Genomic DNA, 56,936 nt, shown 5'->3' on the forward strand with positions numbered 1-56,936 from the left:
CGCTTCGCCGCCAGCGATCAGCGGTATCAAATCGATATAATCTTCGATCCAGCGCTGCTGCAAGGTGAGCGTCGTTGAGCCGATTTCACCAAGCACTTTGTTAATTTCGACATCGACGCCCCAGCTTTGTTGGGGCACAAGTTGATTGTTGCCAGCGTTCTGGTTGTTATCACCCAAAGAGACATTGGCCAAGAAATCTCCGAATGACAGCTGCCCCACCTCGCGCAATAGTTCTACCGAGATGTCCAGCCCGGTTTGCGGGCGCCATGCCAATGAAAGATTGCCTTTGGGGCGCTGAAATGTCCGGGTATTGGCCGCTGAACCGGTTTGTTTCAGCTGCGAATATTCACCGCCAGCCGCGGCTTGCAACGCCAATTTCGGGGTGAGTTGGCGGCTATAGGCCAGGATGAATTCGTACCGGTCTTCGGTTACCCCGCCACTGCCTTCCGGAAAATCAATTTCGGTAAAGTTGCCATCAGGGGCTAGTTCGAACAGCTCGGAGACCCGTTCCAGCCGGTTAAAGGCGGCTTCACCGGATAATTGCCAGTCACCGCCGAGCATCGGCCAGCTATATTCAAATCGGCCGATCCGTTCACCGTCGCCGCCGCTACGCACAAAACGGTCGCCAGTGGCCGTTCCGCTGCTGGCCACGGTGTCGATGATGACGCTGTCTGACAGCTCTTCATCATAGGCGTCCAAGGCGATCAACTTTAGCGCGCCAGGGCCAAGGGGGAAGGTGATGTCACCGCTAATCTCGTATTCCGGCGTACCGCCACTGCGCAAATCATCGCGCAGGACCAGCCCGGTCCCGGTTATATCGCGCGTTTCCGCCACTAACCGGGAAAAATAGGATCGTGCATAGTTGAGATTGAGATTGGCAGTAACGTCGCCGCCGAAATCATAACCAAACGCCCCGCTAATTCGCGGAACGTCGAATGCGCCAGTGAAAACGGCTTGAGTGTCTTCAATAACCGCCCCAGCTGCATCGGTAAAAACAATCGGTCCGGTCGCTCCGAAGCGGTTGTTGTTGTTCTCTATCGCGACGGTGAAATCGAGTTCACCCAGGCTGCCGGATACAGAAATCTCTCCGCCATACCATTCCGGATCAACTTCCGTAGTGCGGACCGCGCCCTCCCATCGGAATTGTCCGGTTATGCCGCCTTGTTCAATAATGATATTGGCGACTTGACCCGTAAGCCCTGGAATATCCAAAGTCGTACCGTCGACAATTTCGATCCGAACAACATTGCTGGCAGGAATACGGCCCAGTTGATCGCGCGCGCTGTCCGATTTGCTGGTTAGCCTATCACCATTGATCAGAACGTTTTCATCTGCCTGACCCAGTCCGCGGCCACCATCGCCGCCGCCTTGCAAATTAAAGCCGGGAATTTGGCGCACCATATCGAGTGCATTTCGCGGGGCAAAACGTTCAAAATAGGATGGTTCGTAGACGTTTTCAGGCGCGAATTCAGTGGCGGTATCGCTGGCTGGTTCTGCTTCTTGTGCAGCCGCCGGAGTAGACAATGCCAGCGCGAGGCCGCTTGTGCAGTAAAAAAGCAGATGCTGTTTCAATGTAATCCCTCGTCAAGCAGAGCTGCTTTGTGAAAGTCTGGTGAAACTATCTTGCGCAAAGGAATAGGGGCTATCGACCGGATGAACAGTGGGAGCGACGAATGGCAAGCGCAGCAAATGCGCATGGCGGATCGGGCTGATAAGGCGGCTTTCAACACCCGCCAGGGTTAACGCACTTGAACATCGGCGGTGTAGTCGCGACATAGGTCATCGAAACAGATGATTTGAAGGAACCCCATGATCGATCTTTCCGCGCAACTTGGCGATACTTATGGCTCTCAGGGCCAGTTTACCCGTGATCCATTGACCGGCGCCCTGGTGCCGACAGTCGTAGAGCAAACCAGCCGAGGCGAGCGTGCTTTTGATATTTTCAGCCGGTTGCTGCGCGAACGGATCGTGTTCGTGACTGGTCAGGTTGAAGACGGCATGGCATCGCTGATCACGGCTCAGCTGCTGTATCTGGAAAGTGAAAATCCTTCCAAGCCGATTTCGATGTATATCAATTCGCCCGGCGGTGTTGTGACAGCGGGCATGGCGATCCATGACACTATGCAATATATCAAACCGCGCGTTTCGACCGTGTGTATGGGGCAAGCTGCTTCAATGGGCAGCTTCCTGCTCGCAGCCGGTGAACCGGGTATGCGTGTGGCATTGCCCAATGCACGGATCATGATCCACCAGCCTTCGGGTGGTGCACGCGGTATGGCATCTGATATCGAAATTCAGGCGCGCGAAATTCTGCGGATCAAAGCGCGGATGAACGATCTTTATGTGAAATATACCGGTCAGACGCTCAAGAAAATTGAAGCTGCAATGGACCGTGACACCTTCTTGGAAGCCGAAGAGGCGATGAAATTCGGCCTCGTCGACAAAGTGTTTGAGACACGCCCGGAGGGTGAAGAGCCCGGCACGGATTCAGATGACAAAGGTGCCGGCGGCGCACCAGAGTAAGCCGAAAATTCCGTCCCGCATGGGTAATACACCACAGTATGTGTCTGTGCGGGACGTTAACTGTAGCATTTCAGCAACCTTGTCGCTTCAGCGCTCCGTAAGGGGCTTCTGCTAGATACTGCTGGTTGATTATCAAATATCCGGCTTTAGAGTCGGACGAATCCCCAATGCCATTTGCAGGCATGGGAATCGGGAATACGGGATATGACGAAATTGAGCGGAACCGACTCCAAGTCTACGCTATATTGTAGTTTCTGCGGGAAATCGCAGCACGAAGTGCGCAAGCTCATTGCTGGCCCGACCGTGTTCATCTGCGATGAGTGCGTGGAACTATGTAACGATATCATCCGTGAAGAGACCAAAGCGGGTCTGACGGGCCGCAAAGAAGGCGAAGTCCCGTCGCCGATGGATATCTTCACCACGCTGAATGATTACGTGATTGGTCAAGACCGCGCCAAGCGTGTTCTGTCTGTGGCGGTTCACAACCACTACAAACGCCTGAAACATGGCGGCAAAGCAGGCGAAGTTGAGCTTGCCAAATCCAACATTCTGCTGGTCGGCCCGACCGGCTGCGGTAAGACACTGCTTGCCCAAACATTGGCACGCACATTCGACGTGCCATTCACTATGGCCGATGCGACGACGCTTACCGAAGCCGGTTATGTTGGCGAAGATGTCGAGAATATCATTCTCAAACTGCTGCAGGCGAGCGACTACAATGTCGACAAGGCGCAGCACGGCATCGTTTATATTGATGAAATTGATAAGATTACCCGCAAGGCGGAAAACCCCAGCATCACCCGTGATGTATCGGGCGAGGGCGTTCAGCAGGCTCTGCTGAAACTGATGGAAGGCACTACTGCCTCCGTTCCTCCGCAGGGCGGGCGCAAACATCCGCAGCAGGAATTCCTGCAAGTGGATACAACCAACATCCTGTTTATTTGCGGCGGCGCGTTTGCTGGCCTTGAAAAAGTGATCGCTGACCGGTTGCAGAAACGCAGCATCGGTTTCGGCGCGCATGTTGCCGATCCGGACAAGCGCAAAGTCGGCGAATTGCTCGAAAAATGTGAGCCGGAAGATCTGCTGAAATTCGGCCTGATCCCTGAATTTGTTGGCCGTTTGCCCGTTATCGCCACCCTGCGCGATTTGGATATTGATGCGCTCGTGGAAATTCTCAGCCTGCCCAAAAACGCTTTGGCAAAACAATATGCCAAGCTGTTTGAGCTGGAAGATGTCGCGCTGACATTCAACGATGATGCACTGGTTGCGATTGCTGAGAAAGCAATCGAACGCAAAACCGGCGCGCGCGGCCTTCGCTCCATTGTTGAAGGCATCTTGCTCGATACGATGTTCGATCTGCCCGATATGGACGGGGTGACCGAAATCGTGATCGACAAGGATGTGGTAGCAGGCAACAAAGACCCGATCCGTGTTGTTGGCGGTGAGAAGGAAGAAGCTGCCTAATTATGTCGGAGGAATGGTTGCCGCTCATTCTGTGCGCGCCATTCGTCCTATTGATTATGGCATCGGGGCTGTGGGCCAACCGGCGATTTAGACGATTTAAGCGTTTGCCCGGGCATTTCGATATCACTGGCAAGGCGACTTATCTCGCGCCGCGCAGCCTGATCATTTGGTATATTCCCATTGTTCTGTCGACGGTGCTGATAGCCATTGCCTTGGCCGGCGTGCTGGTCCCCAGCGAGTTACAGAACGGTGATGCCGTCACCGGGGTTGTGCTCGGCGGTGTTTGCATATTGGGCGCTCAAATGCTCATTCTTTGGCTAACGGAGCGTTGGGCTTCCCGGCAAAATTAAACCCCGCCCGGCGGATTCTCACCTGCCAGACGGGGTTCGTATCTACGCTGCGTGTGGGGGTGGGTGCAGCGCAGGAATGTTGTGTGATCAGCCTGGCAAGAATACGCCGTCTGTCACGTGGATCACGCCATTTGATGTGGTAACGTCGGCTTGCACAACGGTGCTGGTACGGCCAGCTGCATCGGTGATCACAACCGAACCGTCGTCAATCATAGCAGTGAGCGTGCCGCCAGACAGTGTTGTGATTGTGGCGCTGCCGTCACCGGCTTCGATCAAATCAATCAGATCACCAGCGGTGACTGTGCCTGCAACCGCATGATACGTTAAAATACCAGTGAGTGTGCCTTTATTCTCTGGCTTTACCAAGGTTGCGACAGTGCCATCTGGCAGTTCACCGAATGCATCATCGGTTGGCGCAAAGATTGTGAAAGGGCCTGGTCCTGAAAGTGTTTCTACCAAACCAGCGGCTTTTACAGCAGCGACCAGCGTATTGTGCACGCCTGTGCTCATTGCTGTTTCCACAATATTCGGTGCAGCTTTTGCGGGTTTCGCACCATGATGATGCGCAGCGGCAGGTACAGCCATCATTACGCCGCCCGAAACAGCAAATGTTGCGGCCAAGGCGACAGCTTTGAATGAATTGAATTTAGACATTAAATACTCCTCTAAACAACAAGCCCCGTCCTGCCTGATGTAAGAGATACGCTTGAGCCTGCGATTTGGACGCAAACTTTTCTAAATTTGTACAAAAGTACCTTGTGCGACGACTGGTCCGGCGTCTTGACCCTTGGGTGCGCCGCCTAGCGGTTCGCGAGTTAGTACCATCTGGGCGCCGTCGTTTATATGGCGTGTGAGTGCGGCATCGACAGCCACGCGCCGCTGTTCGCCCGGCACTACAACGCCAAGCGATTTCGCGCCATCATCAGGCGTTACCAGCCACAACTCATGGTCATGCACGCCGTCGGCGGTTAACCCGCTGGCAGAGACCAGCATTTCGGAACGTTCAGGCAAATAGGTAACGGCCAAACGCAAGGGAGTGTCCGCAATGGGGATATTGGCCATAAGCGGGGCAGTGGGCTCCGCTGGTGCAGGTTTCGTCCCGGGAAAAGCAAAGAATGCCAGTGCGACCGCTGCTGCTGCGGATAGTACGCTGGCAATTTGCCACCGGCGTACCCTTCTTTGGAGCGCAACAACATTGGCAGATGCGGCGGAGCGGGCAGGGCGCGCCAACTCTGCCTCTATCCGCGCCCACACTGCCGGCGGCGGAACTGTGCCTGATGCGCCGTCATATAAAGGTGCGAGCTTTTCCTCCCAATCGGCAACGGCCGCAGCAAAAGCGGGATCGCTGGCCATCAGACCGCGCGCGGTGATCAATTCTTCCCCTTCAAGCAAGCGCAATGCGTGCTCTGCCGCGAGGCGGTCTTTATCGGTCATTTCTGGTGAAGTTGGGTTTGAATCTGTCATGCCTCCAAACACCTTTTGAGTTTGGCGAGTCCTCTACGGACCCAGCTCTTCATGGTGCCGAGCGGCACACCCTGCGTTTCGGCCAGTTCTGCATATGTCGCGCCGTGGAAAAAGGCGGTGCGGATGGCATCGCGTTGCCGTTCTTCCAGCGTTTCGATGCAATGATGCACTTGGGCATTGCTTTGCTGAACCTCCAGCTGTTCGTCGGCCAGCGGTGTTTCATCGCTGATTTCCATTGCCTCATCCACGGGCACCGCGCCGCTTTGGACTTTGCCAGATCTCAGCCGGTCAATCGCCCGATTGCGTGCAAAGGTGGCGAGCCAGCTAATCGGGCTGGCCCGTGCCGGATCATACCGGTCGGCACTGCGCCACAAACTGACATACACATCTTGCAAGGCATCCTCGGCGTCATCTCTGGTTCCTAAGATACGCAGGCAAATGCCAAATAGTTTCGCTGATGTGGCTTGATAGATGAATTCCAGCGCAGACCGATCTCCATCAGCCAGCCGGGCAATGGCTGCTTTCAGTTCCTCACGCGCTAAGTCGGCATCGCTCATCGGCTCACTCGTAAACGCAAGAATCCAATCCGTCACGCCTTACCACACCCATCCGTGCCGCGATGGTATTGCCATAGCGCCGGGTGAAGCCGGTGGGGTTTGCAACGGATCGTTTCTTGGGGAGGGGAAGTGCTGCTGCCATCCGTGCGGCTTCGACCTTGCTTAGCTGCGCTGCGGAATGATCAAAATAGCGCTGCGCCCCAGCCTCTGCGCCATAGGTGCCAATGCCCGTTTCCGCGACGTTCAGATAGACTTCCATAATCCGCCGTTTGCCCCAGATCTTCTCGATCAGGAAAGTGAACCACGCCTCGAACCCCTTGCGGACGTAGCCGCCACCTTGCCATAGGAAGACATTCTTGGCGGTTTGCTGGCTGATGGTGGAGCCACCCCGAATACGCCCGCCTTTCGCGTTGCGCTCAATCGCCTGTTCTATCGCTTCACGATCAAATCCGTCATGCGAGCAGAACTTGCCATCTTCAGCGGCGATAACGGCAGTGACCAAGTTCCGGTCTATGTTGGACAGGCTTTCCCAATCCTTGGTGATGCTGTTTTCATCCATCAACATGGTCGCTGTGACGGGTGGCGGGACGAATTTGAATAATAGCACAAAGGCCAGACTAAGGCCGATGAACCACAGGATAATTTTCGCCAGAAATTTGCCAAGCCACATCATCGTTCACGTGTACTTTGATTGGTGAGGCATTCCAACAAAAACCCCGCCAGCATGTCTGCAAGCGGGGCCATTGTTTCGGTAGGTGCGCTATTTACCCGGCTGCTGGCGTGAACCTCTCGCCAGCGATGGTTTTCATCGCTTTTTGCAGCTTTTCAAAAGCGCGCACTTCGATTTGGCGAATGCGTTCACGGCTGACGCTGTAGACCTGTGACAGTTCTTCCAGCGTTTGCGGGCTTTCGGTCAGACGGCGTTCGGTCAGAATGTGCTTTTCGCGGTCATTCAACCCGTTCATCGCTTCCAATAGCATGTCGTGACGCACCTCTGCCTCTTCAGCGTCGGCAACTGTCTCGTCTTGCAAAGGCCGGTCATCCACAAGCCAATCCTGCCACTGGCCGCCATCTTCTTCATCGCCGCGCATTTTGGTGTTGAGCGAGCCGTCGCCGCCCATCATCATGCGCCGGTTCATATTGATGACTTCCTGCTCCGCAACACCAAGGTTGGTGGCGATGGTTTTCACATCATCAGGATGCAGGTCGCTATCTTCGTAGGCTTCCAGTTCTTTCTTCATCCGGCGAAGGTTGAAGAACAGCTTCTTCTGAGCCGCAGTGGTACCCATTTTGACCAAGGACCAACTGCGCAGGATAAATTCCTGCATGCTCGCCTTAATCCACCACATTGCGTAGGTGGCAAGACGGAAGCCGCGCTCTGGTTCGAATTTCTTGACACCCTGCATCAGGCCAACGTTACCCTCGGAAATCAGGTCCGATACGGGTAAGCCATAGCCGCGGTAACCCATCGCGATTTTCGCGACTAGGCGCAGGTGACTGGTCACCAATTGCGCGGCTGCCTCAGGGTCTTCATGTTCCGCATACGCTTTGGCGAGCATATATTCCTGCTCTGCCGTCAGTACCGGATATTTTTTGATTTCGGCCAAATAGCGGTTGAGGCTTTGCTCTCCGCCGAGGGCCGGGACTTTTGCTATTTCGTTACTCACTCTATCCCTAACCTTTCTAGTGCCAGCCGCTTGTTCACGGACCCCTGATGGGCATCCGTAATTTCGGGCCGCGTGGTTACATATAGACGCTCTTTTCTGCTTTTGCAGTGCGTTTCATCGATATCAACGAGTGGTTTCGTCGATCAGTTCCCGCATATCGTCAGGAATCTCGGCGTGAAACTCCACATAGTCACCTGTTACGGGGTGGTTGAACCCCAATGATGCTGCATGCAGTGCCTGCCGGACAAACCGCAATCGTTGCAATACTGGCCGCAAGACAGCGCTTGTTCGTCCATATGCTGGATCCCCTAATAGCGCATGACCGATTGACGCAAAGTGAACGCGCACCTGATGGGTTCTACCGGTTTCAAGCCGGCATTCGACAAGGCTGGCATTATTAAGTGTTTTCAGCGTTTTGTAGTGCGTGATCGCGTGTTTTCCGCGCGCGGAATCTTCATCCAGAACAGCCATCTTTTTGCGGTTTCCGGGGGACCGTCCGATGATGCCTTCGATTGTACCATCGGCAGGGACCGGATAGCCGCCGCATACCGCCAAATAGCGGCGATGGATGGAGTGATCAGCGAATTGCGCCGCCAGCCCTTCATGCGCGGCAGTAGATTTGGCTACAACCAACAAACCAGAAGTATCCTTATCAATCCGGTGTACGATACCGGGACGCGCCACACCGCCGATACCCGATAATTGGCCCTGACAATGGTGGAGCAGTGCGTTCACCAGAGTGCCGGTTAAATTGCCCGCCGCAGGATGCACGACCATTCCAGCCGGTTTGTTGACGACAATCAGATGCGCATCTTCAAACGCGACATCCAGCGCAATATCCTCCGGCTGCGCCTCTGGCTCCGTCGCCGGCGGGACTTCTATGGTGAAATGCGCGCCTGCCTGCATTTTGGCTGACGGGTTGGTCGCAGTGGTTTTGCCCACCACAACGGCCCCTGCCGCCATCAGGGCTTTGACTCGCTCGCGCGACAATCCCGATGCTTCAGCCAACAATTTGTCGAGCCTACCTGATGCGGCAAGGGTTCCAGTGATGGTTTGAGATAGTGACACGGCCTCTCCATAACCTGTTGCACTAACCTTGTCTCTATATGCTAGGGCTCCGTACCATGTCTTTGGTGATTAAGAGCCCGGTACTCCATAGTTTGATATCCGCGGGACAAGACGCCGCTCTGCAGGAGTGTTGCGGTTTGTTGTTGGGGGAGGGCAACATTATCACCGCAATCCAGCGGGCTGGCAATATCCATCCGGCACCGCAAACCCATTTTGAGATTGATCCGGCGGTTTTGATCAATGCGCACAAAGCGCAGCGGAGCGGCGGGCCGGCCATCGTCGGCTATTACCACTCCCACCCCAATGGGTTGACTGCGCCGTCTGAGACCGACGCGGCGATGGCGGCGGCGGACGGAAAGGTTTGGGCGATTATTGCCGGAGACACGGTGACATTTTGGCGTGACGAGAAGAGTGGTTTTACCGCGCTGTCCTACACAGTGACGGAGGTCTAAATCCACGCAATGGCGTTGACGATGACTCGCTGCGAAACCGATTTTTCCACGCGCGGGTGGCGGTGCGGAGATTTTAGGTTAAGACAGTGTCCCATGTGTCCCTTTCCTACAGGAAATATCTCGATAATATGTCCGATACTATGACCGACAAATGTTCTGTCGACCTTGCCGCGCTGCTCTGTTCGCGTTTGTGCCACGATTTGCTCAGCCCGGTCGGGGCGATGAGTAACGGGCTGGAATTGCTGGCGGATGAGAATGATCCGGCGATGCGGCAGCAATGTATGGATTTGCTCAATCAAAGCGCCAAGACCAGCACGGACAAATTGAAGTTCTTCCGTTTGGCCTTCGGTGCAGCGGGCGGCTTTGGTGAAATGGTTGAGGTGGCGGAGCCCAAGGCTGTCATTGATGCGTTGGTGGCGGATAATAAGCGCGTTGAAGCCAACTGGGCGATAGATGCCGCCAAGCTGCCTAAAGATGCCGTGAAAGTGATGCTAAATTTTGCCCATATGGCGCTTGAGGGGCTTGTTCGCGGCGGCACGCTAGACATTGGTGCGGAATCTACCGGCGGCAATACAGAGATTGTGGTGCGGGCTGCCGGGCCGAAGATCGCATTCGATGAAACGGTTGGTAAGGCACTGCAGGGCGAGCTGCCTAGCGATGAACTGTCGAGCCGTACGGCACCGGCGCATATGCTATATTTGATGGCGGAAAAATCCGGCGGCGGACTGCAATACCAGCTGAGTGATGAAGCCTTGGTTTTGGGTGCAGTCCTGCCTGAGCCAGAGGGCCTTATCGGTTAATGGATGAGCTCATCCATCACACGCGGTTATCGCCCAATTGCAATGATCGGAAATTGCCGATTACGATGGCGGTGCTGCATTATACGGAAATGAAGCCGGTTGAGACGGCGCTGGACCGGTTGTGTGATCCCGAAGCGCAAGTCAGCGCGCATTATCTGATCAGCGAAGAGGGTGAGGTGACTCTGCTGGTGCCGGAGGAAAAGCGCGCATGGCACGCAGGGGCATCGCATTGGCGGGATATTAAAGATGTCAATTCCGCCAGTATCGGGATTGAGCTCGACCATCCCGGGCATGGGCTGGGATACAGGCCGTTCGCAGACGCTCAAATCGACGCCCTGATCCCGCTGCTCAGCCGGATTGTGAAGCAATATGACATTCCGCGCGCCAATGTGGTTGCGCACTCAGATGTCGCCCCCGCGCGAAAGACTGATCCCGGCGAGCTGTTCCCGTGGGAGCGGTTGGCAGATCTGGGCCTTGCCCTTGCAACGCCGAAGATCGAATTGGGCGATCCATTTGACAATGACGGGGCGTTTTATCTCGCACTGGAACGCTACGGATATGACATCACCGATGGAATTAAAGCGGTAGAGGCGTTTCAGCGCCGCTGGTGCCCGCGCAAGATTGACGGTGTGATCAATGCCGAAATCCGCGCGATCCTGTTCCAGCTTTTGCTCGACAGGGATCGCGGAGACGCTAGATAGCGACGGGTCAGGGGGCCGGGCAACTGCGTATGGGGTGACCCATCCGAGGAAAGTCCGGGCTCCACGAAATAAGGGTGGCGGGTAACGCCCGCCGGGCTTCGATCCTTACGGGGTAAGAGGTTTAGGGATAGTGCCACAGAGAGCAAACCGCCTGTGCGTTTCGGAAGGAGCACGCGTTCCTTTTGGAAAACGGCAGGTAAGGGTGAAAGGGTGCGGTAAGAGCGCACCGCGCGATTGGTAACAATCGCGGCATGGTAAACCCCACCCGGAGCAAGGCCAAATAGGGGCGGCGCGCCGAGGGCTTCGGTCCAAGGCAGGTCTATTTCGGACCGTGATCGCCCGGGTTGGCTGCTTGAGCTGCGGAGCAATCCGTAGCCTAGAGGAATGGTTGCCCTTGGCGGGCAGGTCCCTTGCGGATACCGCCGCTGAGACAGAACCCGGCTTATAGGCCCCCTGACGTTCTCTTTCTGACAAAAGTACTTGCCTACAGCGGCGGTTGCTGACCAAATGGCCCCAGAATGATCGCTTAAGCGACGCTGGGAGAGACCATAAATGAAGAATCTGAAATTGCTGTCGGCCGTGCCATTTGTCGCGCTTATATTGGCCAATACTAGCCCGCCCGTGGGTGTTGCCACCGATCAGACTGCGCAGCGCAATCAGGCCGTTGCAGAAGCACTGCCCATCGCTGACCAGCAAGATTTCGAGGATGCGCGCCGGGGCCTTTTGGCCCAATTAGAAACGGACATTCTCAACGAGGACGGTTCCGTCGCGTGGAAGATTGACGAATTTGATTTTCTGGACGGCAAAGCACCGCCATCTGCGAACCCGTCACTTTGGCGGCAAAGCCAATTGGCTGCCATCCACGGTTTGTTTGAAGTTGTTCCCGGAGTGTATCAGGTCCGCGGATATGATTTGTCCGTGATGACATTGATCGCAGGGGACAGCGGCTGGATTGTCATCGATCCGCTGCTCAGCGCTGCCCCGGCAAGGGCATCGCTGGATCTGGCCAACAAAACCTTGGGCGAAAAGCCAGTGGTCGCTGTGCTGTTCACGCATAGCCATGCTGATCACTTTGGGGGCGTGCTGGGCGTAACGTCGCGCGAAGAACTGCAAGCTGGTAAAGTGGCAATTTATGCCCCGTATGGCTTCACTAAAGAAACGGTCGGGGAAAGCGTGCTTGCCGGTAACGCGATGAGCCGCCGGGCGCAGTATCAGTTTGGTGCAAATGTACCTTCGGGTGCTGCTGGTGCAGTTGGCGTAGGTTTGGGGCCGAAACTGTCTGCCGGCAGCATTGGTTTGTTGCCGCCGACACGCGAATTATCGACCGACGGTGAAACGTTGGACATTGATGGCATCACGTTTGAATTTGTTGATGCGGGACAGACTGAGGCACCGTCAGAATTTGTCTTTTACCTGCCTCAATTCAAGGCGTTCCATGCTGCCGAAGTTGTCACGCGCGTTCAGCATAACATCCTGACACCGCGCGGTGCGATTGTCCGGGATAGCTTGCAGTGGAGCCGTAAGGTAGACGAATTTCTCAGCCGATTTGGGGACAAGAGCGAGGTTATGCTGGCTTCCCATCACTGGCCGACTTGGGGCGGTGATGCGGTGCGCGATAAACTTCGCAATCAACGCGACGCTTACCGGTATATTCATGACCAAACCTTGAGGATGGCCAATCAGGGGCTCACAATGGATGAGATCGCCGAGGATATTGGCGAGCCCGATTTCGCCAAAACCGATTTTGGTGTCCGAGGATATTACGGCACGTTCGAACATAATTCGAAAGCCGTATATCAAAGGTATTTTGGTTGGTGGAATGCAGTTCCGGCTGATTATGACCCGCTGCCCAAGGTTGAGGAAGCGGCCAAATGGATATCGGCACTTGGCGGGGCCGAAGCAGCGCTGACGCAGGGGCAGAAAGCCTTTGAAGCGGGCGACTACCGCTGGGGTGCACGGCTTCTGCAGACACTGGTTTTTGCCGAACCCGATAATACCGACGCGAAGATGTGGCTGGCATCCACTTACGAACAGTTGGGCTATCAAGCAGAAGGCGGAACATGGCGGAACATCTATCTCTCGGCGGCGCTGGAATTGCGGACACCAAAAGAGAATGACAGCGTTAACACGGTAACAGCGTCGGTATTGGCTGCGTTGCCAACGCTTGATTTGTTCGATGCCTTGGCCGCGCGGTTCAATCCAGCAAAGATGCAAGGGGAGGGCGGGATACTGGCGTTCAATTTCCCTGATACTGAAGAAGAGATTTCGGTCGATCTGCGGCAAAGCGTGATGTTTCCGCGCGTCGGGTCTGCTGATGCGCCCGTCGTTACCCTTTCAATTCAGCGCAGTGATATGAACCGGTTGCTGGCCCAAGAAACCACTTTACCTGAATTGCTGGGGTCAGGTGCCGCCACATTTGAGGGCGATGTCACAGCGCTAGGCAGAATGTTTGGAGCGCTCGATTCCCAGGTGCCGTACTTTGAAATCGTGACTCCATAATTGGATTGCGCGTAGCGGATTTTACATCTTCGCACCATTTTACATCAGGCCGGGCCGAAATCATGTATACCATTTCGGGACACGCAGAATGGCCGGTTTGCAAGATACCGGCTGCTCATAGACGTTCGGTAATGTTTTTTTTGGAGGGGGATTAACCTATGACACGCAAATTGGCGGCCGAAGCATTTGGCACATTTTGGCTGGTATTTGGCGGGTGCGGCTCAGCCGTATTAGCCGCAGCTTTTCCTGAATTGGGTATTGGTTTTGTCGGCGTTTCGCTGGCCTTTGGTTTGACCGTGCTGACGATGGCATATGCGGTTGGCGGTATTTCTGGCGGCCACTTTAACCCCGCCGTTTCAGTAGGTCTCGCAATGGCAGGCCGGTTTGAATGGAAAGAGCTGGCGCCTTATGTCATTGCGCAGCTTATTGGTGCGATGATCGCGGGCTGGGCCTTGTATATCATAGCAAGCGGCCAGGCTGGTTGGACGCCGGGTGGTTTTGCATCCAACGGGTACGATAGTCTGTCCCCGGGCAAATACTCGCTTATGTCGGCATTGCTGATTGAAGTTATTCTCACAGCGGGCTTCCTGATCGTGATCCTCGGATCGACATCGCGCGCAGTGCCCGGTGGTTTTGCGCCAATCTCGATCGGTTTGGCCCTGACGCTGATCCACTTGATCTCGATTCCGGTCACGAACACATCGGTAAATCCTGCGCGCTCTACTGGCGTTGCGTTTTTTGCAGAAACTGGTGCCGCATCGCAGCTCTGGTTGTTCTGGGTGGCGCCAATCGTTGGCGCTATTATCGGCGCAGTTATCTGGCGGTATATTTTGTCGCCGGGCGAAACTCTGGAAGATATCGGCGGCGAATAAGGCCCAAAGCGGGCTCAATAGCTGATGAATTGGGGCGGTTGGCGTTTGGGTCAGCCGCCCCTTTTCTGTCGATGTGATCACGCTATGCTAGCCTTTCGAAGCTGAGTGCGGTGTAATGACAGCAAGCTGTTATACGGGGAAGAATAGCCATGCGGGTTGCCATTATCGGATCAGGAGCATCGGGGCTCGCTGCGGCTTATTACCTAATGGATCGCGGTATCCGGGACGTAACGCTGTTTGAAAAGAGCGACCAATTGGGCGGTACGTGGCGGGATAATACCTATCCCGGCGTGGCCTGCGATGTGCCCTCTCATCTGTATCGTTTCACCTTTGCGCCCAATGCTGAATGGACGCAGCGTTGCTCCCCGGGTCACGAAATCCAGAATTACATGGTCGATGTTGCCCATAAGACGGGAGTTTTTGAGCGCATTCGCTTCGGGCATGAAGTCACTGATACACTCTATGCCCACGGGCAGTGGCAGATCACAACCAATCAAGGACCGCAGGGCAGTTATAATGCAGTCATCTCTGCCGGCGGGGCTCTGCATCACCCCAAAATGCCAGAGATTGAAGGCATGGATGAATTTGCGGGTGTCGCTTGCCACTCGGCGCGGTGGGACAATAGTCTCGACCTTACCGGCAAGCGGGTGGGGATCATCGGTAGCGGTTCGACTGGTACCCAACTCACGTGTGCCTTGGCCGATCAAGTGAGCCAGCTGACGGTATTTCAACGGACCGCGCAGTGGATCATGCCGCTGCCCAATCATCCGATTGAAGAAAAGAAGCGGCAGGAATACCGCGACAACCCCCAGGCGATGGACACGTATTACGACTATTTGGCGGACCGGTTTAACTCTGTCTTTGCTGATGCTGTTTCGGGTCACAATGCCGAAGCGTATGAGGAGATGGCGCGGGCGTGCGAGAACAATTTGCACGCCAGCGTTGCCGACCCAGTTCTGCGCGCCAAACTGACCCCTGATTACAAAGTGGGCTGTAAACGATTGGTGGTTTCCGATCGGTTTTATCAGGCGGTTCAGCAGTCCAATGTGAACGTGGTAACCGACAATATTGACAGAATTGATGAGGCGGGTGTGCGCACGGCCGATGATGTGCACCATGCGTTGGATGTCATTATCTACGCCACAGGTTTTCATGCGCATAGCTTGTGCCATCCCATGCGGATTGTTGGCCGCGAAGATCGTGAATTGCTGGAACAATGGCGTGACGGGAATGTCGCTTACCGTTCGGTCGCAGTCCCCGGTTTCCCCAATTGGTTTATGGTGGGCGGACCCAACAGCCCAATTGGGAACTTCAGCTATTTGATGACTGCCGAAGCCCAGGCGAAGTACATCGCCTCGCTGGTTGGCGAGATTGCCAGTGGGCACGTGCGTAGTATTGAGCCGAAAGAGGATGCAACCAGCACGTATAACACCCAGCTTCGCGATGCCATGGCAGGCACCGTTTGGACCAGCGGTTGCAACAGTTGGTACTTTGATTCCCAAGGACGGGTCGCATCCTATCCCTGGAGTTACACCCGCTTCGCACAAGAGATGAAGGTGCCGGATTGGAACGATTTCATCCTGGAACGGCCAATGACGGGATAGGCGGCTGGAACCTTGCCCTGATTGGGCAGTTCGTTTGCTATGAATGACACACCAGTGCCACGCAGTCTTGCCCAACGGATTGCCATTATACTTGCAGTTTTCGTACAGATCGGTGCAACTTTTTTGCCGCAATTGGGGTTTGGCGATCCGATTGGACAGCGCTCCGACTCGGTGCGAACTTTGGTCACACCATCAGGTTGGGCCTTTTCGATCTGGGGGCTGCTGTTTCTGGGTTCCGTCATGTACGCCGTGTGGCAAGCTCTGCCCGCGCAAAAATACAATAGTTTGGTGAACCGTATCGGTTGGGCATCCGTGGTGGCCTTGGCGGCGCAGGGGGCTTGGGCGGCATACACCCAAGTGGCCAACCTGACTGTGATTTCCGTCATCATCATTCTCACATCGCTATGCGCGTTGCTGCTTATTTTGCGGGAACTGGTGGCGGTAAAGCGGCCATTTACGGCCGGAGAACGGTGGATCGCGGGTTTAACGTTCAGCGCGCTCGCCGCTTGGCTAACGGCGGCGTCCATTGTGAACGTCGCTGCGACCTTGGTATATTACGGCGTAGGTGGCGGTTTTTCGCACCCGTTCATCGCTGCTATTATTGTTCTGATCGGCGGTATTATCGCTGCATTGGCAGTCTGGCGCAGCCGCGGAAATCCTTGGTATGCTTTGGTATTCTGTTGGGCGCTGCTGGCGATCTATTTTCGCGGTGGCCAAGAAAGCTGGGCTATTGCAGGGGCAACGGTGCTGTCGGCACTGGCGGTAATATATGCCGTACTGGCCAAACTTAGCGATCGCGCCGATCGCCACCACTGGTTGGGCGGCGGCAACGCACCGTAAGCCGATCTGGATCTAGCTTCTGCCGATACTGGAATACTCAAATCCAGCGGCACGCACATCTTCCGGTTTATAGATGTTGCGCAGGTCGATCATTACCGGCGCATTCGCCAGTTCCTTGACACGTTTCAGATCCAGCGCACGGAAGGCATCCCATTCTGTCACAATGGCAACAGCATCTGCGCCTTTGATGGCATCATAGGGATCGTTCATCATGGTAACCTCCGGCATCAAGGGTGCCGCGATTTCCATGCCTTCTGGATCAAAGGCTTCAATTGATACACCGGCATCGTGCAATGTCTGCGCAACCGCGATCGCTGGGCTATCCCGCATATCATCGGTGTTGGGTTTGAAGGTCAGACCCAGCAAGGCAACTTTCTTGCCGCGCGCTGCATCAGGGCCGCCCAAGGCGTCGATGACTTTGCGTCCCATCGCCCGCTTGCGGCTATCATTGGTTTTTACGACAGCTTCAACGAGGCGTACGGGGCTTTCATAATCCTCAGCCGTCTTCAGTAATGCCAACGTATCTTTGGGGAAACACGATCCACCATAGCCGGGACCTGCGTTCAGAAACTTTGGACCAATCCTGTTATCGCTGCCAATTCCGCGGCTCACGTCTTGGACGTTAGCTCCGACTTTTTCACACAGATCTGCCATTTCATTGATGAAAGTGATCTTGGTGGCAAGGAAAGCGTTGGCCGCGTACTTGATCAGCTCAGCGCTGCGGCGGCTGGTGAACATAATCGGGGATTCGTTGAGGAATAACGGGCGATAGACCTCACTCATGACCTCGCGGCCGAATTCAGTTTCGGCCCCGATCACGATACGGTCTGGGCGTTTGAAGTCCCCAATCGCGGCACCTTCGCGCAAAAATTCTGGGTTGGAAACAACTGCGAATGTGTGCGGCGTTCCGCTCGCTTCAAGAATGCGTTCAACTTCGTCACCCGTTCCAACCGGTACGGTGGACTTGGTGACGATAACGGCATCGTTGGCCAAGCTGGCACCGACTTCTTCGGCCACGGCATAAACGAAAGATAAATCTGCGTGCCCATCACCCCTGCGGCTAGGTGTACCGACTGCTATGAAAATGGCCTGAGCATCCTTGATACCTTCCGCCAGATCGGTCGTGAATGAAAGCCGTCCGGTCTCAACGTTCTTGCCAACCAGTTCAGCCAGCCCAGGCTCGAAAATTGGCATGACACCTTCGTGCAAACGGTCAATCTTTGACTGGTCTTTATCAATGCAGACAACATCATGACCGAAATCAGCGAAACATGCGCCGGAAACGAGCCCTACATAGCCTGATCCAACCATTGCGATTTTCATTCTGCTGTATCCTTCTTTTGGATGACTATCTTGCCGTTTTTCTTTTCAATAGCTTGGATATAGCGTTGTTCGCTACCTTCCAATACCAGCGCTGTCAGTATTCCAAAGCGGTAGGCACCAGTATCGATGCCAATGCGGTTTGGTCTTTCGACAATATTCTCCACAATCGTATGGCCGTGGACAACCAGATGCGAGTGTTTTCTCGTAGAATTCAAAAAGGGTTCGCGTATCCAGCGGGTGTCGCGCTTGCGCTGTTCATCCATTGGAACCTCGGGATTTATCCCGGCATGCACAAACAGATAATCACCCAGAATGATCATCTCCTCGAAGGATTTGATAAATGCCTTATCAGCTTTAGGCACAAGGTCCTTCATCATCTGTTGTAGCTCAGCAGTTGTAGCGTCGTTGAATTGCTTCTCACTCACCCCGTAGCTTAATATAGTTTCTCGTCCGCCATGTTTGAGAAAATGCCGCATGATGTTCACGCTCTTAAACGCGTCGATCATCATCTCTTCATGATTCCCCATGAGGTAGCGCACTTCGCAACCTTTTGGGCAACGGGGCTGCCATTCCCGCGCGTGACGTATCACGCCCGCGCTATCCGGGCCGCGATCAATTAGGTCGCCCAGCAATATCATAGTCGTTTCAGCGGGGGCGTTCTGTTCAACGTCCTGTTCAATGGCGTCGGTCAAAGCTTCAAAGAGATCAAGCCGGCCGTGAATGTCACCGATCGCATACAGACGCGTTCCCGCTGGCAGCTCGGGACGTTGCGATTTTTTTCGTTTGCCAAAGGCTTTGCGAATGGGGTCAAACATTACGGTTCTAAGATATCCAATTGATCGGTGGCCCCTTAGGGCAGCAGATCATGGGCTGCAATCGCTGAGCGGTGCCTTAACTGCCGGTCACCTGATGTAAAAAACCCACACTTTTTGCCAAGTTGTAGACTTTGGTGAAATTACCCTTGTGCGGCGCAGCATGTCGCGGCAAGATTATTTCATATTCGCACGAGAACGCACATTAAAACGAGGCGGCCGGTGAATATGCAGGTGGGACGAAGCAACACCTAAACCAAGGAACTAATTGGTATGCTAACGTCCATCCGCGGTCTTACCGCAGTTACTCTCGCAGCTTGTGCTGCAATGTCTTCTACTACTGCTTTTGCGCAGGAAGAAGAATCATCCATCTCCGTTTCCGCAAATGTTGCGATGACCAGCGAGTACCGCTTCCGCGGTGTTGATCTGTCTGGTGGCGAGTTCGCCATCCAAGGCGGTGTCGATGTCGCTCACGATTCGGGTATTTATGTTGGAACCTGGGCATCGTCGCTCGATGAAACGACGGTCGGCTTCGGTAGTACAGAACTCGACATCTATGGCGGTTGGAGCGGCGAAGTCGCTGAAGGCGTCAGCATCGATGTCGGTGTCATCCAGTACATCTATCCCGATGCAGGTCCCGGTGATTTCGATTACACCGAATTCTATGGCTCCGTAGGTTTCACTTTCGGTCCGGCAGAAGCCACCGTTGGTGTGGCTTATGCGCCTGACCAAGATTCTTTGGGCAGCACGGACAACACCTATGTCTACACTGATTTGGGCATCGGAATTCCGGACACCCCGCTGACAGTTACGGGTCACCTCGGTTACACCGATGGCTTCTTGACCTTCACAGGCGACAGCAAAGCGTTTGACTGGTCGATTGGCGCAGAAGCGGCCATTCCAGGCACACCTCTTACGCTTGGTGCAGCCTACACTGGCGCAGAAGGCGATATCGTCGCTCCTGCGTATGACTTTGTCGACGATGCATTTGTCGTAACGTTGAGCGCCAGCTTCTAAGAAGCCGCGTACATAACCGGGCCCGTCCCGCTCACCATGGGTGAGCGCGGCGGGCCTTGTTGTTTTAGTCCAGAGAAAAGTCGACGGTCGTGACGACCCTCACCTTTTTGTAGGGGGTATCGCTCACTCCCCAGCCACCAGCTTCCCCGTCGCGGGCATCGATAGAGAAGTACCCTTGGGTGGCTTTGCGTATTTTGCCGACACCCGTCCCACTGTCAGAAGCGAATTGCTCGGCGGCTGCTCTGGCGTCTTTGGTCGCTGCGGCAACCATATCCGGCTTGATTTCATCCAGTTTGGTGAATGTGTAGGCCATGCCCGAACCATCTTCTAACACCACGCCGCGGCGAACCAGTTCAACTTGCCGCTTAACTGCGTTTTCCGCCCGTTCAATATCTGTTGTGCGCAGGGTCAAGCGTTGACGCACTGTGTATCGGGGAACGCCGCGATCAGAATAGAAAGAGACATTGACGCCGGTTGGTTGAAGCGCCTCTTCGGGAAAACCGATTTTTTTGAAGAATTCCTCGATCGACTTGGTGTCTTGATCGACCGCTGCTTGGGCCGATTGTAGATCCGGCGCGCTGGCAGAATAGGCGACTGTCCATGTGGCCAAATCCGCTGTCACCTCGCGCTCTGCCAATCCGCGAACCGTCACGGATCGATCAGCCTCTTTCGCGCGGACAAGCCCGTCGCCAAGCAAAAAGCCCCCAGCTATCAGTCCAATCGCTATAATGGTTGAGGCACTTAGCCAGAGCCGGGTCGTTTGCTGTTGCCAAAAGGGGGTGGCGGTTGGGGGTGTTTCACTTGTAGTATCAGTCATCTTGGTTCCTCTCGGCAATCGGTTGAGCGACGTGGCTCAATTGAAGAATTTCCGATGAACTGTGCTTGAATAGCGACGAATGGAGTTTCCAGTGACTAAATATCTGCACAGTATGATCCGTGTGACCGACCCGGTTGCGACGGTTGAATTTTTCAAGTTGATCGGATTGGAGGAAGTGCGGCGTTTTGATGTGGAAGCTGGACGTTTCACGCTCATCTTTCTCGCCGCACCGGGGCAAGAAGGTCTGGCTGAGGTTGAACTTACTTACAATTGGCCCGCCGAAGATGGCAGCGACGCAGAAGTGTATGACGCGGGTCGCAATTTCGGCCATCTCGCTTACCGGGTGGAGAATGTTTACGAGACTTGCCAACGCTTGATGGATGCTGGGGTTACTATTAACCGGCCCCCGCGCGATGGGCACATGGCGTTTGTCAAATCACCCGACGGGATATCTATAGAACTGCTTCAAGAAGGCAGCCTGCCGCCGCAAGAGCCTTGGGCGAGCATGGAAAATACAGGCAGCTGGTAGCACCAGCGCTGATTTAGGCAGGGTCGGATTCTGCAGTTCGATCGTTGGGGTGTGTTGTGGTCAGCCGTAGAACCACATACCCCAACACTGCGGAAATAACCGATCCTGCCAGAATGCCGATTTTTGCCTCATCGATTAACAAGCGATAGCCTGGAAATGCCAGCTCGCCGATGAATAGCGACATGGTAAAGCCAATGCCGCACAGGATCGAAATCCCCCAAATCTCTGTCCAGCTTGCCCCTTTGGGTGGCTTAGCGAAGCCAATTTTGGCAGCGATAAAGATACAGCTAAAGATACCCAGCTGTTTGCCGACAACCAAACCTGCTGCAACCGCTAGCGGCAGTGGATCGAGCATCTTATCCATACCTATGCCGCTGAGATTAACGCCCGCATTGGCGAAACCGAAAATCGGAACAATTGCGTAGGCGCTCCATGGGGCCAAGCCATGTTCCAGCTTTTCCAGCAGACTGTTCCCATCTTTGCGGTGCATTGGAATGGTCAGGGCGGCGGCAACCCCAGCGATTGTTGCGTGAACCCCCGAACTCAGGACGCAAACCCACAGCAGTAATGCCGCCACAATATAGGGCCATGTTCTGCTTACTTGTGCGCGATTCATGGCAATCATGCCGCCAAGCACCACAAGAGAAGCGACGATCCACATCAATTCCTGTGATCCGATCTCGGAATAAAAGATGGCGATCACGAGCACCGCGCCAATATCGTCGACAATCGCAACAGTCAGTAGAAACAGACGAAGCGAAGCAGGCACCCGGCTGCCGAGTAGCCCCAGCACGCCCATAGCAAAAGCGATGTCAGTCGCTGCCGGTATAGCCCAACCCCGGATAAGCTGCGGCTCCCCGCCGGCAATCACCAGGTAAACAGCTGCTGGCACGAGCATGCCGGCGACAGCTGCAAGTACCGGCAATCGGCGCTGCTCTGGTGTCGCCAACTGACCGCAGACGACCTCTCGTTTTACTTCCAGACCAACCACGAAAAAGAAGATCGCCATCAATCCGTCATTGATCACATAGTGAAGCGACTTGAGTTTTTCGTGAGGATACCAAGCGAATGTGTTGTTGAACAAAGCATCATATTCGCCCGCAAGGGTTGAGTTTGCCGCTAGCATGGCAGCGGCAGCCACCAAGATGAGCAATATACCAGCGGAAGCATCGCCAACGAACAAGGCCCGGACGGGAGCGAATACAGAGCGGAGGGGTAATTTGTTATCTGCCATATGTTCAGTCCCTCTTTCGCAATTCTTTATCCGTTGCAAGGGGTGGCTACGTCGGATAGTCTATTTTGTGATGAGGACCTCACGGGCAGGGGTCAAAAAATGGGTGATTTCACTGCATGGCAGTGGTTTGTGCTGTTTCAGCACGAGTTGCTTTTATTCGCTGGAATTTTTTTTCTGATTGGTTCGCTGGACGAGCTTGTCATGGATTGTGCCTGGCTTTGGCTGAAACTCACTGGTCAGGCGGTTACCGCGACCTATGATGACACAAAGCCCATCATGCAGTCAGAATGCGCAGCGGTTTTTATCCCAACATGGCAGGAAGCGAGCGTTATCGGTTCGACGGTCCGCCACGCTTTGTCAGTCTGGCCCGATGCCAAGCTAAGGGTATATGTTGGGTGCTATTGCAATGACCCTGATACTATTGGGGCCGTAATCTCGGCTTCGTCTGGTGATCCTCGTGTTCGGGTCGTGGTCCATGATCGGGAAGGGCCGACAACGAAGGCTGATTGTCTGAACCGCCTCTATCAGGCGCTGATTGATGATGAGAAGCGTCACGGAATTAAGACAGCCCAGATCATACTGCATGATGCAGAAGACATGGTCGACCCGGCCGCGCTTCCCATTATTCAAAATGCGATACCGCACTATGATCTTGTGCAGCTTCCCGTCCTTCCTGTGAAACAGCCGGATTATCCTTGGATATCGGGTCATTATCAGGAGGAGTTTGCCGAAGCGCATGGCAAGGCAATGGTTGTGAGAGACGCTTTGGGAGCGGCCATGCCTCTCGCCGGTGTCGGATGTGCGATAGCACGTCCTATGCTTGGTAGGTTGGCGGCGACAAAGGCCGACCGGATGCCGTTTTCAGCCGAATGCCTGACCGAAGATTACGAGCTTGGTCTGGGCGTAGCAGAGTTGGGCGGCAGGTCACGTTTCATCCGGCAGCGTCATCGCAATGGTGATCTGGTCGCCACTCGTGCATGTTTTCCGGGACGGCTTGAAGAATCCGTCCGCCAAAAGACCCGCTGGATACACGGTATCGCTTTCCAAAGTTGGGATCGGCTTGGGTGGAAGGCACAGCCTAGTGAAATTTGGATGCGGTTACGCGACCGGCGGGGGCCGTTTACGGCATTGGTGCTGGCAATAGCATATGTCCTTCTGGTTCTGTCGGTTTTGAGCTGGACCTTAAGCGCAAACGGTTTTGGGGAGCCGTCATCATTGACCGCAGCTCTGAAGACCATTCTGTTCCTCAATTTTTTGAGCTTTATATGGCGAGCATGCATGCGTTTCGCGTTCACCACGCGCGAATATGGCTGGCGTGAGGGTCTTTGGGCTGTGCTGCGTATTCCGGTGGCCAATGTCATTGCGATTATGGCCGGGCGCAGGGCGTTGGCCGCATATCTATCCACTCTGAAGGGTAAATTGCCTCAGTGGGATAAAACCGACCATCTAGCGCATCCCGCATCAATGCGAGCTGAGGGCACAAGATGATCCCTGCTGTTCGGCGGCCTAAAGGCCACCCGCTATATGCTTTGGCCGGCGTGATCGCGCTCTATGTCGGAGTTCGGATTGTTTCGTGGCAATCACCGTTTCCCTCTGCGGATCCGCTGATAGATGAGGCCAGCGGTGAAATCATTCCCGATTTGCATCAAAGTGCCGACGCCTCATCAGAGATAGAGGTTCTGCGCTCGTCTGCTCACATTTTGAGCCAACCAAATAGCCGTGATCAGGCCATTCTAGGTACAGACTTCGCGAAGCCAGCATTTGCTTTTACAAGTCTCAGCTCACCAAGTTCCTTGCCGGCATATGTTGAAACCTTTGATACGCCATTGACCCAAGCACCCATCAGTGGTGCGGGCGAGGGTGCCGCGCCCCATTCCTTGACCGAAAATGCTACCTCCAATCAGCTTATTCGCAGCGACCCGGGTGAGCCCTCTTCCAGTAAGTGGTCGATGGATGGTTGGTTGTTTTACAGGCCTGATCGCGGGTTGGATCGGAGAGGGGTGAACGGGGTTCGGCCCCCTCTCTATGGCGCCAGCCAAGCGGGTCTTATCCTGCGATATCAGATTGCGCCTGGTCAAGGACGAGAACCGGCAGCTTACGTTCGCGCGACAGCTGCATTGGATGATAACCGGCAACAAGATATAGCCGGAGGTGTTTCCGCAAAACCGCTGCCGAATATTCCCGCAATTGTTGCAGCGGAGATCAGGGTGAGCCGCCAAGAGGGTAACACCGAAATCCGCCCCGCAATTTTCGCCTATACTGCGATTGATCCGCAGCCTTTGCCCCATGATTTTCGCGCAGAACTATATGGCCAGGCCGGATATGTCGGCGGGGATTTTGCCACTCCTTTCGTTGATGGCGGTTTGCGGGTGGACCGTGAAGTGCGGTCATTTGATATGGGCCAAATTCGGGTTGGGGCGGGCGTTTGGGGCGGAGCTCAAAAAGATACCGGGCGGTTGGATGTCGGACCGGCGGTCACATTTACTGTCGATATTGATGGTACGCCGGTTAGGCTTGCCGCCGATTACCGCCACCGCGTCGCTGGCAATGCACAGTCCCAATCCGGAGTGGCAATTACGGTATCTACTGGCTTTTAGGCGCCGCAAAGCGGGCTCTTGATAATTCTGGCATATTGCGCCCGCGCTGGCTTCCCACCCTAACTGTGGTGGGTTAAGGATGCGGCATGGAAGACCTTCTGCCTGTCTATCTACCCATTGCCAATTTGTCGGTGAATGGTGTGGTTATTGTGCTGCTTGGAGCGCTGACTGGCATTTTGTCCGGGTTGTTTGGCGTTGGCGGCGGGTTCCTGACCACCCCTCTGCTGATCTTCTATGGCATCCCGCCAACCGTCGCTGCTGCGTCAGCATCAACGCAGGTCACAGGTGCCAGCGTGTCCGGAGTGTTGGCCCATTCCAAGCGCAAGGGGGTGGACTATAAATTGGGGGCTGTAACCGTCGTCGGCGGCCTACTCGGGGCTGCAATCGGCGCTTTGCTGTTTCGCTTCTTTCAATCAATCGGCCAGATCGATGTCGTCATTAATATCCTGTATGTGGTGATGCTTGGGGGGATTGGTGCGTTGATGGCGAAAGAAGCTCTGGGTGTTATTCTACCCAAGAAAGAGGTGGAGGCTGTAGCCGCGCCCAACCGGCGGCATCACCCGCTGGTAACCGCGCTTCCCTTGCGTTGGCGTTTCTATCGATCAGGTCTCTATATTTCTCCGTTGGCGCCGCTCTTTCTGGGTGTCATTGTTGGCATTCTGACCATGCTTATGGGGGTCGGGGGCGGCTTCATTTTGGTGCCGGCGATGCTCTACATTCTCGGGATGAGCGCCGGGGTGGTTGTTGGCACGTCTTTGTTCAACATTCTGTTTGTCACCATCGCGACAACGATGATGCATGCTCTGACTACGCAAGCCGTTGATATTGTGCTGGCAGGTTTGCTGCTGTTCGGATCGGTGACAGGCGCACAATTGGGGACATTGATTGCGCAAAAGGCCAAACCCGAATGGCTGCGGTTAATATTGGCGGCGATTGTGTTGCTGGTTGCCTTTCGGATGTTGATCGGCCTTGGTTTCCAGCCAGACGAGATTTACACGGTTATGCCGTTATGATCCGTTCGCTTTTCCTTCTGCTGTGCTTCGTATCGCTGTCAGCCCAGCGCGACCCCATTCTTGTGCCAGAAGTCTCCCAGCATGAGGTGCAGATCGAGCAAGGGTTCGTTGGCCAAGAGCTATTGCTGTTCGGGGCTATTCTTGACCCATCAGGGACACGGGCAGGGCAAGAATACGATATTGTCGTAGTGTTAAAAGGGCCGACCCAACCCATCCGCCTGCGGGAAAAAGACCGTATCGGTGGTATCTGGATCAACGCGGAAAGTACCGCATTTCGTTCGGCCCCATCCTTCTTTGCGGTCGCATCATCCACTGACATCGCCAGCATTGTTGATGAACGAACCGCTGCAATTTATGAATTGGGTCTGGATTTCATTCAGCTCTCCCCCAGCGGCACAATTGATCCGGAAGAACAGGCCCGGTTCACCGAAGGCTTTGTAGATTTGCGGCAAAGACAGGGGCTGTTCAAAGAGGACATGGATGGCGTCCAGATCAACGAACAAGTGTTGTATCAAGCACGGATATCGCTGCCCTCCAACGTGCAGACCGGGCAATATACGGCAGAGACATTTGCGATTTCACGGGGCAGGGTGATAGCATCTGAAATCGCGGAAGTTGAAGTGCGCAAAGTTGGCTTTGGCCGATTGGTGGAAATCTTTTCTCAGCGCCAGTCGCTTCTTTACGGTCTGTTCGCTGTGTCGCTGTCCATCCTGATGGGATGGGTTGCTGGCCGGTTGTTTGCCATGATCTAGGCCAAGCATTGACGCGATATTAACCTTCCTGACCCTAGGGATACCGCGAACAATAGAGCATTGAGTGGGCGCATTATGGGTGATTTGGGTAATCAGAATTTTCAGCAACCGGCCCCTGCCGCCTCTGCTGCAGCGGCCGATAATGCGATGCAACCGATCGGGGTCGTCCTGGAAATCGCAGGCTCCGGCTCGCAAATCGCTCTGGATCTTCAACGCCTGAACGAGTGTATGCAGGATCAAGATCCTTCGATTGCACTGGCAGGCCAAGTTGGTAGCCAGATCAAAATCCGCGTGGGTGATACTTGGCTGCTCGCCAGCGTCCGCAACCAGCGGCAAGACCGCCGCGCCAATGGCGGTGTTCTTGCCAATATCGACTTTCTTGGCGAAGGTCAGGAAGAAAAGCTGACCGGTAAAATCCGCAGCTTCCGCCGCGGTGTCACGCGTTATCCCGTTCCCGGCGCGATGATTTATCCGGCAACGACGGCTGATCTGCGGCAGATATACGCCAGCGATGGCCGCTCCAACATTCAGGTTGGGACTGTGTACCCGACAAAAGACATTCGTGCCGGCATCTATATTGATGCGATGCTGGGCAAACACTTCGCGCTGCTGGGTTCGACCGGTACCGGTAAATCGACTAGCGCTGCCTTGCTCCTCCACCGGATTTGCGAAGCTGCGCCAGACGGTCATATCGTTATGATCGATCCGCACGGCGAATATTCCGCTGCCTTCAAGACCAATGGTCAAATCCTCGATGTGAACAATCTGCAAATGCCATATTGGCTGCTGAATTTTGAAGAACATTGCGAAGTTTTGCTGACGTCCAATGGCAACGAGCGGCAGATTGATGCAGACATCCTTGCGCGATGCTTGCTGGCTGCCCGCAGCAAAAACCGCTTGGCTGAGAATATGGGCAAGATCACGATTGATTCCCCGATCCCGTATTTGCTGTCTGATCTTGCAAACGAGATACAGAACGAAATGGGCAAGCTGGACAAAGCCACCTCCAGCGCCCCGTTCATGCGGCTTAAAAACAAACTTGATGAGCTGAAGAACGATCCCCGTTACCAATTTATGTTCTCTGGAATGTTGGTCGGCGACACGATGACAGATTTCATTTCCACCGTGTTCCGGATGCCGGGCAATGGGAAGCCGATTTCGATTATTGATGTGTCGGGCGTTCCCTCTGATATTACCTCTACCGTGGTGGCTGTTCTCAGCCGCTTGGTGTTCGACTTTGCAATTTGGAGCCGGGAAGAGCAAACCCGCCCCATCCTGTTGGTCTGCGAAGAAGCCCACCGATACGTTCCGAATGAAGCCAATGCTGATGGTTCTACGGTCGGCAATATCCTTGGCCGGATTGCCAAAGAGGGCCGGAAATACGGTATTTCGTTGGGCCTGATTACCCAGCGACCATCCGATTTGGCGGAAGGTGTGTTGTCGCAATGCGGCACGATCATTTCGATGCGCCTCAACAATGACCGCGACCAAGCGTTTGTGAAAGCTGCTATGCCGGAAGGTGCGCGCGGCTTCCTCGATTCCATTCCCGCATTGCGTAACCGCGAGTGTATTATTTGCGGCGAGGGTGTCGCCATTCCGATCCGTGTTTCCTTTGACAATCTGGAAGAAGTCAAACGGCCCGCATCGGAAGATCCAAGCTTTGTGGAGCTATGGAATGCGCCCGGCGGTGAGGAAGAAGCGGTGTACCGTACGGTCGAGCGCTGGCGTTCCCAAGGGGTGTAAAAACGTAGGGGTTCACGTCCCTCTTGTATCTCCGAATAGATGGATATGGAGCCGGTCGCTCATCCGGAAGCCGTGTTTTAAGCAGCTTTGTGTTATCCATTGCTCACGTGTGCGGAGCGTCTCGCTATCCGTGCCCTCGGGCATCAGAAAGACGCGGGCTTTGGGCAGCGCATGGGCACGGACCAGGTCGGCTACTTCGTCTACATCCGCTTCACTGGCGACCACAAATTTGAAGAATGCCCGTTTGTCGATCGAATAGCTGCGCAAACGTTCGGGTATCAATGCGAGGTCAGCCGCGTTGCCGCTATGCGCCAGTTTCGGACTGACATTATATTGGTCGACCCAGATGTCGACGCCGCCGGGCGCAGTGGTTGTGCCGTTGGTTTCGATCTCGACTGTCATGTCTGGCAATTGTTTGAGCAATTCGGCCAATGCAGGTGATTGCAGCAGCGGCTCCCCGCCAGTGATAATGAGCCGGTTCTGGCCATGCGCTTCGATACGCGCGGCCACATCTGCAATATCGAGCGTCACCTGATTGGCTTTACGGTCAAACACCGCATCATCACGGTGCGGGCGTGGCGGGTTTTGGGCATCGCCTTTAAACCGCCAAGTATAGGCGGTGTCGCACCAAACACAGGCGAGATTGCAGCGCGACAGGCGGATGAACGTGCAGGGCATACCTGCACTGGGACCTTCACCTTGCACAGAGGCAAAGATTTCCGGCCCCCCATCATCGTCAGTCGCGAGCGTTAATTGCGCCATAGGGATCGAATATTTCCTACGAAGGTGACAAAGTTGACACTGTGTCAACCGGAACAAACATATCTAATACGCTGAAATATTGAAGTTTTCAGCATTATATCAAAGTTGACACTTAGCTCAGCGGACTGCCCCCGTGGTGCAAGGGGATGAAGGGCGATCAGCTGATGTAAACCTGTGTCGCTCTTATGCCATGAAACGGCGCGGTAGGAAAATACCCACCATCTGGCTTACCCCAAGCGTGCCAATGCTGCCGTGATCCGCTCCACCTCTGCACTGTGATGGGCGAAGTCGGCCTTGGCCTTTTCGACCGCATCGGGTTTGGCCCGTTCGACGAAGTTTGCGTTGGATAGGCGGCCTTCGAGCGACTTGGCTTCTTTGGCAGAAGCCTCCAGCGCTTTATTCAGGCGTGCTTTTTCGGCGTCGATATCGACCAGACCTTCCAGCGGAATAATCAACGTGTCGGAACCCGCCCCGATTTGCATTGCCGCGCCATCGGGCGCTTCGCTGGTGTGGATCGTGGTGATCCGGGCCAGCCGTTCGATCGCGGCGGAATTGCGCGCGATGGCATCTGCGGCAAGCGCGCTCGGCGCGGGGCAATAGGCTTCCAGCTTTTGACCGGGCGGTACGCCGAGCTCGTTCTTCGCGCCGCGTACAGCCGATGTAAGTCCGATCAGCCATTCGACTTCGGCTTTCGCATCAGCATCCACGCTCGCGCTAAACTCTGGCCATTTGGCTGTGATCAGCGGGTAATTCGCGCGGTCGGCCTGTGCATTCCATAGCTCTTCTGTGACGAAAGGCATGAAGGGGTGGAGCATGACCAGAATCTGGTCGAGCACCCAACCGGCAACGGCTTTGGTTTCGTCGTCAAAGTTCCCTTTCACGAGTTCGATATACCAGTCGCAGAATGTGTCCCATGTGAAGTGGTAAATGATATTGGCCGCGGCATCGAAACGCAGATCGGCCATCGCGGCATCAAGCTTAGCAAGCGTTTCCGCCACTTCGCCAATGATCCAGCGATTGACTGCGCTGGTCGCGGCGGGCGCTTCCAACGTGGTGCTGCCGCCAATGCCATTGGATTGGCAGAAACGGGTGGCGTTCCATAATTTGGTGGCGAAGTTGCGGTATCCCTTGACCCGCTCATCATCCATTTTGATGTCGCGACCCTGACTTTCCATTGCGGCCATAAAGAACCGTAACGCATCCGCGCCATATTGGTCGATCAGGCCAAGCGGATCGACCACATTGCCTTTCGATTTGGACATTTTGGAACCGTCTGCCGCGCGGACCAGACCGTGCAGATAGAGCCGCTTCCAAGGCGCCTGATCAGTCAGCTTCATCCCCTGCATCGCCATCCGCGCATCCCAGAAGAACAGGATATCAAAGCCGGAGATCAGCAGATCATTGGGGTAGTGCTTTTGATAGAGCGGCGCGTTCTCGTCGGGCCAACCGAGCGTGGCAAAAGGCCACAGACCGGAGGAGAACCATGTGTCGAGGACGTCTTCATCGCGCCAAAGGGCTACTGTCTTTTCGTGGCCTTTAGCTAGGATACCGCTGGTGATTAAGTCTTCGTAGCTGTCAAAAACTGCTACTTGGTTGAAGCCTACCTTACTGTAGATTTTTTCTGCTTGTAAGGAGACGTCTTGTTCATCGATGCCGACAAATGTTTCGCAGCCAATTTGTCCGCTAAAATCATAAGAAATTTTATCGCCAGACACTTTTGGTCCAAACCATGCCGGAATGCGGTGGCCCCACCACAATTGGCGTGAGATGCACCACGGCTGGATATTCTCCATCCAGTGGAAGAAGGTTTTCTCCCAGCTTTGCGGGATAATCTCGATATCGCCATTGCGCACGGCTTCCATCGGGCGGGCCGCGAGTTTTTCCGCATCGACATACCATTGATCGGTGAGCCACGGTTCGATCACCACACCGCCGCGATCACCAAAGGGCGTGGCGATAGTGCGCGGTTCGGAATCGAGTTCGAGTTCCTCACCCTTTTTCGTTTTGGTGATGTGCGGGATCAGCAGGCCAAGCTCTTTCAGCTGCTTGACCACCAGCTCGCGCGCGCCGTCGGTGCCGTCCCGCTTGAAACGGTGCAGGCCAAGATATTCATCGGGCACCAGACCGTCTGCCGTCTGGCAGACATTGGCCTCGCTATCCAACATATTGAGCATATCGCCCGCAGCGATCCCTGCGCGTTTGCCAACTTCAAAATCGTTGAAATCGTGGCCGGGTGTGATCTTCACCGCGCCGCTACCCAGTTCAGGATCAGCGTGTTCATCCTCAACGATTTTCACGCGGCGGCCGGTAATCGGCAGAACAACTTCCTTGCCCACAACGCTGGCATAGCGCTCGTCAGTCGGGTGCACCGCAACCGCCATATCGGCCAGCATCGTTTCCGGGCGTGTGGTGGCAACTTCGATATAATCGCGGCCATCCGCCAAGGTCACACCGTCTGCCAGCGGATATTTAAAGTGCCAGAACTGGCCCTTAATATCCTGCGTTTCGACTTCCAGATCGGAAATCGCGGTTTTCAGCTTCGGGTCCCAGTTGACCAAGCGCTTGTCGCGGTAAATCAGGCCGTCATTGTAGAAATCGACAAAGGTTTTCAGCACCGCTTTGCTGAAATGCTCGTCCATCGTAAATTGCTCGCGGCTCCAATCCATAGAGCAGCCGAGGCGGCGCAATTGCCCCGTTATGGTTCCGCCGCTTTCCGCCTTCCAGTCCCAGACTTTCTGGACAAATTCCTCGCGGCTGTAATTGGTCCGCTTATCCTGCTTTTCCTCCATCTGGCGTTCGACCACCATCTGCGTCGCGATGCCCGCATGGTCTATTCCGACCACCCACAGCGCATCTTTACCGCGCAGCCGTTCATAACGGATCACGATGTCTTGCAGCGTATTGTCCAGCGCATGGCCAATATGCAGCGATCCGGTGACATTTGGCGGCGGGTTCACAATGGTGAAGGGCTGCGCATCCGGGCGTTCAGGCCGGAACAGGCCGTTATCTTCCCAGTGGTTATACCACCGCTGTTCAATGGAAGATGGATCAAAAGTCTTTGAAAGTTCGCTGGTCATGGTGGTTTTCTGTAGAATTTCTGTTCTGTCGGTAGCCGCCTTTGCCAGCGGCAGAGTTTAGAGGCAACCGGCCACTTGCGGCTTGTGATACAAATGATTTCAACGCATAGCTTACCAATATGAGTGACGGTGCCCAGTTCAGTTTGGAAGATGACGCCACTGGCGGCTTCCGTCTGGTGCTATCCGGCCCGTATCTGGTCTCCACAATTGGCGGTTTGAACCAGCAATTGCGCGCCATTGCCGACCCTGTTTCCGTCATTGATCTGTCGCAGGTTACTGCGATCGATACGGTAGGGGCATGGTCGGCCTGCAGTTTGGCGGCGCGCCATGGGGCATCAATCGAAGGCGCGGATGAACGCAGCCAGCGTCTGCTCGATGCGGTGCAAATGCGCGATTCGTCTGGTGATATACAGCGCAAAGAAGCGCCGTTCTGGCAGCGCATCCCTTCTCATGTTGGCGGTTTAACGCGAAATCTGCTGCTCGGTATTGCCGGGGTGGTTGGCTTTTTGGGCCAGATCATTCTCGCAGCGGGCACGCTCATCCGGCATCCGGGCCGCTTTCGCGGTAAGGCTCTGATCCGGCAGCTCGAACTGGTCGGGGTTAGCGCGCTGCCTATCGTTGGTTTGATGAGCTTCTTGATCGGGATTGTGATTGCCCAGCAGGGTGCTGTCCAATTGGCACAGTTCGGGGCGGAAACGCTGACCGTCAATTTGGTTGGCCGGATCACTCTGCGCGAATTGGGCGTTTTGATGACTGCTATTATGGTGGCGGGCAGGTCCGGCTCTGCCTTTGCAGCACAGATCGGGACAATGCGGCTTACCGAAGAAGTGGACGCAATGCGGACGATCGGCATTTCCCCGATTGAAGCCTTGGTGATGCCGCGCATTCTGGCCTCTGTCCTGATGATGCCGCTGCTGGGGTTCTATTCGGCTGTGGTTGCCATTGTGGGCGGTGCCGTGATCGGTGACTTGGCCTTGGGTGTGCCGTTCTGGACGTTCCTTGAACGGATAAAAGACGTTGTGCCGGTGCATGATCTGTGGGTTGGGTTGATCAAGGCGCCGGTGTTCGGGCTGATCATCGGATTGGCCGGCTGTTACCAAGGGATGCAGGTTAAGGGCGATTCCGAACAGGTCGGCAAGCGCACGACAGAAGCTGTGGTGTCGGCTATCTTTATGGTGATCGTGGTGGATGCATTCTTTGCGGTCTTCTTCACTGAGATCGGGTGGGGCTGATGCAGCAGGATGATTTTCCGGTTCGCATATCGGGCTTGGTCAACCGGTTCGGTGACCAAACGGTTCACGATGATCTGACGCTGGATGTCCGCAAGGGGGAAATTCTGGGCGTGGTCGGCGGATCGGGCACCGGTAAATCTGTGCTTATGCGCTCGATCATCGGGTTGCAGCGCCCCGTCGCTGGCCAGATCGAAGTGTTTGGCAATTCTATCACCGATGCAGAACCGGATGAAGAAATCGGCGTGCGTTGCCGCTGGGGCGTGTTGTTTCAAGGCGGCGCGTTATTCTCCACGCTGACCGTGGGCGAGAATGTGCAAGTTCCCTTGAAACAGTTTTACCCAGAACTGGGCCGAGAATTGCTGCGAGAGATTGCGCAATACAAGGTGATGCTATCCGGCCTTCCGGCGGATGCAACGTCCAAATATCCGGCGGAATTATCAGGCGGAATGAAGAAGCGTGCCGGTCTGGCCCGCGCACTGGCGCTTGATCCTGAATTGCTGTTTCTGGACGAACCGACTGCAGGCCTTGATCCCATCGGTGCGGCCAAGTTTGACCAGCTCACCAAGGAGCTGAAAGAAACGCTGGGGCTGACAGTTTTTCTGATCACGCACGATCTCGATACGCTGTATGAAATCTGCGACCGCGTTGCGGTATTGGCGGATAAAAAAGTGATTGCGGTGGGCACTATCCCGGAACTGCTGGCGACCGATCATCCGTGGATCCAGGATTATTTCACCGGTCCGCGCGGCCGCGCTGCGCAGGCGGCACAGGCACGGGAAAGCAAACGCGCTATGTCGAGTAATTCCAGAGCGATGGACAAGCCGGCCGGTAAAGGGGCATAAGGACAGACTATGGAAACGCGGGCAAATCATCTTTGGGTCGGTGCAGTTACCTTGGTTCTGCTGGCTGCGCTGGCTGCTGGCATCGTGTGGCTCGCCCAATTGGGGCAAGGCCAGCAGAAGCAGTATGATATTCTGTTCGGACAAGATGTGTCCGGCTTGGCAACGGGGTCGCAAGTGTCCTTTGCCGGTGTCCCTGTCGGGCAAGTCAGCGATATCAAGCTGTATGAAGAGAATCTCGAATTCGTTCGCGTGCGGATCAAGGTGGAGAGCGATATTCCAATTCTGATCGGCACAACCGCCACGATCCAAGGGTCGTTTACCGGCGTATCGACGATTTTGCTGGAAGGTGCCCGCAATGGCGCCCCGCCAATTACCTGCGAAACGACTGCGTGTTTTGAAGCGGATATCCCGCAGATCCCGCCAAAATCGGGCGGCTTGGGCGCTCTCTTGTCCAGCGCACCTGTCTTGCTGGAACGCTTGGCAACGCTGACTGAACGCATGACATTGCTGCTATCTGATAAAAACCAGCGCCAGCTCGAAGCTATTTTGGAAAATACCAACAAGGTGACAGCGGGCTATGCCGAAAGCGGGCCGCAATTCACCCGCACGATGGCAGAGTTGGAAGGCACTTTGGCAGAGGCTTCCGAAGCGTTGGACGCGTTTGAGAAGGTTACAAACTCCACAGATAATTTGCTCAATCAAGAAGGTGCAGCACTGGCCAAGGAACTGCGCGGGACATTGGCATCTGCCAACAAAGCAGCCACCGCGCTGACGACCACACTGGAAGATACACAGCCCGCCACCCGGCAATTGGTCACAAAGACTTTGCCTGCAGCAGAAGCCACTCTTGAGGACTTAAGGGCCACAAGCAAGGCGCTTCGCAACGTGACCGAACGGATTGAAAATGAAGGGGCAGGGTCGCTGCTCGGTGCGCCATCCTTGCCGGAGTATGAGCCGTGAGAAGAGTGTCAGAACAACAGGGATCGATGATGGTGACGATGTTTCGCAGCGGTATGGCCTTGGCCGGTGCCGCTCTATTGTCTGGCTGTGTTAGCTTCGGCGGTGCAGAACCGCCGCCCAGCCTGCTAACATTGACCCCTGACACCGCTTTGCCAGCCGGTGTCACCGCGCAAAGCGGGCAGAGCTCGGCCATCCGCATATTCCCGCTGGAAACGCCAGCAAAGCTGAATGTCACGCGCGTACCTGTGCAGGTTGATGCTACGGAGATCGCATTTTTGAAAGATGCGGTGTGGATTGAAAAGCCCGCCCGCCTTTTCCGTAGTCTGATGGCGGAAACCATCCGTGCCCGTACATCCACCTTTGTCATCGATGGTGACGATCCGGGGATGAAGGCAGACGGTAATTTGCGCGGAGTCATCCGTGAATTTGGCTATGATGCCCGCAATGGATCAGTGATCGTGCGGTTTGACGCGGTGTGGAGCGTCGGTGCTGACGCCACCTACACTCAGCGTTTTGAAAGCGTGCAAGGCGGCGTCGTCGCTGAAGCCGGGCCGGTGGCAGAGGCGCTGAATATTGCAGCCAATGATGTGGCCGGTCAGGTTAACGACTGGATCGTTGGGGCAGGCACAGCGGATTAGCTCCGCAGCATTTGCCCGAATGCGTGCGCGTTCATAAAGTCGGATTGGCGCCTTTGGCGGACAGCCTCTGCTTCTGCGTCACTGCCCCATTGTTCCACTTGCCAGTCCTCTTCCAGATTGGCCGCCGACCATAGCTGTTCGATATCGGCATCTGGCTCGATCGAACCCAGCCCGATTGTTAGCGACGCCGCAAGAGAGGTCTTGGTGATCAGCTCGCTTAGGGTAAAGGCATCATATCGGCCCATATAGTCGCGAATGGCGGCAACAGTTTCGGCAGGTTGCGGGCGGTGCATAATTCCGCTGATCCGTTCCAATTTCACACTGTGCCGGTTTTCCAATGCCGCCAATACCGGATCCCAAACGGAGATTTGACGCTTGAAAATGGGCTCATCCGGATCTGCGCGGTAGCACAGCGTATCCGTGTCCAAAAACGTCAAAAGCTTGGCGATTGTCCCATCTGTGTCGGGCGCGACCATGTCGATCGCATAATCGGCCAGATCACGAAACCGGAATAGGGCAGGATCAAGCTTTTCTGGCTGAGCATTCCATTCTGCCGCCAGCGCTTCTGCGATAGGGCCGGTGGGCACGATCTGCTGCGCGCCCAACGGTGTTTTGACGCCGCGCCCATCCAGCTGCACTTGATAGCCGCCTTGAACCGGACGGGCTTCAGCCAGTTTATAGAACCGTTTCATCTTTCGCGCGAGCTCCATCGCCGAACCAGAATTTGCGGGATTACAAAGCTGTCCACCAAGCCGATGACGAGCAATATATAGCCAACCCATTCGGGCCAATCGAGCGTGCCAATCAGCACCAAAATTGCCAGCATAACCAAGATTGCACCCACCAGCCGCGTGCTGCTGATAATAAAGAAATGAACCTTGGCCTGTGCTTCCGCATCGGCTTGGCTGGGTAGGTTATTATTGCGGGTCATAGAATAAGGTCCCCTAAATGGGCGGGAGATGTTGCCAGCGCATCCGCCCCGAAAGCCAATAATTCGCCGGGTGAGTGATACCCCCAATCGACGCCGATGGCCCGCACATTGGCCGCTGCGGCCATTTCCATATCGAAAGTGGTGTCACCGATCATTACGGCATTTTCGGGTTCTGCCATCGCATCGCCCAGCGCGGCTTCCAACATGGCCGGGTGCGGTTTGGACGGGTGCCTATCGGCCGTTTGCAGGGATATGAAGTGGTCGCTCAAACCGTGCATAGCCAGACAGGAAAATAATCCGCGATCCGATTTTCCGGTGGCGACAGCCAATTCCCATCCAGCGGTTTTTAACCGGTCAAGCAGTGCTGCAATCCCGTCATAGAGCGGTTCTTGCAAACGGCCTTCCATTCGGCTGGTGCGGAATGCATCCTTATAGGCGTCAACCGCGATCCGGCGTTGGTCATCGGACGCCTCTGGCGCGAGTTGATGTAAGGCTTGCGGCAGGCTCAATCCGACTATGCGGCGGATGTCGTTGCGGGGCGGTGCGATCAGCCGAGCGGTGGCAAAGGCTGTTTCCATCGCCTCGCAAATGCTGGCTTGGCCATCAACCAGCGTGCCATCGCAATCAAATATGGCGAGTTTCACGGTCATGGGGCTAGAGTCCGCATTAACTGGGCGAGGGCGGGTGAGCCGCTATTTTCCAGGCCTGATGCGATATTGGCCCGATCTTCGGCAGTTGTGCCTTGATGCAGTTTCAGCGTTGGTCGCCATGCCAGAATTTCCAGCTCGAACCCTCTGATCGCGCCGAACAGCTTGGCCCAGATATCCGCTGGCGTTTCCTGCGCGTTCCACTGATCCCCGCCGAGCCGGGTTTCGCCGCGCTCGATCAATGTGTGTAAAAGCGCTTCCAGCCCGTCATCATCCATGTGTCGGACCCGGCCTTCCAGCTCCAGAGAGATATAATCCCATGTCGGCACCGTCTTGCGATTGCTATACCAACGCGGGCTGACATAGGCGTCTGGGCCGTTGATGACAGCCAGAGCGGTGGCGCCGTCTAAATGCCGCGCAAGCGCATTGGCGCGGGCAATATGAAACTGGACCGCGCCATCCCCTGTCGAAACGAGCGGAGTATGGGCAACACGCGGGCCGTCCGGCGTGGTCAGAAACACCGTGCCAAAACCGATTTCATCAAGTAGCGTTTCCATCAAAGCGCGGTCATCGCTGCGATAGGAAGGGTTCGGGTGCATTAGCCTCTCCCTCTTCCGCCGGGCCCTCTTTTGCTGGGGCCTTTGCGCGCGCCGCCGCGTTCAGGAGGCTTGCCGCCTTTTGTGCCTTTGGCGAACTTTGCGGCGGATTTCTTGCCCAGCTTCTGTTTCGGGCCATCGCCAAGCCCGCGGCCACGCCTTTCCCCTCGTGCTTCTTTGCGGATTTGTTTGGAATGCTGTTTCGCCGCTTTTTTCTGGAGCGCTTTGGGCATCGGGCCGCGATCCTGCTCTGGCATCGCGTCGCTGTCATTCTCGTCAAAGCCGAGCTGTTCCATGCTGCCCGCAAAATGCTCTGGCAATTCGGCAGTTGCATCCAGCGGCACACCATCGGGATGCTCGATAATCAGGCGCCGCGCGTGCAGGTGCATTTTACGGCTGATACTGCCGGTTAGGAATGCGTCTTGCCCGCCATATTTGCCGTCACCCACAATCGGGTGGCCAATGGCCGCCATATGGACGCGGAGCTGGTGGGTCCGGCCTGTAAAAGGCTGCAATTCGACCCATGCGGCACGGTTTCCGGCGCGGTCGACAACCCGGTATTTGGTCTTGGCGGTCTGGCCGTCTTTCTCATCGACATGCATTTTCTCGCCGCCAGTGCCGGGTTGTTTGGCAAGCTTGGCTTCGATGATGCCGTCATGCACTTCGGGTACGCCAACAACCAGCGCCCAATAGACTTTCTTGGCCGAGCGGCCGGAGAAATGCTTTGAGAAAAACGCGGCGCTGCCCGGTGTGCGGGCGGTCAGCAAAACGCCGCTGGTGTCTTTATCCAGCCGGTGAACAAGGCGAGGGCGGGGCGATTTCTCATCCGCAAAGGCATCCAGCAACCGGTCAACATGGTCCCGCGTGCCGGTTCCGCCTTGCGTGGCAAGACCCGGCGGCTTGTTGAGGACAATCGCGGCTTTATCTTGCGTGATCAGCATCCGCTCTGCGCGGTCAATATCTTCGTCCGACAGTTCTTCCCGCTTGCGCGGCCCGCGCGCTGCGGTCTCACCGCCGGGCGGTACGCGCAGCACTTGCCCGGCCATCAGGCGGTCTTCGGGTTTAACCCGCTTGCCATCCAGACGAATCTGGCCGGTCCGCGCCCACCGGCTGACCATGGCAAAGCCGATTTGCGGCAGATTGCGTTTGAACCAGCGGTCCATCCGGATGTCATTATCATCGGGGCCCACGGTAAATTGCCGGACATTGTCGGATGATTTACCCGCGTCCCACGGATTTGCACCAGAGCCCTCTTTCGGGCCTTCCTTCGGCTCTCCGGAAATGTTTTTTTTGCCCGCGCTCATGCTGCCAGCCTCATAATAATCAATCCGATATATAGCCCGGTCAGGCCCGCCAGCAGAGATACTGCGGCATAGGTGAAGGACAGCCCCCATTGGCCGCGTTCAATCAGCAGCATCAATTCCAGGCTGAAACTAGAAAATGTGGTGAACCCGCCCAGCAGGCCCACGCCGATCAGCAGCCGCCATTGCTCGTCATTCTGGTCCCCGCCATGCTTGGCCAGCCAGCCCGCCAGCATACCCATCAGCAGGCTGCCGATCACATTGACGCTAAGGGTGGCCCACGGAAATGTCATGACTGCCTTTGGCCCCAGCCAATGGGTCAATCCGCGCCCGATTTGGTATCGCAGCACAGCGCCCGCAGCACCGCCCAATGCAACATTGAGCGTGGCGGCCAGTGGTGAAATGGAAGACATGATCAGCCCCTTAGCCCCGAACCGGGATGAGGGCTAGCACCTTCGGCGGCGGGTAGGCTGGCATTTTGGGCGTTCGCTCTTGCCAAAACACCCAAGTTTCGTTAATTGCGCCTGTGTTCGAGCCGATCCGTCGCGGATTCGGCCATTTTTCGTTGAGTTTTATAGGGCTGGCCTGCTCTTTTGCGGGACCGATTCCCTTTGTTTGAAGGTTTTAGAATTTATGCAAATCATGGTTCGCGATAATAATGTTGATCAAGCCCTCCGCGCGCTCAAGAAGAAGCTGCAGCGTGAAGGCGTATATCGCGAAATGAAATTGCGTCGTCACTATGAAAAGCCAAGCGAAAAGCGCGCCCGTGAAAAGGCAGCAGCTGTTCGCCGCGCCCGTAAGATGGACCGTAAGCGTATGGAACGCGACGGCTAATTTCCGGCCCGTATTTGTTACAGGTTGGAAATTCATAGCTTGCTGACACCAAAGAGCTTGAACCAGTCTTTGGGATAAGCCATCAGGGCGCGGACAGTCTCCGCGCCCTTTTTGTTGGAAAATGCGCATTTAGATCAGGATAAATTGATGACCGAAGTCACCCGCGTACCGATTAAACCAGTGACCAAAGGCTCGCTGACCAAATTATGGCTCGGCATTATTGTCGCGATTGCGATCGGGGCCGGCATCGCTTGGGCCGCAATTCCGAAAGGTGTTTCGCTGGAAACATTGGTGGAGGGCACAGGCCCGACGCCGAGCGAGGGCGACGTTGTTTTCATCAATTACGTCGGCAAGCTGACCGACGGCACGGTGTTTGACGAATCGCAAGATCCGCCAATCCCGCCAGGCATCTTCCCTAAAGGCAACCCATTCCCCATTCAGGAAGGCGCAGCGATTGATGGCTTCCTTGAAGGTTTGCGGCAAGTGCAGAAGGGCGGCAAATATGTCCTCGAGATCCCGGCTGAGAAAGCCTATGGTGCCAATCCGCCAGAAGGCGCTCCTATTCCGCCAAATGCTGATTTGATCTTTGAAATCGAGGTCACAGAATTTATGGCGGAACAGGATTTCCAGACCCGCTTGGGCGCGCTGCAACAGATGATGCAGCAGCAACAGGGCGGTGAAGGCGGCCCCGGCGGACCAGCTGGTCCGGGCGCGCCACCGGCACAATAATTGAATAGGGCCGCTGCACCAGTGGCGGCCTTTCGAACCATCCAATAAAGGGCAAGGCTTATGTCCGTCGATAAAACCAACGTCGCGAAAATCGCTTCGCTGGCCCGCATCAAAATGGATGATGCGGAGCTGGAACGTATGGTGCCAGAACTCAATCAAATCCTCGGCTGGGTTGACCAGTTGAGCGAGGTTGATTGCAGCAATGTGGAACCGATGACCGCCGTCATTCCTAACGCATTGCGCTTGCGTGCAGATGTAGTGAATGCCGATCCGAAAACCGGCGGTGATCGCCGTGATGATATCCTCGCCAATGCGCCTGCTGCTGAACACGGCTTCTTTGGCGTGCCGAAGGTGATCGAATGAGAATTGCATTTTCATTCGATCATCCTGAACAGCTGCGCAGCAGCGCGTGTTTCAGGATCCAGAAACAAGGACTCTGCATGATCGCCGCGAAAACTGAGCCGATGGAAAAATGGGCCCTGAAACAAGTTCAGGGTGACGAGATATGACCAACCTAACCGATCTTGGCGTCGCAGCCATCCGCAATGGCGTTGCAAATGGCGATTTCACCGCACGCGAAGTGGCGGAGGCGTTCAACGCCAATGTCGCTGCCGCAAAAGAACTCAACGCCTTTATCGTCACCACGCCGGAGAAGGCTCTGGAGGCGGCGGATGCTGTCGATGCCGACCGCGCGGCTGGCAAGGAATTGGGCAGCATGGCGGGCGTGCCGATTGGCATGAAGGATCTGTTCGCCACCAAAGGCGTGCAGACCACTGCCGCGAGCCACATTCTCGAAGGCTTTACGCCTGAATATGAAAGCACCGTGTCGAGCAACCTTTGGGCCGCTGGCGCGGGGATGCTGGGCAAGCTGAACCTTGACCAGTTCGCGATGGGTAGTTCCAACGAGACGTCCTATTTCGGCAATGTCACTTCGCCGTGGCGCCGCCCTGATGGGGCAAACACTCCGATGAGTCCGGGTGGTTCTTCGGGTGGCAGCTCAACCGCAGTATCTGCGCGCCTCGCGCCTGCGGCGACAGGTACCGATACTGGCGGGTCGATCCGCCAGCCTGCGGCCTTTACTGGCATTACAGGTATTAAGCCGACCTATGGCCGGTGCAGCCGTTGGGGCGTGGTGGCGTTTGCTTCCAGCCTCGATCAGGCTGGCCCGATGGCGCATGATGTGCGCGATTGCGCGATTATGCTCGGCGCGATGGCAGGGTTTGATCCCAAGGATGCGACCAGCCTCGATCTGCCCGTTCCCGATTGGGAAGCGGCGCTGAATTCGGACCTTAAGGGTAAGAAAGTCGGCATTCCGCGTGAATACCGGATGGACGGCACCGATCCTGAAATCCTGCAAAGCTGGGATAACGGGATTGCGTGGCTGAAAGATGCGGGCGCGGAAGTGGTCGATATCAGCCTGCCGCATACCAAATATGCGCTGCCTGCTTACTACATCATTGCCCCGGCGGAAGCCTCAAGCAATCTCGCGCGCTATGACGGTGTGCGGTACGGTTTGCGCGATCTGCCAGAGGGTGCCGGTTTGCAGGATATGTACGCTGCGACCCGAGCAGAAGGCTTTGGGGATGAGGTCAAACGCCGCATCCTGATCGGCACTTATGTGCTCAGCGCGGGCTTCTACGATGCCTATTACACACAGGCGCAGAAAATCCGCACATTGGTTGCGCAGGATTTCGAGAATGCATTCAAAGAGTGCGATGTGATCCTCGCGCCGACTACGCCAACTGCCAGCTTCGGTCTTGGCGAGAAGTCGGCCGATCCGCTGGGCATGTATCTCAACGACGTGTTTGCGGTGCCCGCCTCGCTTGCCGGACTTCCTGCGATGTCAGTGCCATGCGGTGTGAATTCGGAAGGTCTGCCACTGGGCCTGCAAATCGTCGGCAAAGCCTTTGACGAGCAAGGCGTAATGAACGCTGGCCTCGCGATTGAAGAGCGTGCCGGGTTCACCGCGAAGCCGGAGAAGTGGTGGTGACAGATGAGAAATATTTTCTAGAATCTGAATTGCAATCTGCTTGGCTCAGGGATGGGAAGTTTTCTCGAAGCTTGTTTTTAGCTCAAAATCAGCATGGATTGAGTGTTTGGGACGACGCTGCCAACGTAGTATTTGGCGCAATGTTAAGCGCCTATTTTGGATTTAAGATCGTAAACCTTGAACCGGTTTTTGGAAACGGGGTGTTATTACTGTTAGTCTGCATCTCTCATACTGCATTTCTTTCATCTATGATCTTTATCCGTCAGATGAGATCATTGGAGAATACGAATGTTCCAGGCACAGATTTGAATGCATCGGATTTTGGAATTAGATCAACCAATATTGTCCGTTTGATGTATTTCGTCCCAGTAATATCTTTGCTCTTAGCTGGATTTTTTTGGAACTCACTATTTAGCGAATACATGCTGTATACATTTATAGTCGTAGGCTGGTTGTGTTCTACGTTGTTGCTCCGTTTCTTCGTCGCTCAAGGATCGAAGTTTTGGGAAAAGCAGTTCGCTACAATGCACCGGATGGGCCGCACACCGCATAATCTTGGCACGGGTTTGCCAGTTGATGGTACTCCGCCAGCGCGTGTACCTGATGGGGTTCTGGAAGAAGCTTTCAAGAAATCGGACAAAACAAAATGAGTAACTACCGCATCCAAGGCGCAACGGGCGAGTGGGAGGTCGTGATCGGCCTTGAGGTCCATGCGCAGATCACTTCGGCGTCCAAGCTGTTCAGCGGCGCGGATACGACTTTTGGCGCGGAGCCGAATACGCAGGTATCGCTGATCGACGCCGCGATGCCCGGAATGCTGCCTGTGCCCAACGCCGAATGCATCCGCCAAGCGGTACGGACCGGCATGGCGATCGAAGCCGAGATAAACACATATTCGCGGTTCGACCGGAAGAACTACTTCTACGCCGATTTGCCGCAGGGCTATCAAATCTCCCAGCTCTATCACCCCATTGTGGGCGAGGGTCAGCTTTTGATCGAGAAGGACGAGAAGGCGGGTATCCCAGAGGACAAGATCATCGGGATCGAGCGTATTCACGTTGAGCAAGATGCGGGTAAGCTGATGCATGACCAGCACCCGACCATGTCTTATGTCGATCTCAACCGCTGCGGCGTCGCGCTGATGGAGATTGTGTCCAAGCCTGACATGACCTCGCCCGCAGAAGCCGGTGCCTATGTGCGCAAGCTGCGTTCGATCCTGCGCTATGTCGGGTCGTGTGACGGCAATATGGAGCAAGGCTCCATGCGTGCGGACGTCAACGTATCGGTCCGCAAAGTCGGCTCGACCGAACTAGGCACGCGCACAGAGACGAAGAACGTCAACTCGGTCCGTTTTGTGATGGCAGTGATCGAAAGCGAAGTGCGCCGTCAGGTCGATCTGATCGAAGATGGCGGCGAGGTTGTTCAGGAAACCCGCCTGTATGATCCGGACAAGAATGAAACACGCTCCATGCGCAGCAAAGAAGACGCGCATGATTACCGCTATTTCCCCGATCCCGATTTGCTGCCGGTGAATCTGGAGGATTCCTTCCTGGCGGAATGCCGCGCGAGCCTGCCCGAATTGCCCGATGCCAAGCGCACCCGCTATATCGAGGAGCTGGGCCTGAGCGAATATAATGCAGCGGTGCTGACGGTGGAGGTGGAAACCTTCGCGAGGTTTGAAACGCTGCTGGGCATTACTGCCAAGCATTTGGGGAAGCCCGAAAGTGAAATCGCCACCACGGTTGCCAACTGGTCCATGTCCACCGCGCCGGGCGTGGTGAAATCGCTCGGTGATGAGGCCAACCTCGAATACGCCACTGCCGAAGCGCAAGCGGCCATTCTCGGTATGCAGGGCGCGGGCGATATCTCCGGCAGTCAGGCCAAGGAAATTTACGAGATTGTCCTGAAAACCGGCCGTGAGCCCGCTGAAATTGCCGAGACGGAAGGGCTGAAACAGCTATCCGATACAGGCGCGATTGAGACGGAAATCGACAAGATCCTCGAAGCCAATCAGGACAAGGTCGAACAATATAAGGCCGGTAAGGACAAGCTGTTCGGCTTCTTCGTCGGTCAAACGATGAAGGCGATGCAGGGCAAGGCGAACCCGCAAGTGGTCAACGAATTGCTGAAAGGCAAATTGGGCTGACGTCTATAGTTCTCGTCGAGCCGGAAATCCCCGGCAATACGGGCGCAATCGGGCGCACCTGCGTGGCACTGGATATGGAGCTGATCCTGATCCATCCGCTCGGCTTTGATATTTCGGACAAGCGCGTGAAGCGGTCAGGTCTCGATTATTGGCGGCATATCCGGCTGGTGGAATTTGCCAGCTGGGATGCGTTTATTGGCGAGCGTGCTCCGCGCGTGGACCAGATGTTCCTGTTTGAAGAATATGCCCCGCGCAGCTTTTACGAGCCGGACTATCCCGCCGATGCCTATCTGGTGTTCGGGCAGGAAACCAAAGGGCTGCCATCCGGCATTGTGGAGGCGCATAGAGATCAGTTGGTTAAGCTGCCGATGCGGTCCGACAAAGTCCGCTCGCTCAATTTGGCGAATACTGTCACCGCGGCCGCATATCAGGCGTTGCAAGGGCGCTTCTGAATCCCCTTTTGGGACGATTTCAGCGATCGAGATTCATTTTACATTTCGGTCATTTGCAATTCACGTGGCAGGCGGTAACTTCCTATTAACTACGAAATTGGGGGGATCGCATGACGAATCTAGCAAAATTACTGATCGGCGGGGCGGCGACGTCACTGCTCGCTTGGGGCGCGCACGCCGCTGGCGGAGAGAAATATGTCGCAGGTTTGGGCGAGGGCGCAACTGCCGCCTTAGCCGGAGCCGAAGTTGAAGGCGTGACCGTTGCCATGGAGACAGAGCCGGCGCTCAGCCGTGTGGCTGTGCTTTCTGGCGAAGGCCTAAGCGACGAGCAACGCGCAGCCGCCGAAGCCGCTGTACGCGGAGTGGACGGCGTCTCTGAAGTCCGTTGGGCTGGCGAAGGCGATGATGCTGGCGCTGGCGCTGGCGGTGATGGTGACGGTGATGCAGGCGATGCAGCCACCGCAGCGGCGGTGACCGAATGCCAGACCGGCGTGGATGCTGCTATTGCAGAAAAATCGATCAACTTCCGCAGCGGCAGTACATTCATGCCCGATTCGTCTCTTGCGGTGGTGACCGAGGTCGCTGACGCATTGAAGAACTGCAGCGGCATGACGGTGGCTGTTGGCGGGCATACTGATGCCACCGGCAGCGCCGAAGTGAACCAGAATTTGAGCCAAGGCCGCGCGGATGCTGTCGCAGCGGCATTGACCGAACGCGGCGTGGCAGCAGACCGGATTACAGCCACCGGTTTCGGATCGACCCAGCTGAAAGTGCCGGGTGACGGGGCCAATGAAGCCAATCGCCGGATTGAATTTACTGTAAGCGCTGGCGGCGCGTCTGCCGATGCTGCGGAAGGGGGAGAATAAGATGCCATTGCTACTCGAAAGCTGGATTTTGCTGATGATCGCATTTGTGATCGGCGTTGTGATTGGCCGTTTTATTTGGAAGCGCGCGTAAGCGCCGGGGGAGACTGAACTATGTTATCACTTATTACAGCGAACCCGATTCCGTTCATCATTGCGCTCATTATCGGCCTTGCGACAGCATGGTGGATTTGGGGCCGCACGCCCGATGTAGAGGCGGATTATGATGCGGATAGCGATGCCGATCATGAAACGAATTATACCGCTCCTGCTGCGGCCGCTGCCGCCACTGGCGCTGCAGCAGCGGCGACCACCAGCGCGGCTGAGCCTGCTCCGCCGAAAGATTTGAAGCCGGAACCTGCGGTGCCTGTCAAACCCTTGGCCGTGGCTGAGCTGGATACAGAACCGAAGCCGAAGGCGAAGCCCAAGGCCAAAGCAACACCCAAGGCGGCATCGAAACCGAAGCCGAAAATCGCGGCAGCGGTCGGTAAACCTGATGACCTGACGCGGATCAAAGGGATCGGTCCGCAGCTGAATGATCTGTGCCTGTCGCTGGGGGTGAGCCGGTTCGACCAGATTGCCAAATGGAAAAAGGCCGACATTGCAGAGGTTGACCAATATCTGAAAATGAAGGGCCGGATCGACCGCGATGACTGGGTCGGCCAAGCGAAGATTCTCGCCGCGGGTGGGACCGTGTCCGAAGGAAAGCCAAAAATCGCTGCGGCCGTGGGCAAGCCCGATGACCTCAAAAAAGTCAAAGGCATTGGTCCAAAGCTTGAAAAACTGTGCAATTCGCTTGGTGTGAAACGCTGGGATCAGATAGCCGCGTGGAAAGCCGCCGATGTCAAAGAGGTCGATGGCTATCTGGGTAGTTTCAAGGGGCGTATTCAGCGCGATGAGTGGGTCAAGCAAGCCAAGCTACTCGCGAAAGGCGACTTTGACGGCCACGTGAAGCAATACGGGAAGTGATTTTCCCCCGGCAGCAGATACATATTTGCTTGCCAAAATATTCTGACACGTAGTATTTTCCTCACGCGCCGCTCAGGCGTGTGAGGGAACCTGTTAAAATGCGAAATACACTGTGTAGTGCCATTGGCACTGTCGCAATTTTTGCGGCTGTGCCGGCAATGGCTGACGATTCCAATACAGAATATCTGCTTGATGCATCATTGAGTGATGCGGACGCGATGGCGTATGTGCCCGATCCGGTGGAAGTTCCATATCCTGATCTTGAATATGTCTCGACACCGGAAACGGCCGATACTTACGACAAATATTTCTATTTCCACCGCGAAGATGTCAGCTTTGAAGAGGCGCTGGCGGATATTCGTGATTGCGATTCACTTGCCCGGGGCTTGAATTCCGGAATGGGCTATCAGGATGTTTACAGCCCCTATGGCGGGCTGGCTGGCGCTGCGGGCGGGGTGATCGGCAATGCTATTGCCGCCGCTATCTTTGGCTCTGCCGAGAAGCGGCGCATTCGCCGCGTAAATCTGCGGCGCTGTATGAATTTCAAAGGCTATGAACGATACGGCTTGGAAAAAGACCTCTGGCAGAGGTTCAATTTTGAAGAAGGATTTTCGGGCGAGGCTGAACATATTCGGCAGGGCGCGATTATTCAGCAAGCGAAAGTGGCATCGGGGCCAAAACCGGCAACTGAGGAGTTAGGCCGATGAACGCGTTTTCCAAAACTCTGTCAGTAGCGTTTCTGGCGACGTCGATGCTATTTTCGGTGCCGGCCAGTGCGGCGAAAAGCCCGTTTGAATTCAAGCCGGAACGCATTTCAGACAAGCCTGAATTCCCGTTTGACGAGAGCAAGGCCTACATCCTGGTCGAATATGACCGGATGACCAATGTCTCCTTCATGAAGCTTCCAAATGAAGAGGAACAAGCGATCTGGGAGAAGATGCGCTTGGAAGAATTTGCGAAGGCACAGAAGAAGTATGTGAGCCGTAAAAAACGGTACGAAAACGATCTGGCAAAATGGCGCAAAATCCGCAGCGGGCGCAAACCGGAGCCGCCTGTCGAACCGACCGAAGGCAATTTCAGCATTACACCTTTTGAGCTAGAACATAATCTGGCCATCGGACCGCAAGGACGGTTCAACAATGATGATGTGTCGATTTATCTCTATGCGGTGCCAGAGGGTGAATATGTCTTTTACGGTAACGCATTTTTCAACCCGAATGGCGGCGCCATGGGAACGTGTGTGTGCATGGGCACCGTCGCCATCAACGTAGAAGCAGGCCAGATTGCTGCTGTCCGCCTGGATTATCCCTTTGTCGATATGCTGGCGAACTTACCCAAGGAAGAACGCCCAAAGACACCGTTAGAGATGCCTGAAGAGTTGACGACCACTGGTTTGTTGCCCGTTGAAAAGGCCAAATCGGATCAGCGTTTGCCGCAGGATCGTGTGGTGTTTCCGGCTATGCGCCCGATTTCCCGCCTACCCAATTGGTTCGGTTTGGAAGTCGACCGGTTGATGCCAGTTGAGGGCGTCTTCCGGTATGAAGGCGATTCCATGATTACTCTTGGTGAGGTCGAAGTTTTGGAGGCTGAAGAAGCCAAAGAAATTGGCGATGATATGGAAGCGGCGGATGAGGCTGTAGCATCTACTGATGGTGAAGAGGCGGTGGTTGAAGAACCGGCCCCTGAAGCCGCCCCTGAAACCGGCGGCCCGGCCGGTTAAGCGTTTGTCGGGCGTATAAAAAAGCCCCGCACTCTATCGCAGAGTGCGGGGCTTTTTGTTGTTCTGTAAGAACTGTATGTTCGGTTGGGCTTAGCCCTGACGAACGCCGGTCATCGCCATTGTGCCGAATGCGCCTGCATTCACGCTACCGGTCAGAGTGTCGCCGTCTACAGTGGCTGTACCTTCCAGTTTCATCGGCATGGGAACGGTCATGTTCATGGTCCAAGTCAGCGTGTTGCCGTCTACTTTGCCATCTTCCAGATCCATGCCGCCCATTGCACCAGCGTTAGTGCCGGAAAATGTGCCGTCGCCATTATCAACGATGGTCACAACGCTTTTTTGGTCGCCCATTGGGCTTTTTGTTACGCAGTCAAAGGTGCCAGATACGGACATATTCATTCTCCTATTATTCGTTAAAAACGGTCTTATTGGCTTGGTGTTCCCCGTACTTCTACAGGAAGGCCGAGCGCGTCAAGTTGTGGCCGTACAATCTCTGCATCACCGACAATCACAAATACCAGATCATCCCCCTTGAATGACTGCGATGCCGCAGCGTCGAGCTGCTGCGTGGTCAGTGCAGAATATTTTTTCGCCAATGTCTCGTAATAGTCGTCTGGCCGTTCAAACGTGACGATATTGACCAACCCGCCCAGCACATCGCCGCTGGTTTCAAACTGTCCGGGTAGCTCGCGAACATTGCCATTGATGAGCCGTGTCAGCTCCTCTTCCGTCACGCCGTTGCCGCTGACATAGGACGTGAGGTCTTTGCGTAGCTCGGCAACGGAATCGCCAGTGCGATCCGCCTGAACTGGCGCGTAGATGAGGAATGTGGTGCGATCTTGCGGCGCTTGGATCAAGCTCCGAACGCCGTAAGACCAACCCTTTGTCTCGCGCAAGTTCATGTTGATCCGGCTTAGGAAGCCGCCGCCAAACACTTCATTGGCAGCGCGCATGACGGTTAGGTCGTCTGTTCCTTTCTGATCGAGAACACGGGCACCGAAGATGATCGATTGCGGGGAATTGGGCCGGTTGACCAGAATGATCTTGGGCTGCGGTGCGGGGATGGGTGCATCGTAGCTTTTGACCGGTGCGGCAACTTCTGGAACCGCCCAGTCGCCAAAGCTGGCTTCCAATTGCGCAACCGCGTCTGCCAGTGTTGTGTTACCGACCACGAAGACATTAGCAAGATCAGGACGGAGCCAGTTGCGGTGGAAATCGAACAGTTCTTCGCGTGTTACAGCGGCAACCACTTCCGCGCTGCCGGTGCCCGATGGCGGATTGCCATAGGGATGTTGCGGCCCGAACAATATCGGTGCCAGCACCCGTTGGCCGATGGCGGCAGGGCTGTTCAATTCACCGGTGATGCGCGTGAGCTGTTGCGCCCGAACACGTTCCAGCGCCGTCTCATCAAAGGCTGGATTGCGGATGTAATCTGCAAGCAGGTTCAGTGATCCCTGAAGATTAGGGGTCACCGCATCCATTCCGAAAAAGGTCGTGTCGGCATTGGCGCTGCCGAAGATATTGGCGCCCAGCTTTTCCCGCTCAACCGCCAATTGCGAGGAGGTGAGGCTGCTGGTGCCTTCATCCATCGCGCTGAGCATCAGAGAATGCAGCCCCAAGCGATTTTCGGGATCGGCAGCGTATCCTGCGTCAAATGACACTCTTACGCTAACGGTCGGAACTGCATCCCGCCGGGCAAAGAACACTTTCATCCCATTGGATAAGGTGGCGCGCTCAATCGTCGGGAAATCGAGCGCTTTCAGCTCGCCAATGGGTGGCAGCTCAGACCTATCCGCCTCTGGTACCTGTGATAGGGCCGCAGAACCCTGCTGGGTCACAGGGTTGATGTAGAAGGCTGGTTGGCGGCCGCTACCTTCGGGTGAGACAACAAACCCCGCGCGGTTCTCCCCGCCCTCTTGGCGGTCCCCCGGTTCTACGATCAGTTCGAACACGGGACGCGATAGCCATTTTGCTGTCGTTTGCTGAACTTCTGCTGGGGTCAGGGCCGCAGCGCGCTTCAGCGTGCTTTTATAAGCGGCTGGCGATCCTTCATAGAGCAAGCCTTGGGCCAGGACCGGCGCTTTACCACTGAACCCGCCAACTTGCTCCAATCCGCGGATTTGGCCGGCGGCATAGACCGTGGTTGCCCGCTGGATCTCTGCATCGGTCGGACCCTCGGCCATAAATTTGGCGATTTCCTCGTCCAAGGCCGCCGCCAACAGGCCGGTATCGACGCCGGGCTTGGCATCGGCATACACGATGAACTGGCCTGCTTGCGCAAAAATATCGGCACGGGCGACAACCCGCACTGCAAGACCTTTGCCCCTGACCAATGCGTCATCCAAACGGGAAGAGGCCAGCCCGCCCAAAACGGTCGCCCCCATCGCAAGCGGCAGATTGTCCGGGTTGTCGAGGCCCGGCACAGCCCACATGCGGTAGATGCGCGGGGTCGCGACTTTATCATAGATCGTTTTGGACTTCGCTTCATCCAGCGTTGGCACGGGCGCATTGACCGTGGGTGTTTCCGGCCCTGGTTTGATCGCGCCGAACCACTTGGTCACTTTTGCTTTTGCTGTTGCAGTGTCGATATCGCCAGCAAGCACCAGAACCGCATTATTGGGCCCGTAATTGTCGCGGAACCACTGCTTCACATCATCCAGAGTGGCAGAGGATAGGTCATCCATCGAACCGATTGTGGAGTGGTGGTAGGGATGGCCGGACGGGTATAGGTTTTCCAGCTGCTCATATTCGACCAAGCCATAGGGCTGGTTGTCGCCCTGACGCTTTTCATTCTGGACAACGCCGATCTGGTTATCGAGCTTCTCCTGAGTGACAGCTCCCAGCAGATATCCCATCCGGTCGCTTTCCAGCATCAGGGTACGGTCAAGCGCGCCGGTCGGAACAGTCTGGAAGTAATTGGTCCGGTCAAACCATGTGGTACCGTTGAGGTCGGTCGCGCCGATTTGCTGCATCGGTTCAAAGAAATCGCCCGGGGCGTTTTCGCTGCCATTGAACATCAAATGCTCGAACAAATGCGCGAAACCTGTCTTGCCTTTCGGCTCATGCTTGGAACCGACATTATACCAAACAGAAACACCGACCACGGGTGCCTTGCGATCTTCATGGACAAGCACGGTCAGCCCATTGGCTAGCTCAAATTGGTCATACGGTATCGACACCGCATCAATCAGTTCCGATACCGGCGCGGGTGCGGCGGCATCTACCGATTGAACTGCTTGCTCTGTTGGTGGAGCATTTTGAGCCAGCGCAGGTGTTGCAGCCAGTGACAGAACAAGTGCGCTGGTCGTGGCCCAGCGGGTGATGGATTTGAAGTGCATCGTGATAGTCCCTTAAATGCTATTATGCCGCGCTGATTATTGGCTGCTGACAGTTTTTCGGCTGGCGGCGTTTCGTAACGCATCTTCGCGCCAGAAATGGACCGGTTTCAATTCTTTCCGGACGAACAGCTTGGCCTGATCTGCGAAGTGCGGGCTGCCGGGCCGCGTGGTTGCTGCGCCATAGGGCTGGATCGATTCCGATCGTACTTTCTGGCCCGGTGCCCATTCCACAAACATGATGAAACTGTCGCCGTGGCGGACAGACAATCGGCCATCCTCGTCCACATCCCACAAGGTGGAGGCGCGCAAGGTGTCGCTGCCGCCATCGAGCGGTAGATCCACATCCCCTTGTCGCAGCCGCAGCAAGTCGGACATGGGCGGTGTCAGAGTGCCAAAATGCTCCATCAAATGGTCTGATGCCTTTTGCAGTTCTTCCTGTGCATCGGGCAAAGGATAGTTTTGATATTCCGCGCCCATCCATGGGCGGATCATCAAGAGCGCCAGCGCATCTGCTTTCCCGACATTGTCTGACGTCATATCCCAGCTGGCGAGCAATGCTTGCGCCTTGGCGAGCTGGGGATCGCTGGACACATCCAGCGCTTCAACACCGTCCATCATCACATCGACATAATCCGCGCGGATATATCCCATATCATATTTGATCCGTTCCAATGTTGGGCGGTCGATAATATCGAACTGCGCCATCAGTTCTTCCGTCCGCCGCGCGCGGTTGGTCATTTTCAATTCCACACCCAGTTCCGGTGCGACGCTGTCCGGGTCAATATCGTCAGCAGGGCCTGCTGCGGAATATGGCTGGTTGTTGGCGTTATAGACCCAGCCACTGCCCGGATTTATCAGTTTGGGTAGAACGCTGTAATCGACCGGTCCTGTCCAAATCAGACTGCTATCATCACCCGGCAATATCCCGCGCCAGTTCGGGCCTTTGGGGCGATCGGGAATAGCAGCGTTATAGACATACGCGATATTGCCCTGTTTATCGCCGTAAATGAAGTTGGTGGAGGGGATGTCCATCCGCGCCAGAATGGCTTCCCATTCCTCCAGAGTTTCCGCCTTGTTGAGCTTATAATACGCATCGAGCGCGCCAAGATTATCAATTCCGCCATAACGGATGGCGAAGGCGCCATTATCATTGATGATCACCGGGCCGTGTGCGCTGCGATGGACGGTTTGACGAACGGGCAGGACCAGCGGCCCCATTTTTACCGCCAGAGTGACAGTCTTGCTCTCCAGCTCCTGCCACTCACCGTCCAGCCGATAGCGCGTTCCGCTCTCGTCCAGTTCCAGCCGATAGACATCGGTCATGTCGGGCCGGTTGACTGTGTTGGTCCAACCCAGATGTTCATTGTGGCCCAGAAACGGGAACGGGCTGCCGGGAAAGTTTGCCCCAGCATAATGCCAGCCTTCTTCGCTTTGCACGACCAGTTCGTACCAAGCGACACCGCCGCGCCAGGGTTGGTGGCTGTTGGACACAAGCCGTGTCACACCGTCGCCAGATTTTGCCGGAGCAATTGCCCATGCATTGGACCCTGCCATCGCGCCGTCCTGACCCATATGGATCGGCAGCGCAGCGGCAGTTTCATTGGTGCCAGCTCCATCCATGATGGGTTCCGCGCTGTCCGAAGGTTCATGGCCCGGTATTGCCGGACCAAATTCTTTGCGCAGCGGTTCACCAGCGGCCAGCGGGCCAATCACATTGTTGAGGCCGAAGAAGAATGGTTGGCGCAAGGCAAAGCCTGTCGCCACATCCTTGCCATTTACCGGAAACAAATTGCCCAACCGGATTTCATCCGGATGCTCGGCCGCGAATTGATTGAGACCGGTGGCATAGGCTTCAAACAAGACCCGCGTTTCGGCAGGTATGCCCGCATAGTGCCGCTCGGCTGTCCCGCGCGCATCCAATAGGTGATAGACATAATCAACCTGCGCGCCTTCTTCGCCCGCCATCGCCCCATACCGGCCCCGCGCCATCGCGATCACATCTTGCAGAGTGAAGAAATCATCTTCTGCATGGGCAATAGCCACACCAAAGGCGACATCTGCGTCCGTCTTGCCGTAAATATGCGGCACCCCAAACTCGCTACGGATGATTTCTGCCTGATAGCCGTTTTGCGCGGTATCGGCGGGATCGTTGCCTTTTTCGGCGAGCAGCGGTTCCCACACCATCAGCCCCACCAAAGTTACCAGAACTGCGGTCAGTGACACCCATCCGGCACGCGCCAGCCATTTTTTCATACAGAGTCCTCTCTCCGCAAGAGGGGTAGCGCGGATTGGCAGGCAGGTGAAGCGCGTAACTTTGGAAAGCGTCTGAGCCGCAGCCATGACCGTTAGTAAGATATTTTCCGGCCAGTCATTGCAGATCAGAACATCGCACCCCTATATGACAGTAACACACCTAATTATTGTGTCTGACTCGACTTGTGTTGCTGATATGCAACACCATATTGAGCGGGACAAGTAAGAGGAAACGCGATGAACTTGGAAAAATTTACTGACCGGGCAAAGGGCTTTCTACAATCCGCACAGACGGTCGCGATCCGCAATAGCCATCAACGTATTTCGCCAACCCATCTGCTGAAGGCATTGCTTGAAGATGATGAAGGCATGGCAGCAGGTTTGATCCAGCGCGCTGGTGGCCAAACCGCAACCGCGCAGGACATGGTCGATGAAGCGCTGGCAAAGCTTCCGGCGGTTTCCGGCGGCGGGGCCCAGCAGACACCGGGCCTCGATAATGATGCGGTTCGCATTCTCGATTCAGCGGAAACAATTGCTGAAAAAGCGGGCGATTCCTACGTCACGGTGGAACGGCTATTGGTGGCATTGGCGTTGGCCTCAACCACAGCTGCCGGGCAGATTTTGAAAGAGGCCAATGTTGACCCCAAGGCGCTTAATGAAGCGATTGTCGAGCTGACTGGCGGCCGTGCGGCGAACACCGCGAGCGCGGAAGATGCCTATGATGCGATGAAGAAATATGCCCGCGATCTGACCCAGGCAGCCCGCGATGGTAAGCTTGATCCGGTTATTGGCCGGGATGAAGAAATCCGCCGGACCATTCAAATTTTGGCGCGCCGGACCAAGAACAATCCCGCACTGATTGGTGAACCGGGAACGGGTAAGACCGCTATTGCAGAAGGCTTGGCGCTGCGCATCGCCAATGGTGATGTGCCGGATAGCCTGAAAGGGCGCACATTGATGTCGCTCGATATGGGTTCGCTGATCGCAGGTGCGAAATATCGCGGAGAGTTTGAAGAGCGGTTGAAAGCGGTTCTGGACGAGGTGAAAGGCGCTGACGGCCAGATCATCCTGTTCATTGATGAAATGCACACGTTGATCGGGGCAGGGGCCTCTGAAGGGAGCATGGATGCTTCCAATTTGCTCAAGCCGGCATTATCGCGTGGCGAACTGCACTGCATTGGCGCAACCACGCTCGATGAATATCAGAAATATGTCGAAAAAGACCCGGCGCTTCAGCGGCGCTTCCAGTCGGTCTATATTGATGAACCCACGGTCGAGGATACGATTTCCATCCTGCGGGGCCTGAAAGAAAAATACGAACTGCATCACGGGGTGCGCATTACTGACGGTGCCATCGTGGCGGCAGCGACCCTGTCCAACCGGTATATCCAGAACCGCTTTTTGCCGGATAAAGCGATTGATCTGATGGATGAGGCGGCGAGCCGTATCCGGATGGAAGTTGAGAGCAAGCCGGAAGAGATCGAAGGGCTCGACCGCCGTATTATCCAGCTGAAGATCGAAGAATCTGCGCTGAGCAAAGAAACCGATCAGGCTTCCAAAGACCGGCTGGCAACCTTGCGTGCGGAACTCGCCAATCTGGAACAGCAATCGTCTGAACTCACCACGCGCTGGCAGAATGAGCGCGACAAAATTCACGCGGAAAGCAAGCTGAAAGAGGAATTGGACGCTGCCCGGCTGGAACTGGAACAGGCCCAGCGCGAAGGCGATCTCGCCAAAGCGGGTGAGCTTTCCTACGGCAAAATCCCTGAGCTGGAGAAAGCCATAGAAGCGGCATCCGACCAGACTGACAATGCGATGCTGCGCGAAGAAGTGACCGATGATGACATTGCTGCGGTTGTGAGCCGTGCCACCGGTATTCCGATAGACCGGATGATGGAAGGGGAGCGCGAAAAGCTCCTCCAAATGGAAGAAGTTCTTGGCAAACGGGTGATTGGCCA

At 55.5% G+C, this 56,936-nt stretch carries 55 protein-coding genes and 1 other RNA gene (2 of these 56 cut by a window edge); 34 read left to right on the forward strand and 22 right to left on the reverse strand.

The window, feature by feature from the left end:
• A protein-coding gene (locus HKD42_RS01250; protein WP_246236636.1) for a TonB-dependent receptor plug domain-containing protein crosses the window boundary here: on the reverse strand, positions 1-1,572 show its 5' portion. 504 nt of this gene lie to the left of the window's left edge; the window shows 1,572 of its 2,076 coding nt (coding positions 1-1,572); the start codon lies at positions 1,570-1,572; the stop codon falls past the left edge of the window.
• 237 nt (positions 1,573-1,809) lie between these two features.
• Between HKD42_RS01250 and HKD42_RS01255 the strand changes: the two genes are divergently transcribed.
• The 3 genes from HKD42_RS01255 to HKD42_RS01265 all read left to right on the forward strand — a co-directional run bounded on the left by HKD42_RS01255 (position 1,810) and on the right by HKD42_RS01265 (position 4,337).
• Positions 1,810-2,523 (forward strand): ATP-dependent Clp protease proteolytic subunit, encoded by a 714-nt coding sequence (locus tag HKD42_RS01255; RefSeq protein ID WP_170009546.1) that lies wholly within the window; start codon positions 1,810-1,812, stop codon positions 2,521-2,523.
• 204 nt (positions 2,524-2,727) lie between these two features.
• Positions 2,728-3,987, forward strand: a complete 1,260-nt coding sequence (gene clpX / locus HKD42_RS01260; RefSeq protein WP_170009548.1) for an ATP-dependent Clp protease ATP-binding subunit ClpX — start codon at positions 2,728-2,730, stop codon at positions 3,985-3,987.
• A 2-nt stretch (positions 3,988-3,989) separates the two neighbouring features.
• Complete coding sequence (locus HKD42_RS01265) at positions 3,990-4,337, forward strand: hypothetical protein (protein WP_170009550.1); 348 nt, start codon at positions 3,990-3,992, stop codon at positions 4,335-4,337.
• An 87-nt stretch (positions 4,338-4,424) separates the two neighbouring features.
• Here HKD42_RS01265 and HKD42_RS01270 read toward each other — a convergent pair whose 3' ends face one another.
• From HKD42_RS01270 to HKD42_RS01295, 6 genes are all read right to left on the reverse strand, one after another.
• A complete protein-coding gene (locus HKD42_RS01270; protein ID WP_170009552.1) occupies positions 4,425-4,991 on the reverse strand; it encodes a fasciclin domain-containing protein in 567 nt (188 codons plus the stop codon).
• Positions 4,992-5,072: 81 nt separating this feature from the next.
• Positions 5,073-5,801, reverse strand: a complete 729-nt coding sequence (locus tag HKD42_RS01275) for an anti-sigma factor (protein WP_246236638.1) — start codon at positions 5,799-5,801, stop codon at positions 5,073-5,075.
• Positions 5,798-6,358 (reverse strand): sigma-70 family RNA polymerase sigma factor, encoded by a 561-nt coding sequence (locus tag HKD42_RS01280; RefSeq protein WP_170009554.1) that lies wholly within the window; start codon positions 6,356-6,358, stop codon positions 5,798-5,800. Before HKD42_RS01280 ends, HKD42_RS01275 begins: the two co-directional genes overlap by 4 nt.
• A 4-nt stretch (positions 6,359-6,362) precedes the next feature.
• Positions 6,363-7,031 carry a monofunctional biosynthetic peptidoglycan transglycosylase gene (mtgA, locus tag HKD42_RS01285; RefSeq protein ID WP_170009556.1) on the reverse strand — a complete coding sequence of 223 codons (669 nt, stop codon included), beginning with the start codon at positions 7,029-7,031 and terminating at the stop codon, positions 6,363-6,365.
• A gap of 91 nt (positions 7,032-7,122) precedes the next feature.
• Positions 7,123-8,025: an RNA polymerase sigma factor RpoH gene (gene rpoH / locus HKD42_RS01290; protein WP_170009558.1), complete on the reverse strand. Its 903-nt coding sequence runs from the start codon at positions 8,023-8,025 to the stop codon at positions 7,123-7,125.
• A 123-nt stretch (positions 8,026-8,148) separates the two neighbouring features.
• Positions 8,149-9,093 (reverse strand): RluA family pseudouridine synthase, encoded by a 945-nt coding sequence (locus HKD42_RS01295; RefSeq protein WP_170009560.1) that lies wholly within the window; start codon positions 9,091-9,093, stop codon positions 8,149-8,151.
• A gap of 56 nt (positions 9,094-9,149) precedes the next feature.
• On the opposite strand from HKD42_RS01295, the gene HKD42_RS01300 reads away from it, so the two are divergent.
• From HKD42_RS01300 to HKD42_RS01335, 8 genes are all read left to right on the forward strand, one after another.
• A complete protein-coding gene (locus HKD42_RS01300; protein ID WP_170009562.1) occupies positions 9,150-9,545 on the forward strand; it encodes a M67 family metallopeptidase in 396 nt (131 codons plus the stop codon).
• Positions 9,546-9,685: 140 nt separating this feature from the next.
• Positions 9,686-10,345, forward strand: a complete 660-nt coding sequence (locus tag HKD42_RS01305) for a histidine phosphotransferase family protein (protein ID WP_170012007.1) — start codon at positions 9,686-9,688, stop codon at positions 10,343-10,345.
• Positions 10,345-11,046: an N-acetylmuramoyl-L-alanine amidase gene (locus HKD42_RS01310; protein WP_170009564.1), complete on the forward strand. Its 702-nt coding sequence runs from the start codon at positions 10,345-10,347 to the stop codon at positions 11,044-11,046. The genes HKD42_RS01305 and HKD42_RS01310 overlap by 1 nt, the downstream gene beginning before the upstream one ends.
• A 7-nt stretch (positions 11,047-11,053) precedes the next feature.
• Positions 11,054-11,507, forward strand: an RNA gene (gene rnpB / locus HKD42_RS01315) — RNase P RNA component class A.
• A 91-nt stretch (positions 11,508-11,598) separates the two neighbouring features.
• The gene (locus HKD42_RS01320; RefSeq protein ID WP_170009566.1) at positions 11,599-13,545 is read left to right on the forward strand and encodes an alkyl/aryl-sulfatase; all 1,947 of its coding nucleotides are present in this window, start codon (positions 11,599-11,601) and stop codon (positions 13,543-13,545) included.
• 158 nt (positions 13,546-13,703) lie between these two features.
• Positions 13,704-14,417 (forward strand): aquaporin Z, encoded by a 714-nt coding sequence (gene aqpZ / locus HKD42_RS01325; RefSeq protein WP_170009575.1) that lies wholly within the window; start codon positions 13,704-13,706, stop codon positions 14,415-14,417.
• Positions 14,418-14,566: 149 nt separating this feature from the next.
• Positions 14,567-16,021 (forward strand): flavin-containing monooxygenase, encoded by a 1,455-nt coding sequence (locus tag HKD42_RS01330; RefSeq protein WP_170009577.1) that lies wholly within the window; start codon positions 14,567-14,569, stop codon positions 16,019-16,021.
• Positions 16,022-16,060: 39 nt separating this feature from the next.
• Positions 16,061-16,861, forward strand: a complete 801-nt coding sequence (locus HKD42_RS01335; protein ID WP_170009579.1) for a hypothetical protein — start codon at positions 16,061-16,063, stop codon at positions 16,859-16,861.
• Positions 16,862-16,873: 12 nt separating this feature from the next.
• Here the strand turns inward: HKD42_RS01335 and HKD42_RS01340 are convergent, their stop codons facing one another.
• Both HKD42_RS01340 and HKD42_RS01345 read right to left on the reverse strand, forming a co-directional pair.
• Entirely contained in the window at positions 16,874-18,184 is a 1,311-nt protein-coding gene (locus tag HKD42_RS01340; protein WP_170009581.1) for a UDP-glucose dehydrogenase family protein, read from the reverse strand.
• A complete protein-coding gene (locus tag HKD42_RS01345; RefSeq protein ID WP_170009583.1) occupies positions 18,181-18,999 on the reverse strand; it encodes a metallophosphoesterase family protein in 819 nt (272 codons plus the stop codon). Before HKD42_RS01345 ends, HKD42_RS01340 begins: the two co-directional genes overlap by 4 nt.
• A gap of 270 nt (positions 19,000-19,269) precedes the next feature.
• Between HKD42_RS01345 and HKD42_RS01350 the strand changes: the two genes are divergently transcribed.
• Complete coding sequence (locus HKD42_RS01350; protein WP_170009584.1) at positions 19,270-20,013, forward strand: TorF family putative porin; 744 nt, start codon at positions 19,270-19,272, stop codon at positions 20,011-20,013.
• Between the two features lie 64 nt (positions 20,014-20,077).
• Here HKD42_RS01350 and HKD42_RS01355 read toward each other — a convergent pair whose 3' ends face one another.
• Positions 20,078-20,830 carry an SIMPL domain-containing protein gene (locus HKD42_RS01355; protein WP_170009586.1) on the reverse strand — a complete coding sequence of 251 codons (753 nt, stop codon included), beginning with the start codon at positions 20,828-20,830 and terminating at the stop codon, positions 20,078-20,080.
• Positions 20,831-20,921: 91 nt separating this feature from the next.
• Between HKD42_RS01355 and HKD42_RS01360 the strand changes: the two genes are divergently transcribed.
• On the forward strand, positions 20,922-21,359 hold the full coding sequence (locus tag HKD42_RS01360) for a VOC family protein (RefSeq protein WP_170009588.1): 438 nt from the start codon (positions 20,922-20,924) through the stop codon (positions 21,357-21,359).
• Positions 21,360-21,372: 13 nt separating this feature from the next.
• On the opposite strand, the gene nhaA is transcribed toward HKD42_RS01360, so the two are convergent.
• Positions 21,373-22,593, reverse strand: a complete 1,221-nt coding sequence (gene nhaA, locus HKD42_RS01365; RefSeq protein WP_170009590.1) for a Na+/H+ antiporter NhaA — start codon at positions 22,591-22,593, stop codon at positions 21,373-21,375.
• A 99-nt stretch (positions 22,594-22,692) separates the two neighbouring features.
• Here nhaA and HKD42_RS01370 point away from each other — a divergent pair, with 99 nt between their 5' ends.
• From HKD42_RS01370 to HKD42_RS01390, 5 genes are all read left to right on the forward strand, one after another.
• The gene (locus HKD42_RS01370; RefSeq protein WP_170009592.1) at positions 22,693-24,081 is read left to right on the forward strand and encodes a glycosyl transferase family protein; all 1,389 of its coding nucleotides are present in this window, start codon (positions 22,693-22,695) and stop codon (positions 24,079-24,081) included.
• Complete coding sequence (locus HKD42_RS01375; protein ID WP_170009594.1) at positions 24,078-25,190, forward strand: hypothetical protein; 1,113 nt, start codon at positions 24,078-24,080, stop codon at positions 25,188-25,190. Before HKD42_RS01370 ends, HKD42_RS01375 begins: the two co-directional genes overlap by 4 nt.
• Positions 25,191-25,288: 98 nt before the next feature.
• Positions 25,289-26,203: a sulfite exporter TauE/SafE family protein gene (locus HKD42_RS01380; RefSeq protein WP_170012009.1), complete on the forward strand. Its 915-nt coding sequence runs from the start codon at positions 25,289-25,291 to the stop codon at positions 26,201-26,203.
• Positions 26,200-26,955 (forward strand): TIGR02186 family protein, encoded by a 756-nt coding sequence (locus HKD42_RS01385; protein WP_170009596.1) that lies wholly within the window; start codon positions 26,200-26,202, stop codon positions 26,953-26,955. Before HKD42_RS01380 ends, HKD42_RS01385 begins: the two co-directional genes overlap by 4 nt.
• 75 nt (positions 26,956-27,030) lie before the next feature.
• Positions 27,031-28,698, forward strand: a complete 1,668-nt coding sequence (locus HKD42_RS01390) for an ATP-binding protein (RefSeq protein ID WP_170009598.1) — start codon at positions 27,031-27,033, stop codon at positions 28,696-28,698.
• 12 nt (positions 28,699-28,710) lie between these two features.
• On the opposite strand, the gene HKD42_RS01395 is transcribed toward HKD42_RS01390, so the two are convergent.
• Together HKD42_RS01395 and HKD42_RS01400 are read right to left on the reverse strand one after the other, a co-directional pair.
• Entirely contained in the window at positions 28,711-29,460 is a 750-nt protein-coding gene (locus HKD42_RS01395; RefSeq protein WP_170009600.1) for a 7-carboxy-7-deazaguanine synthase QueE, read from the reverse strand.
• 227 nt (positions 29,461-29,687) lie between these two features.
• A complete protein-coding gene (locus HKD42_RS01400; RefSeq protein WP_170009602.1) occupies positions 29,688-32,537 on the reverse strand; it encodes a valine--tRNA ligase in 2,850 nt (949 codons plus the stop codon).
• Between the two features lie 119 nt (positions 32,538-32,656).
• On the opposite strand from HKD42_RS01400, the gene HKD42_RS01405 reads away from it, so the two are divergent.
• The 4 genes from HKD42_RS01405 to HKD42_RS01420 are packed head-to-tail and all read left to right on the forward strand — an operon-like array spanning position 32,657 to position 36,209.
• A complete protein-coding gene (locus HKD42_RS01405; RefSeq protein WP_170009604.1) occupies positions 32,657-33,769 on the forward strand; it encodes an ABC transporter permease in 1,113 nt (370 codons plus the stop codon).
• The gene (locus HKD42_RS01410) at positions 33,769-34,611 is read left to right on the forward strand and encodes an ABC transporter ATP-binding protein (RefSeq protein ID WP_170009606.1); all 843 of its coding nucleotides are present in this window, start codon (positions 33,769-33,771) and stop codon (positions 34,609-34,611) included. Before HKD42_RS01405 ends, HKD42_RS01410 begins: the two co-directional genes overlap by 1 nt.
• Positions 34,612-34,620: 9 nt before the next feature.
• Positions 34,621-35,571 carry an MlaD family protein gene (locus HKD42_RS01415; RefSeq protein WP_170009608.1) on the forward strand — a complete coding sequence of 317 codons (951 nt, stop codon included), beginning with the start codon at positions 34,621-34,623 and terminating at the stop codon, positions 35,569-35,571.
• A 5-nt stretch (positions 35,572-35,576) separates the two neighbouring features.
• Complete coding sequence (locus HKD42_RS01420) at positions 35,577-36,209, forward strand: ABC-type transport auxiliary lipoprotein family protein (protein ID WP_343042114.1); 633 nt, start codon at positions 35,577-35,579, stop codon at positions 36,207-36,209.
• Here the strand turns inward: HKD42_RS01420 and HKD42_RS01425 are convergent.
• The 6 genes from HKD42_RS01425 to crcB form a co-directional block, all read right to left on the reverse strand.
• Positions 36,206-36,901 carry an ATP12 family chaperone protein gene (locus HKD42_RS01425; RefSeq protein WP_170009610.1) on the reverse strand — a complete coding sequence of 232 codons (696 nt, stop codon included), beginning with the start codon at positions 36,899-36,901 and terminating at the stop codon, positions 36,206-36,208. The genes HKD42_RS01420 and HKD42_RS01425 overlap by 4 nt on opposite strands.
• A complete protein-coding gene (locus tag HKD42_RS01430) occupies positions 36,898-37,140 on the reverse strand; it encodes a hypothetical protein (protein ID WP_170009156.1) in 243 nt (80 codons plus the stop codon). The genes HKD42_RS01425 and HKD42_RS01430 overlap by 4 nt, the downstream gene beginning before the upstream one ends.
• Positions 37,137-37,790: an HAD-IA family hydrolase gene (locus HKD42_RS01435; RefSeq protein ID WP_170009612.1), complete on the reverse strand. Its 654-nt coding sequence runs from the start codon at positions 37,788-37,790 to the stop codon at positions 37,137-37,139. The genes HKD42_RS01430 and HKD42_RS01435 overlap by 4 nt, the downstream gene beginning before the upstream one ends.
• The gene (locus tag HKD42_RS01440; RefSeq protein WP_170009614.1) at positions 37,787-38,386 is read right to left on the reverse strand and encodes an FMN-binding negative transcriptional regulator; all 600 of its coding nucleotides are present in this window, start codon (positions 38,384-38,386) and stop codon (positions 37,787-37,789) included. The genes HKD42_RS01435 and HKD42_RS01440 overlap by 4 nt, the downstream gene beginning before the upstream one ends.
• A complete protein-coding gene (locus HKD42_RS01445) occupies positions 38,386-39,546 on the reverse strand; it encodes an RluA family pseudouridine synthase (protein WP_246236815.1) in 1,161 nt (386 codons plus the stop codon). The genes HKD42_RS01440 and HKD42_RS01445 overlap by 1 nt, the downstream gene beginning before the upstream one ends.
• Before the next feature lie 137 nt (positions 39,547-39,683).
• On the reverse strand, positions 39,684-40,097 hold the full coding sequence (gene crcB / locus HKD42_RS01450) for a fluoride efflux transporter CrcB (protein ID WP_170009618.1): 414 nt from the start codon (positions 40,095-40,097) through the stop codon (positions 39,684-39,686).
• Positions 40,098-40,317: 220 nt separating this feature from the next.
• On the opposite strand from crcB, the gene rpsU reads away from it, so the two are divergent.
• The 11 genes from rpsU (at position 40,318) to HKD42_RS01505 (ending at position 49,387) form a co-directional block, all read left to right on the forward strand.
• Positions 40,318-40,518, forward strand: a complete 201-nt coding sequence (gene rpsU / locus HKD42_RS01455) for a 30S ribosomal protein S21 (protein WP_067611817.1) — start codon at positions 40,318-40,320, stop codon at positions 40,516-40,518.
• A gap of 147 nt (positions 40,519-40,665) precedes the next feature.
• Positions 40,666-41,247 carry an FKBP-type peptidyl-prolyl cis-trans isomerase gene (locus tag HKD42_RS01460; protein ID WP_170009620.1) on the forward strand — a complete coding sequence of 194 codons (582 nt, stop codon included), beginning with the start codon at positions 40,666-40,668 and terminating at the stop codon, positions 41,245-41,247.
• 60 nt (positions 41,248-41,307) lie between these two features.
• The gene (gatC, locus tag HKD42_RS01465; RefSeq protein ID WP_170009622.1) at positions 41,308-41,610 is read left to right on the forward strand and encodes an Asp-tRNA(Asn)/Glu-tRNA(Gln) amidotransferase subunit GatC; all 303 of its coding nucleotides are present in this window, start codon (positions 41,308-41,310) and stop codon (positions 41,608-41,610) included.
• A 142-nt stretch (positions 41,611-41,752) separates the two neighbouring features.
• Complete coding sequence (gatA, locus tag HKD42_RS01470) at positions 41,753-43,237, forward strand: Asp-tRNA(Asn)/Glu-tRNA(Gln) amidotransferase subunit GatA (protein WP_170009624.1); 1,485 nt, start codon at positions 41,753-41,755, stop codon at positions 43,235-43,237.
• Complete coding sequence (locus tag HKD42_RS01475) at positions 43,234-43,887, forward strand: hypothetical protein (RefSeq protein ID WP_170009626.1); 654 nt, start codon at positions 43,234-43,236, stop codon at positions 43,885-43,887. Before gatA ends, HKD42_RS01475 begins: the two co-directional genes overlap by 4 nt.
• Positions 43,884-45,383: an Asp-tRNA(Asn)/Glu-tRNA(Gln) amidotransferase subunit GatB gene (gatB, locus tag HKD42_RS01480; protein WP_170009628.1), complete on the forward strand. Its 1,500-nt coding sequence runs from the start codon at positions 43,884-43,886 to the stop codon at positions 45,381-45,383. The genes HKD42_RS01475 and gatB overlap by 4 nt, the downstream gene beginning before the upstream one ends.
• Before the next feature lie 5 nt (positions 45,384-45,388).
• Entirely contained in the window at positions 45,389-45,835 is a 447-nt protein-coding gene (locus HKD42_RS01485) for a tRNA (cytidine(34)-2'-O)-methyltransferase (protein ID WP_343042249.1), read from the forward strand.
• A gap of 110 nt (positions 45,836-45,945) precedes the next feature.
• Positions 45,946-46,701, forward strand: coding sequence for an OmpA family protein (locus tag HKD42_RS01490; protein ID WP_170009630.1), 756 nt, complete (start codon positions 45,946-45,948; stop codon positions 46,699-46,701).
• A gap of 111 nt (positions 46,702-46,812) precedes the next feature.
• The gene (locus HKD42_RS01495; protein WP_170009632.1) at positions 46,813-47,667 is read left to right on the forward strand and encodes a hypothetical protein; all 855 of its coding nucleotides are present in this window, start codon (positions 46,813-46,815) and stop codon (positions 47,665-47,667) included.
• Between the two features lie 158 nt (positions 47,668-47,825).
• The gene (locus HKD42_RS01500; RefSeq protein WP_170009634.1) at positions 47,826-48,374 is read left to right on the forward strand and encodes a hypothetical protein; all 549 of its coding nucleotides are present in this window, start codon (positions 47,826-47,828) and stop codon (positions 48,372-48,374) included.
• On the forward strand, positions 48,371-49,387 hold the full coding sequence (locus tag HKD42_RS01505) for a hypothetical protein (RefSeq protein WP_170009636.1): 1,017 nt from the start codon (positions 48,371-48,373) through the stop codon (positions 49,385-49,387). The genes HKD42_RS01500 and HKD42_RS01505 overlap by 4 nt, the downstream gene beginning before the upstream one ends.
• 90 nt (positions 49,388-49,477) lie before the next feature.
• On the opposite strand, the gene HKD42_RS01510 is transcribed toward HKD42_RS01505, so the two are convergent.
• From HKD42_RS01510 to HKD42_RS01520, 3 genes are read right to left on the reverse strand one after another with little or no spacing between them, the layout of a single operon-like run.
• Complete coding sequence (locus HKD42_RS01510) at positions 49,478-49,780, reverse strand: hypothetical protein (RefSeq protein WP_170009639.1); 303 nt, start codon at positions 49,778-49,780, stop codon at positions 49,478-49,480.
• 32 nt (positions 49,781-49,812) lie between these two features.
• A complete protein-coding gene (locus HKD42_RS01515) occupies positions 49,813-52,725 on the reverse strand; it encodes a M16 family metallopeptidase (RefSeq protein WP_170009641.1) in 2,913 nt (970 codons plus the stop codon).
• Positions 52,726-52,761: 36 nt separating this feature from the next.
• Positions 52,762-54,978 (reverse strand): acylase, encoded by a 2,217-nt coding sequence (locus HKD42_RS01520; RefSeq protein WP_170009643.1) that lies wholly within the window; start codon positions 54,976-54,978, stop codon positions 52,762-52,764.
• Positions 54,979-55,215: 237 nt separating this feature from the next.
• Between HKD42_RS01520 and clpB the strand changes: the two genes are divergently transcribed.
• Positions 55,216-56,936: the 5' portion of an ATP-dependent chaperone ClpB gene (gene clpB / locus HKD42_RS01525; RefSeq protein WP_170009645.1), read on the forward strand. The gene runs 859 nt beyond the window's last position; only the first 1,721 of its 2,580 coding nucleotides appear in the window; the start codon lies at positions 55,216-55,218; the stop codon falls past the right edge of the window.

It is taken from the genome of Pontixanthobacter rizhaonensis (assembly GCF_012972675.1).
Classification (GTDB): Bacteria; Pseudomonadota; Alphaproteobacteria; order Sphingomonadales; family Sphingomonadaceae; genus Pontixanthobacter; species Pontixanthobacter rizhaonensis.

Excerpts from the sequence above, each read along its gene's own strand:
- HKD42_RS01255 (WP_170009546.1), top strand. The coding sequence starts at position 1,810 with ATGATCGATCTTTCCGCGCAACTTGGCGATACTTATGGCTCTCAGGGC.
- clpX (WP_170009548.1), top strand. The coding sequence starts at position 2,728 with ATGACGAAATTGAGCGGAACCGACTCCAAGTCTACGCTATATTGTAGT.
- HKD42_RS01265 (WP_170009550.1), top strand. The coding sequence starts at position 3,990 with ATGTCGGAGGAATGGTTGCCGCTCATTCTGTGCGCGCCATTCGTCCTA.
- HKD42_RS01270 (WP_170009552.1), bottom strand. The coding sequence starts at position 4,991 with ATGTCTAAATTCAATTCATTCAAAGCTGTCGCCTTGGCCGCAACATTT.
- HKD42_RS01275 (WP_246236638.1), bottom strand. The coding sequence starts at position 5,801 with ATGACAGATTCAAACCCAACTTCACCAGAAATGACCGATAAAGACCGC.
- HKD42_RS01280 (WP_170009554.1), bottom strand. The coding sequence starts at position 6,358 with ATGAGCGATGCCGACTTAGCGCGTGAGGAACTGAAAGCAGCCATTGCC.
- mtgA (WP_170009556.1), bottom strand. The coding sequence starts at position 7,031 with ATGATGTGGCTTGGCAAATTTCTGGCGAAAATTATCCTGTGGTTCATC.
- HKD42_RS01300 (WP_170009562.1), top strand. The coding sequence starts at position 9,150 with ATGTCTTTGGTGATTAAGAGCCCGGTACTCCATAGTTTGATATCCGCG.
- HKD42_RS01305 (WP_170012007.1), top strand. The coding sequence starts at position 9,686 with ATGACCGACAAATGTTCTGTCGACCTTGCCGCGCTGCTCTGTTCGCGT.
- HKD42_RS01310 (WP_170009564.1), top strand. The coding sequence starts at position 10,345 with ATGGATGAGCTCATCCATCACACGCGGTTATCGCCCAATTGCAATGAT.
- HKD42_RS01320 (WP_170009566.1), top strand. The coding sequence starts at position 11,599 with ATGAAGAATCTGAAATTGCTGTCGGCCGTGCCATTTGTCGCGCTTATA.
- aqpZ (WP_170009575.1), top strand. The coding sequence starts at position 13,704 with ATGACACGCAAATTGGCGGCCGAAGCATTTGGCACATTTTGGCTGGTA.
- HKD42_RS01330 (WP_170009577.1), top strand. The coding sequence starts at position 14,567 with ATGCGGGTTGCCATTATCGGATCAGGAGCATCGGGGCTCGCTGCGGCT.
- HKD42_RS01335 (WP_170009579.1), top strand. The coding sequence starts at position 16,061 with ATGAATGACACACCAGTGCCACGCAGTCTTGCCCAACGGATTGCCATT.
- HKD42_RS01340 (WP_170009581.1), bottom strand. The coding sequence starts at position 18,184 with ATGAAAATCGCAATGGTTGGATCAGGCTATGTAGGGCTCGTTTCCGGC.
- HKD42_RS01345 (WP_170009583.1), bottom strand. The coding sequence starts at position 18,999 with ATGTTTGACCCCATTCGCAAAGCCTTTGGCAAACGAAAAAAATCGCAA.
- HKD42_RS01350 (WP_170009584.1), top strand. The coding sequence starts at position 19,270 with ATGCTAACGTCCATCCGCGGTCTTACCGCAGTTACTCTCGCAGCTTGT.
- HKD42_RS01355 (WP_170009586.1), bottom strand. The coding sequence starts at position 20,830 with ATGACTGATACTACAAGTGAAACACCCCCAACCGCCACCCCCTTTTGG.
- nhaA (WP_170009590.1), bottom strand. The coding sequence starts at position 22,593 with ATGGCAGATAACAAATTACCCCTCCGCTCTGTATTCGCTCCCGTCCGG.
- HKD42_RS01370 (WP_170009592.1), top strand. The coding sequence starts at position 22,693 with ATGGGTGATTTCACTGCATGGCAGTGGTTTGTGCTGTTTCAGCACGAG.
- HKD42_RS01375 (WP_170009594.1), top strand. The coding sequence starts at position 24,078 with ATGATCCCTGCTGTTCGGCGGCCTAAAGGCCACCCGCTATATGCTTTG.
- HKD42_RS01385 (WP_170009596.1), top strand. The coding sequence starts at position 26,200 with ATGATCCGTTCGCTTTTCCTTCTGCTGTGCTTCGTATCGCTGTCAGCC.
- HKD42_RS01390 (WP_170009598.1), top strand. The coding sequence starts at position 27,031 with ATGGGTGATTTGGGTAATCAGAATTTTCAGCAACCGGCCCCTGCCGCC.
- HKD42_RS01395 (WP_170009600.1), bottom strand. The coding sequence starts at position 29,460 with ATGGCGCAATTAACGCTCGCGACTGACGATGATGGGGGGCCGGAAATC.
- HKD42_RS01400 (WP_170009602.1), bottom strand. The coding sequence starts at position 32,537 with ATGACCAGCGAACTTTCAAAGACTTTTGATCCATCTTCCATTGAACAG.
- HKD42_RS01405 (WP_170009604.1), top strand. The coding sequence starts at position 32,657 with ATGAGTGACGGTGCCCAGTTCAGTTTGGAAGATGACGCCACTGGCGGC.
- HKD42_RS01410 (WP_170009606.1), top strand. The coding sequence starts at position 33,769 with ATGCAGCAGGATGATTTTCCGGTTCGCATATCGGGCTTGGTCAACCGG.
- HKD42_RS01415 (WP_170009608.1), top strand. The coding sequence starts at position 34,621 with ATGGAAACGCGGGCAAATCATCTTTGGGTCGGTGCAGTTACCTTGGTT.
- HKD42_RS01425 (WP_170009610.1), bottom strand. The coding sequence starts at position 36,901 with ATGAAACGGTTCTATAAACTGGCTGAAGCCCGTCCGGTTCAAGGCGGC.
- HKD42_RS01430 (WP_170009156.1), bottom strand. The coding sequence starts at position 37,140 with ATGACCCGCAATAATAACCTACCCAGCCAAGCCGATGCGGAAGCACAG.
- HKD42_RS01435 (WP_170009612.1), bottom strand. The coding sequence starts at position 37,790 with ATGACCGTGAAACTCGCCATATTTGATTGCGATGGCACGCTGGTTGAT.
- HKD42_RS01440 (WP_170009614.1), bottom strand. The coding sequence starts at position 38,386 with ATGCACCCGAACCCTTCCTATCGCAGCGATGACCGCGCTTTGATGGAA.
- HKD42_RS01445 (WP_246236815.1), bottom strand. The coding sequence starts at position 39,546 with ATGGACCGCTGGTTCAAACGCAATCTGCCGCAAATCGGCTTTGCCATG.
- crcB (WP_170009618.1), bottom strand. The coding sequence starts at position 40,097 with ATGTCTTCCATTTCACCACTGGCCGCCACGCTCAATGTTGCATTGGGC.
- rpsU (WP_067611817.1), top strand. The coding sequence starts at position 40,318 with ATGCAAATCATGGTTCGCGATAATAATGTTGATCAAGCCCTCCGCGCG.
- HKD42_RS01460 (WP_170009620.1), top strand. The coding sequence starts at position 40,666 with ATGACCGAAGTCACCCGCGTACCGATTAAACCAGTGACCAAAGGCTCG.
- gatC (WP_170009622.1), top strand. The coding sequence starts at position 41,308 with ATGTCCGTCGATAAAACCAACGTCGCGAAAATCGCTTCGCTGGCCCGC.
- gatA (WP_170009624.1), top strand. The coding sequence starts at position 41,753 with ATGACCAACCTAACCGATCTTGGCGTCGCAGCCATCCGCAATGGCGTT.
- gatB (WP_170009628.1), top strand. The coding sequence starts at position 43,884 with ATGAGTAACTACCGCATCCAAGGCGCAACGGGCGAGTGGGAGGTCGTG.
- HKD42_RS01490 (WP_170009630.1), top strand. The coding sequence starts at position 45,946 with ATGACGAATCTAGCAAAATTACTGATCGGCGGGGCGGCGACGTCACTG.
- HKD42_RS01495 (WP_170009632.1), top strand. The coding sequence starts at position 46,813 with ATGTTATCACTTATTACAGCGAACCCGATTCCGTTCATCATTGCGCTC.
- HKD42_RS01500 (WP_170009634.1), top strand. The coding sequence starts at position 47,826 with ATGGCTGACGATTCCAATACAGAATATCTGCTTGATGCATCATTGAGT.
- HKD42_RS01505 (WP_170009636.1), top strand. The coding sequence starts at position 48,371 with ATGAACGCGTTTTCCAAAACTCTGTCAGTAGCGTTTCTGGCGACGTCG.
- HKD42_RS01510 (WP_170009639.1), bottom strand. The coding sequence starts at position 49,780 with ATGTCCGTATCTGGCACCTTTGACTGCGTAACAAAAAGCCCAATGGGC.
- HKD42_RS01515 (WP_170009641.1), bottom strand. The coding sequence starts at position 52,725 with ATGCACTTCAAATCCATCACCCGCTGGGCCACGACCAGCGCACTTGTT.
- HKD42_RS01520 (WP_170009643.1), bottom strand. The coding sequence starts at position 54,978 with ATGAAAAAATGGCTGGCGCGTGCCGGATGGGTGTCACTGACCGCAGTT.